General features: G+C 63.6%; 56 protein-coding genes and 1 pseudogene (1 of these 57 running past the window's edge). 40 read left to right on the top strand and 17 right to left on the bottom strand.

The features are described from left to right. The 7 genes from P3C39_RS10270 to P3C39_RS10240 form a co-directional block, all read right to left on the bottom strand. Positions 1-359, bottom strand: partial view of a pyridoxamine 5'-phosphate oxidase family protein gene (locus tag P3C39_RS10270; RefSeq protein WP_275953421.1) — the 5' portion only. 262 nt of this gene lie to the left of the window's left edge; the window shows 359 of its 621 coding nt (coding positions 1-359); the start codon lies at positions 357-359; its stop codon lies off the left edge, out of view. Positions 360-384: 25 nt separating this feature from the next. Then, positions 385-1,059: a septation protein A gene (locus P3C39_RS10265; RefSeq protein WP_013528838.1), complete on the bottom strand. Its 675-nt coding sequence runs from the start codon at positions 1,057-1,059 to the stop codon at positions 385-387. Between the two features lie 61 nt (positions 1,060-1,120). Beyond that, positions 1,121-2,890 carry a signal recognition particle-docking protein FtsY gene (gene ftsY / locus P3C39_RS10260; protein ID WP_275953422.1) on the bottom strand — a complete coding sequence of 590 codons (1,770 nt, stop codon included), beginning with the start codon at positions 2,888-2,890 and terminating at the stop codon, positions 1,121-1,123. A 12-nt stretch (positions 2,891-2,902) separates the two neighbouring features. Then, positions 2,903-4,216 carry a tRNA (N(6)-L-threonylcarbamoyladenosine(37)-C(2))-methylthiotransferase MtaB gene (gene mtaB, locus P3C39_RS10255; protein ID WP_013528840.1) on the bottom strand — a complete coding sequence of 438 codons (1,314 nt, stop codon included), beginning with the start codon at positions 4,214-4,216 and terminating at the stop codon, positions 2,903-2,905. Beyond that, positions 4,216-5,100, bottom strand: a complete 885-nt coding sequence (gene dapF, locus P3C39_RS10250; protein ID WP_013528841.1) for a diaminopimelate epimerase — start codon at positions 5,098-5,100, stop codon at positions 4,216-4,218. Before dapF ends, mtaB begins: the two co-directional genes overlap by 1 nt. 96 nt (positions 5,101-5,196) lie before the next feature. Beyond that, positions 5,197-5,358, bottom strand: coding sequence for a DUF1328 family protein (locus P3C39_RS10245; RefSeq protein ID WP_013528842.1), 162 nt, complete (start codon positions 5,356-5,358; stop codon positions 5,197-5,199). A gap of 82 nt (positions 5,359-5,440) precedes the next feature. Beyond that, positions 5,441-6,460: an MBL fold metallo-hydrolase gene (locus P3C39_RS10240; RefSeq protein ID WP_275953423.1), complete on the bottom strand. Its 1,020-nt coding sequence runs from the start codon at positions 6,458-6,460 to the stop codon at positions 5,441-5,443. 279 nt (positions 6,461-6,739) lie between these two features. On the opposite strand from P3C39_RS10240, the gene P3C39_RS10235 reads away from it, so the two are divergent. The 12 genes and pseudogenes from P3C39_RS10235 (at position 6,740) to P3C39_RS10180 (ending at position 21,134) form a co-directional block, all read left to right on the top strand. Further along, positions 6,740-7,279, top strand: coding sequence for a protease inhibitor Inh/omp19 family protein (locus tag P3C39_RS10235; protein WP_013528844.1), 540 nt, complete (start codon positions 6,740-6,742; stop codon positions 7,277-7,279). A gap of 166 nt (positions 7,280-7,445) precedes the next feature. Continuing rightward, complete coding sequence (gene zapE, locus P3C39_RS10230) at positions 7,446-8,645, top strand: cell division protein ZapE (RefSeq protein ID WP_275953424.1); 1,200 nt, start codon at positions 7,446-7,448, stop codon at positions 8,643-8,645. Between the two features lie 368 nt (positions 8,646-9,013). Next, positions 9,014-9,982: a malate dehydrogenase gene (mdh, locus tag P3C39_RS10225; RefSeq protein WP_013528846.1), complete on the top strand. Its 969-nt coding sequence runs from the start codon at positions 9,014-9,016 to the stop codon at positions 9,980-9,982. Positions 9,983-10,025: 43 nt separating this feature from the next. Next, the gene (sucC, locus tag P3C39_RS10220; protein ID WP_024504973.1) at positions 10,026-11,219 is read left to right on the top strand and encodes an ADP-forming succinate--CoA ligase subunit beta; all 1,194 of its coding nucleotides are present in this window, start codon (positions 10,026-10,028) and stop codon (positions 11,217-11,219) included. A gap of 4 nt (positions 11,220-11,223) precedes the next feature. Continuing rightward, a complete protein-coding gene (locus P3C39_RS10215) occupies positions 11,224-11,595 on the top strand; it encodes a cupin domain-containing protein (protein WP_013528848.1) in 372 nt (123 codons plus the stop codon). A gap of 41 nt (positions 11,596-11,636) precedes the next feature. Further along, positions 11,637-12,539, top strand: a complete 903-nt coding sequence (gene sucD, locus P3C39_RS10210) for a succinate--CoA ligase subunit alpha (RefSeq protein ID WP_063173365.1) — start codon at positions 11,637-11,639, stop codon at positions 12,537-12,539. A 128-nt stretch (positions 12,540-12,667) separates the two neighbouring features. Continuing rightward, positions 12,668-15,655, top strand: a complete 2,988-nt coding sequence (locus tag P3C39_RS10205; RefSeq protein WP_027163286.1) for a 2-oxoglutarate dehydrogenase E1 component — start codon at positions 12,668-12,670, stop codon at positions 15,653-15,655. Positions 15,656-15,702: 47 nt separating this feature from the next. After that, positions 15,703-16,977 carry a 2-oxoglutarate dehydrogenase complex dihydrolipoyllysine-residue succinyltransferase gene (gene odhB, locus P3C39_RS10200; protein ID WP_013528851.1) on the top strand — a complete coding sequence of 425 codons (1,275 nt, stop codon included), beginning with the start codon at positions 15,703-15,705 and terminating at the stop codon, positions 16,975-16,977. Between the two features lie 59 nt (positions 16,978-17,036). Next, positions 17,037-17,555 carry a hypothetical protein gene (locus P3C39_RS10195; protein ID WP_275953425.1) on the top strand — a complete coding sequence of 173 codons (519 nt, stop codon included), beginning with the start codon at positions 17,037-17,039 and terminating at the stop codon, positions 17,553-17,555. Then, positions 17,552-18,307: an SDR family oxidoreductase gene (locus P3C39_RS10190; RefSeq protein WP_275953426.1), complete on the top strand. Its 756-nt coding sequence runs from the start codon at positions 17,552-17,554 to the stop codon at positions 18,305-18,307. The genes P3C39_RS10195 and P3C39_RS10190 overlap by 4 nt, the downstream gene beginning before the upstream one ends. Positions 18,308-18,383: 76 nt before the next feature. Further along, positions 18,384-19,799: pseudogene (gene lpdA, locus P3C39_RS10185) on the top strand (dihydrolipoyl dehydrogenase); the annotation flags it as partial. Between the two features lie 855 nt (positions 19,800-20,654). Continuing rightward, positions 20,655-21,134 carry a DUF2867 domain-containing protein gene (locus tag P3C39_RS10180; protein ID WP_275953427.1) on the top strand — a complete coding sequence of 160 codons (480 nt, stop codon included), beginning with the start codon at positions 20,655-20,657 and terminating at the stop codon, positions 21,132-21,134. Between the two features lie 10 nt (positions 21,135-21,144). Here P3C39_RS10180 and P3C39_RS10175 read toward each other — a convergent pair whose 3' ends face one another. Both P3C39_RS10175 and P3C39_RS10170 read right to left on the bottom strand, forming a co-directional pair. Continuing rightward, the gene (locus tag P3C39_RS10175) at positions 21,145-22,215 is read right to left on the bottom strand and encodes a TraB/GumN family protein (protein ID WP_275953428.1); all 1,071 of its coding nucleotides are present in this window, start codon (positions 22,213-22,215) and stop codon (positions 21,145-21,147) included. Between the two features lie 230 nt (positions 22,216-22,445). After that, positions 22,446-23,384: a tyrosine recombinase XerC gene (locus P3C39_RS10170; protein ID WP_024504979.1), complete on the bottom strand. Its 939-nt coding sequence runs from the start codon at positions 23,382-23,384 to the stop codon at positions 22,446-22,448. Positions 23,385-23,481: 97 nt separating this feature from the next. On the opposite strand from P3C39_RS10170, the gene rimM reads away from it, so the two are divergent. After that, positions 23,482-24,081, top strand: coding sequence for a ribosome maturation factor RimM (gene rimM / locus P3C39_RS10165; RefSeq protein WP_024504980.1), 600 nt, complete (start codon positions 23,482-23,484; stop codon positions 24,079-24,081). Then, positions 24,078-24,779 (top strand): tRNA (guanosine(37)-N1)-methyltransferase TrmD, encoded by a 702-nt coding sequence (gene trmD / locus P3C39_RS10160; RefSeq protein WP_275953429.1) that lies wholly within the window; start codon positions 24,078-24,080, stop codon positions 24,777-24,779. The genes rimM and trmD overlap by 4 nt, the downstream gene beginning before the upstream one ends. On the opposite strand, the gene P3C39_RS10155 is transcribed toward trmD, so the two are convergent. Beyond that, complete coding sequence (locus P3C39_RS10155; RefSeq protein WP_027163293.1) at positions 24,761-25,513, bottom strand: sulfite exporter TauE/SafE family protein; 753 nt, start codon at positions 25,511-25,513, stop codon at positions 24,761-24,763. The two genes, trmD and P3C39_RS10155, sit on opposite strands and share 19 nt — an antisense overlap. Before the next feature lie 329 nt (positions 25,514-25,842). Here P3C39_RS10155 and rplS point away from each other — a divergent pair, with 329 nt between their 5' ends. The 7 genes from rplS (at position 25,843) to leuC (ending at position 31,943) form a co-directional block, all read left to right on the top strand. Next, positions 25,843-26,394 carry a 50S ribosomal protein L19 gene (rplS, locus tag P3C39_RS10150; RefSeq protein ID WP_013528861.1) on the top strand — a complete coding sequence of 184 codons (552 nt, stop codon included), beginning with the start codon at positions 25,843-25,845 and terminating at the stop codon, positions 26,392-26,394. 155 nt (positions 26,395-26,549) lie between these two features. Continuing rightward, positions 26,550-26,963, top strand: coding sequence for an organic hydroperoxide resistance protein (locus P3C39_RS10145; protein WP_013528862.1), 414 nt, complete (start codon positions 26,550-26,552; stop codon positions 26,961-26,963). Next, positions 26,960-27,469, top strand: coding sequence for a MarR family transcriptional regulator (locus P3C39_RS10140; RefSeq protein ID WP_013528863.1), 510 nt, complete (start codon positions 26,960-26,962; stop codon positions 27,467-27,469). Before P3C39_RS10145 ends, P3C39_RS10140 begins: the two co-directional genes overlap by 4 nt. A gap of 178 nt (positions 27,470-27,647) precedes the next feature. Next, positions 27,648-28,445 (top strand): transporter substrate-binding domain-containing protein, encoded by a 798-nt coding sequence (locus P3C39_RS10135; RefSeq protein ID WP_275953430.1) that lies wholly within the window; start codon positions 27,648-27,650, stop codon positions 28,443-28,445. Positions 28,446-28,646: 201 nt separating this feature from the next. Beyond that, a complete protein-coding gene (locus P3C39_RS10130; protein ID WP_013528865.1) occupies positions 28,647-29,456 on the top strand; it encodes an amino acid ABC transporter permease in 810 nt (269 codons plus the stop codon). A 55-nt stretch (positions 29,457-29,511) separates the two neighbouring features. Beyond that, on the top strand, positions 29,512-30,147 hold the full coding sequence (locus tag P3C39_RS10125; RefSeq protein WP_013528866.1) for a class I SAM-dependent methyltransferase: 636 nt from the start codon (positions 29,512-29,514) through the stop codon (positions 30,145-30,147). Positions 30,148-30,533: 386 nt separating this feature from the next. After that, positions 30,534-31,943, top strand: coding sequence for a 3-isopropylmalate dehydratase large subunit (gene leuC / locus P3C39_RS10120; protein WP_063169533.1), 1,410 nt, complete (start codon positions 30,534-30,536; stop codon positions 31,941-31,943). 38 nt (positions 31,944-31,981) lie between these two features. Here the strand turns inward: leuC and P3C39_RS10115 are convergent, their stop codons facing one another. Then, positions 31,982-32,299, bottom strand: a complete 318-nt coding sequence (locus tag P3C39_RS10115; RefSeq protein WP_013528869.1) for a hypothetical protein — start codon at positions 32,297-32,299, stop codon at positions 31,982-31,984. 159 nt (positions 32,300-32,458) lie between these two features. On the opposite strand from P3C39_RS10115, the gene P3C39_RS10110 reads away from it, so the two are divergent. Both P3C39_RS10110 and P3C39_RS10105 read left to right on the top strand, forming a co-directional pair. Continuing rightward, complete coding sequence (locus tag P3C39_RS10110; RefSeq protein ID WP_275953431.1) at positions 32,459-33,655, top strand: GGDEF domain-containing protein; 1,197 nt, start codon at positions 32,459-32,461, stop codon at positions 33,653-33,655. Between the two features lie 73 nt (positions 33,656-33,728). Then, positions 33,729-34,937, top strand: a complete 1,209-nt coding sequence (locus P3C39_RS10105) for a GGDEF domain-containing protein (protein ID WP_275953432.1) — start codon at positions 33,729-33,731, stop codon at positions 34,935-34,937. On the opposite strand, the gene P3C39_RS10100 is transcribed toward P3C39_RS10105, so the two are convergent. Next, positions 34,921-35,283, bottom strand: coding sequence for a hypothetical protein (locus tag P3C39_RS10100; RefSeq protein WP_024504989.1), 363 nt, complete (start codon positions 35,281-35,283; stop codon positions 34,921-34,923). The genes P3C39_RS10105 and P3C39_RS10100 overlap by 17 nt on opposite strands. Before the next feature lie 261 nt (positions 35,284-35,544). Here P3C39_RS10100 and P3C39_RS10095 point away from each other — a divergent pair, with 261 nt between their 5' ends. The 6 genes from P3C39_RS10095 to P3C39_RS10070 all read left to right on the top strand — a co-directional run bounded on the left by P3C39_RS10095 (position 35,545) and on the right by P3C39_RS10070 (position 40,346). Then, positions 35,545-35,973, top strand: coding sequence for a hypothetical protein (locus tag P3C39_RS10095; RefSeq protein WP_275953433.1), 429 nt, complete (start codon positions 35,545-35,547; stop codon positions 35,971-35,973). 261 nt (positions 35,974-36,234) lie between these two features. Beyond that, positions 36,235-36,654, top strand: a complete 420-nt coding sequence (sdhC, locus tag P3C39_RS10090) for a succinate dehydrogenase, cytochrome b556 subunit (protein WP_013528874.1) — start codon at positions 36,235-36,237, stop codon at positions 36,652-36,654. A gap of 2 nt (positions 36,655-36,656) precedes the next feature. Further along, positions 36,657-37,052 (top strand): succinate dehydrogenase, hydrophobic membrane anchor protein, encoded by a 396-nt coding sequence (sdhD, locus tag P3C39_RS10085; protein ID WP_013528875.1) that lies wholly within the window; start codon positions 36,657-36,659, stop codon positions 37,050-37,052. Position 37,053: 1 nt separating this feature from the next. Next, on the top strand, positions 37,054-38,889 hold the full coding sequence (gene sdhA / locus P3C39_RS10080; RefSeq protein WP_275953434.1) for a succinate dehydrogenase flavoprotein subunit: 1,836 nt from the start codon (positions 37,054-37,056) through the stop codon (positions 38,887-38,889). A gap of 9 nt (positions 38,890-38,898) precedes the next feature. Next, positions 38,899-39,678 carry a succinate dehydrogenase iron-sulfur subunit gene (locus P3C39_RS10075; RefSeq protein ID WP_013528877.1) on the top strand — a complete coding sequence of 260 codons (780 nt, stop codon included), beginning with the start codon at positions 38,899-38,901 and terminating at the stop codon, positions 39,676-39,678. A gap of 32 nt (positions 39,679-39,710) precedes the next feature. Next, positions 39,711-40,346, top strand: coding sequence for a DUF480 domain-containing protein (locus P3C39_RS10070; protein WP_164753663.1), 636 nt, complete (start codon positions 39,711-39,713; stop codon positions 40,344-40,346). 2 nt (positions 40,347-40,348) lie between these two features. Here the strand turns inward: P3C39_RS10070 and P3C39_RS10065 are convergent, their stop codons facing one another. Together P3C39_RS10065 and P3C39_RS10060 are read right to left on the bottom strand one after the other, a co-directional pair. Beyond that, positions 40,349-40,888, bottom strand: coding sequence for a hypothetical protein (locus P3C39_RS10065; protein ID WP_013528879.1), 540 nt, complete (start codon positions 40,886-40,888; stop codon positions 40,349-40,351). Then, entirely contained in the window at positions 40,882-41,235 is a 354-nt protein-coding gene (locus tag P3C39_RS10060; RefSeq protein WP_013528880.1) for a hypothetical protein, read from the bottom strand. Before P3C39_RS10060 ends, P3C39_RS10065 begins: the two co-directional genes overlap by 7 nt. Positions 41,236-41,559: 324 nt before the next feature. On the opposite strand from P3C39_RS10060, the gene P3C39_RS10055 reads away from it, so the two are divergent. Then, the gene (locus P3C39_RS10055) at positions 41,560-42,531 is read left to right on the top strand and encodes an AraC family transcriptional regulator (protein ID WP_013528882.1); all 972 of its coding nucleotides are present in this window, start codon (positions 41,560-41,562) and stop codon (positions 42,529-42,531) included. A gap of 62 nt (positions 42,532-42,593) precedes the next feature. Here the strand turns inward: P3C39_RS10055 and P3C39_RS10050 are convergent, their stop codons facing one another. Next, the gene (locus P3C39_RS10050) at positions 42,594-43,019 is read right to left on the bottom strand and encodes an OsmC family protein (RefSeq protein WP_275953435.1); all 426 of its coding nucleotides are present in this window, start codon (positions 43,017-43,019) and stop codon (positions 42,594-42,596) included. Positions 43,020-43,238: 219 nt separating this feature from the next. Here P3C39_RS10050 and P3C39_RS10045 point away from each other — a divergent pair, with 219 nt between their 5' ends. From P3C39_RS10045 to P3C39_RS10035, 3 genes are all read left to right on the top strand, one after another. Continuing rightward, on the top strand, positions 43,239-43,460 hold the full coding sequence (locus tag P3C39_RS10045; RefSeq protein WP_063170404.1) for a hypothetical protein: 222 nt from the start codon (positions 43,239-43,241) through the stop codon (positions 43,458-43,460). Beyond that, positions 43,457-43,813, top strand: a complete 357-nt coding sequence (locus tag P3C39_RS10040; RefSeq protein WP_275953436.1) for a YciI family protein — start codon at positions 43,457-43,459, stop codon at positions 43,811-43,813. The genes P3C39_RS10045 and P3C39_RS10040 overlap by 4 nt, the downstream gene beginning before the upstream one ends. 140 nt (positions 43,814-43,953) lie before the next feature. Then, positions 43,954-44,481, top strand: a complete 528-nt coding sequence (locus tag P3C39_RS10035) for a hypothetical protein (RefSeq protein WP_275953437.1) — start codon at positions 43,954-43,956, stop codon at positions 44,479-44,481. 10 nt (positions 44,482-44,491) lie between these two features. Here the strand turns inward: P3C39_RS10035 and P3C39_RS10030 are convergent, their stop codons facing one another. Continuing rightward, the gene (locus P3C39_RS10030) at positions 44,492-45,751 is read right to left on the bottom strand and encodes a ubiquinone biosynthesis hydroxylase (RefSeq protein ID WP_275953529.1); all 1,260 of its coding nucleotides are present in this window, start codon (positions 45,749-45,751) and stop codon (positions 44,492-44,494) included. A 96-nt stretch (positions 45,752-45,847) separates the two neighbouring features. Here P3C39_RS10030 and tesB point away from each other — a divergent pair, with 96 nt between their 5' ends. The 7 genes from tesB to P3C39_RS09995 all read left to right on the top strand — a co-directional run bounded on the left by tesB (position 45,848) and on the right by P3C39_RS09995 (position 54,016). Next, complete coding sequence (gene tesB / locus P3C39_RS10025; protein ID WP_013528888.1) at positions 45,848-46,723, top strand: acyl-CoA thioesterase II; 876 nt, start codon at positions 45,848-45,850, stop codon at positions 46,721-46,723. A gap of 217 nt (positions 46,724-46,940) precedes the next feature. Then, positions 46,941-47,279, top strand: coding sequence for a P-II family nitrogen regulator (locus P3C39_RS10020; protein ID WP_013528889.1), 339 nt, complete (start codon positions 46,941-46,943; stop codon positions 47,277-47,279). Positions 47,280-47,484: 205 nt separating this feature from the next. Continuing rightward, the gene (locus tag P3C39_RS10015; protein ID WP_224619141.1) at positions 47,485-48,666 is read left to right on the top strand and encodes an ammonium transporter; all 1,182 of its coding nucleotides are present in this window, start codon (positions 47,485-47,487) and stop codon (positions 48,664-48,666) included. Between the two features lie 325 nt (positions 48,667-48,991). Continuing rightward, positions 48,992-49,267, top strand: coding sequence for a hypothetical protein (locus tag P3C39_RS10010; RefSeq protein WP_013528891.1), 276 nt, complete (start codon positions 48,992-48,994; stop codon positions 49,265-49,267). A 259-nt stretch (positions 49,268-49,526) separates the two neighbouring features. Then, positions 49,527-52,202 (top strand): DNA translocase FtsK, encoded by a 2,676-nt coding sequence (locus P3C39_RS10005; protein WP_013528892.1) that lies wholly within the window; start codon positions 49,527-49,529, stop codon positions 52,200-52,202. Positions 52,203-52,353: 151 nt separating this feature from the next. Further along, positions 52,354-53,037 carry an outer membrane lipoprotein carrier protein LolA gene (locus P3C39_RS10000; RefSeq protein ID WP_013528893.1) on the top strand — a complete coding sequence of 228 codons (684 nt, stop codon included), beginning with the start codon at positions 52,354-52,356 and terminating at the stop codon, positions 53,035-53,037. A 172-nt stretch (positions 53,038-53,209) separates the two neighbouring features. Further along, the gene (locus P3C39_RS09995; RefSeq protein ID WP_013528894.1) at positions 53,210-54,016 is read left to right on the top strand and encodes an exodeoxyribonuclease III; all 807 of its coding nucleotides are present in this window, start codon (positions 53,210-53,212) and stop codon (positions 54,014-54,016) included. A 28-nt stretch (positions 54,017-54,044) separates the two neighbouring features. Here the strand turns inward: P3C39_RS09995 and P3C39_RS09990 are convergent, their stop codons facing one another. Next, positions 54,045-54,719 (bottom strand): hypothetical protein, encoded by a 675-nt coding sequence (locus tag P3C39_RS09990; RefSeq protein ID WP_050596349.1) that lies wholly within the window; start codon positions 54,717-54,719, stop codon positions 54,045-54,047. Between the last annotated feature and the right edge of the window lie 180 nt (positions 54,720-54,899).

Genomic DNA, 54,899 nt, shown 5'->3' with positions numbered 1-54,899 from the left:
ATGCGGGCATCGCCGTTGACGCGCAGCGTCTCGTTCATGCCGGGGATGAGGAAGAGCAGCCCGACCGAGGGATTGACGAGGATGTTTTCCAGCGTGTCGAGCCGGTTGTTGCCAGGCCGGTCGGGAATGGCGATGGTGGTGTCGTCCAGAACGGTGGCAAAGCCCGGTTTGTCGCCCTTCGGCGTCACGTCGGCATTGCCGGCACCGTCGGACGAGCCAATCAGCACGAATGGGCTCTTGGCGATGAAGGAGCGGCAATGGCCGTCAAGTTTTTTCAGCTCCTTTCGGATAGAACCGTCGGTCGGTCGTGGCGTCTTGTAGATCGTCCTCAACTGGTCGCGCGTGGTGACGAATTCCATGGCCCTTTCCCCTTATTTGCAGGCTCTATTTCCCGGCCTTCTCTTCTTTGCCGGTCTTGTCGTCCAGCGAATGGCGCAGGATCAGCGGCATCTGGCTGAAGGTGAACAGAAGCGTGATCGGCATGATGCCCCAGACTTTGAAAGTAACCCAGGCGTCGGTGGAAAAATTGCGCCACACCACCTCATTGACGATGGCCAGGAACAGGAAGAACAGGCCCCAGCGGAAGGTCAGCTTGCGCCAGCCTTCAGCGTCGAGGCTGAAGGCTGAATCGAAGACATAGCCAAGCAGCGATTTGCCGAAGTACAGGCCGCCGAGCAGCACCCCGCCGAACAGCGTGTTGACGATGGTCGGCTTCATCTTGATGAAGATGTCGTCCTGCAGATAGAGCGTCAGCGCGCCGAAAATGAAGACGACGACGCCCGACACCATCGGCATGATCGGCAAGGTGCGGGTGAGCAGCCACGAGGCGATCAGCGCGATTGCCGTGGCGGCCATGAACAGGCCGGTGGCGACGAAGATCGGCCCGCCGAACTCGGCCAGAACAGGGAATTTCTGCACCAGCCATCCGCTGCGCGCATTGGCGAAGAAGAACACCATCAACGGACCCAGCTCCAGCACCAGCTTGAGCAGCGGATTGACGCCTTCCTTCTTCTGCTTCTGCGGGTCCGACGGATCGCGTTCGAGAATGGGTGGGTTCATGGAATCTCTTTCTTGCGCATGATCTGATCCAAAAAGTCTGCACCTTTTTGGGACATGCTTGTTAAGCTACTCCAGCGATCGCCCTGGCGAATTCGCTTGCTGAGAAAGGTTCGAGGTCGTCGACCTGTTCGCCGACGCCGATGAAATAGACCGGCAATTTGTGCTTTGCCGCGATCGCCACCAGAATACCGCCGCGCGCCGTGCCGTCCAGCTTGGTCATCACCAGGCCGTTGACGCCGGCGATATTGCGGAAGATCTCGACCTGGTTGAGCGCGTTCTGGCCGGTGGTGGCGTCGACCGTCTGCAGCACGGTGTGCGGCGCTTCCGGATCGAGCTTGCCGAGCACGCGAACGATCTTTTCGAGCTCGGCCATCAGTTCGGTCTTGTTCTGCAGACGGCCGGCGGTGTCGATGATCAGCACGTCGGAGCCGGCCTCTTTCGCCCGCTCGAATGCATCATAGGCAAGGCCCGCGGCATCGGCGCCGAGCTTGGAGGCGATGACCGGCGATTTCGTCCGCTCGCCCCAGATTTTCAGCTGCTCGATCGCTGCCGCGCGGAACGTGTCGCCGGCGGCGAGCATGACCGACAGGCCGCCATCGGTCAGCTTGGCGGCGAGCTTGCCGATGGTGGTGGTCTTGCCGGTGCCGTTGACGCCAACCACCAGGATGACATGCGGCTTGTGCGAGAGGTCGAGCTCCAGCGGCATGGCGACATGGGTCAGCACTTTTTCCACCTCGGCCGCCATGATGGCGCGGACCTCGGTGTCGGAAACGTCCTTGCCGTAGCGGCTGGCGGCCAGCGCGTCGGTAACGCGCAAGGCGGTCTCCATGCCGAGATCGGCGCGGATCAGCACATCCTCCAGGTCCTGCAAAGTCTCTTCGTCCAGCTTGCGCTTGGTGAAGACGCCGGCAATGTTGCCGGTCAGTTCCTTGGACGAGCGGGCAAGCCCGTCCTTCATGCGCTGGAACCAAGAGCGCCTCGGTGCCGGCTCCGGCGCTTTTTGCGGCTCGGCCTTCTGCTCGACCTTCTTGGTGACGGTCACCTTGCCGGGGGCGGCTTTCGGCTCCGGCGCGGGTGGCGGAAGAGGCTGCGGCTCGGGCGCAATTTCCGCAATGACCGGCTGCGATTCGATCGGCGCAGGCTGGCGAATGGGAGGTGCGATTTCGGCGGCGGGTGCTTCGGGCGTCGGCGCTGAAACTTCTTCCTTCTCCCCGTCGCTATACGGGGAGAAGGTGCCGGCAGGCGGATGAGGAGCGGCGCCGGCCTCTGAAGACGGCTGAAGAGGGGACGGCGCCGGTGTGGGCACCTCGATCGGCGCTGGTGTTTCTGCCGGAACCTCGGCCGGCGTCGGCACTTCGACTGGTGCCGGCTCCGGCCGCTTTTCCGGGCGTGACGGGACGATCTCCGGTTCGGCCGGCGCCGGCGCTGGGACTTCTTGCGGCTGCCGTTCGGGCGTGGGTTCGGGAGTCGCAGGGGTGAGCGGAACTTCCTCGGGCGCCGGCGGCTCTGGAGTCTCTGGCGCGGGCGCCGGTTCTTCTTTCGGCGCGGGCTCCGGCAGAGGTTCCGGCTCGGAGGGAACAGTCGGCTCCGGTGCTGGCGGGATGGTCGGCTCCGGCGCAGGAATTACCTCCGGCTCGACCGTCGGCGTCGTTTCTGCCTCGGGCCGCGGCTCGTCGCGCTTCAAGAACTCCGGGACGACCTGTTCGGCCGCCGGCTTCAGCGCATCGAGTGCTTCCCATTTGATCGGCGGTAGCGGGGCGGTCTCGTCGATCCGTTCCTCGACCACCTCTTTCTTGCCGAACGAAAATATCTTCTTGAAAAAACCAGCCATGCTTTGCGTTTCTCAGGCGGCGCGGGCGGCAAGCGGCGCCGCGATCAGCCTGGTACCATCGTGGCCCGATATATCGGCCTCGACGATCTCACCCGGTGCGCCCGTGCCGAGTGCGGCAAGCGTAAAACCCTCGGTGCGGCCAAGGCCGTCTCGCTCGATCAGGATCGACTGACGCGTACCGGTGAGCAACGACAGATGCCTGACATAGGCAACTTCACCGGCGGCTCGCAGCCGGGCGGCGCGCTGCTTGACCACCTCGCGGCGGAGCTGCGGCATGCGCGCGGCAGGCGTGCCTTCGCGTGGGCTGAAGGGGAAGACGTGGAGATGGGTCAGGCCACACTCCTCGACAATTTTCTCCGAGTTCTCGAACATTTCGTCGGTCTCGGTCGGGAAGCCGGCGATGATGTCGGCGCCAAAGACGATACCGGGGCGCAGCTTGCGCACATCCTCGCAGAAGCGGATCGACTGATCGCGCAGATGCCTTCGCTTCATCCGCTTCAGGATCATGTCGTCGCCCGACTGCAGCGACAGATGCAGATGCGGCATCAACCGGGGCTCGGTGGCGATGGCGTCGAGCAAATCGTCGTCGGCCTCGATCGAATCGATCGACGACAGCCGCAGGCGCTTCACATCGGGCACCTGTTTCAGGATGGTCTTCACCAGTTTGCCGAGCTTCGGCGCGCCCGGCAGGTCGGCGCCGAATGAAGTCATGTCGACGCCGGTCAGAACGATCTCGGCATAGCCGTTGCCGGCGAGCCGCTTGACCTGCTCGACCACGGCGCCCATCGGCACCGAGCGCGAATTGCCGCGGCCGTAGGGAATGATGCAGAAGGTGCAGCGGTGGTCGCAGCCGTTCTGCACCTGGACGAAGGCGCGTGCGCGGCCCTCGATGGCGTCGACCATGTGACCCGCGGTCTCGCGCACCGAAAAGATATCGTTGACGCGCGCCTTCTCGGTGTCGTTGACGCCGAAATCCGGCAGCGCGCGGTAGGAATTCGCGTTCAGCTTCTCTTCATTGCCAAGCACGAGATCGACCTCGTCCATGGCGGCGAATTTTTCAGGCTCGGTCTGCGCGGCGCAGCCGGTGACGATGATGCGGGCTCGCGGGTTGTCGCGGCGCGCCTTGCGGATCGCCTGCTTGGCCTGGCGCACTGCTTCGCCTGTCACGGCGCAGGTGTTGAAGATCACGGCGCCACCTTCCAACGCGCCGAGGCCCGCACTTTCAGCCTCGCGCCGCATCACCTGCGATTCATAGGTGTTGAGCCGGCAGCCGAAGGTGACGACATCGATCCCCGGGGACGCCGGGCTCTTGGGCAGAGCGGACATCAGGCCGCGCTTTCAGTGTCGCGGGCCCATGTCCCGATCGACGGGTCGAAGTTGCCGGAAAATTCCCATTCGGCGGCGCCGGTCAGGACCACGTGGTCATCGTCGCGCCATTCGACATGCAGCGTGCCGCCGCCTGGCGTCAACAGACTGACGCTGCGGCCGGTCCGGTTGGTGCGGGCCGCGGCCACCACGGCCGCGCAGGAGGCCGAACCGCAGGCCTTGGTCAGGCCGGCGCCGCGTTCCCAGGTGCGGATGATCATGGTTTCGGGCGAAGTAACCTGAGCGATGGTTATGTTGGCGCGCTCGGGGAACATCGGGTGGTTCTCGAGCAGCGGACCGAAGCGGTCGAGCTCGTAGGACCAGACGTCGTTGTCGACCCAGAAGATCGCGTGCGGGTTGCCCATCGAAACGACCGAGGGTGAATGCAGCACGGGGGCGTCGATCGGGCCGATCTGCAGCTCGATCATGCGGGTGTCGCGGAATTCCTCGGCCAGCGGGATATCCTGCCAGCCGAAGCGCGGCGTGCCCATGTCGACCGAGATCGAACCGTCGGCGTGTTCGCGCGCATTGAGGATGCCCGCCACGGTCTCGAAGGTGAAGATCTTCTGGCCGGTCTCGGCGGCGAGCGCCTGGACGACGCAGCGCATGCCATTGCCGCAGGCCTGCGCACCGGTTCCATCGGAATTCAGGATGTCGATGAAAAAGGCGGTGCCAGACGTCCTGGCGTCATGGATCGCCATGATCTGGTCGAAGCTGGTCGCGGCATCGGCGTTCAGCGCAACCGCCGCCGCCGCCGTCACCCGATCGGCACGGCCACGCATATCGGCAACGATGATCTCGTTGCCGATGCCGTTCATCTTGGCGAAAGGGGCAGTGCTGGCCATTGCTCCGAAAAATTCCGTGTCCGTTTGGCGCTATATGGCGGAAACGGGCAGGAATTACCAGTGCGCAGCCGCTTGGTCTCGGCGAAAGCGCCGGACTTACGTGACGGCGAAAATGCCCAGCACCACCAGCAGGAAGATGATCAGAACGATGCCGATAAGGATACGCGCACCGGTGGCCGCGGCACCTGCCAGTGCCGGCATGCCGAGCAAGCTCGCCGCCGCGGCGACGATCAGGAGAATGATAATCCATTTGAGCATGACAATGCCTCGCAAACCGGCAGATATTTCAACCACATGAAAACGCGGTTGTAGCGCTGGGGTTCCGTCGAACCGATGCGGATCAGGGCGCTATGTGCTCCGGCACATCCCAGACCTCGCCCGGCCGCAAGGCGCGAAAGCGCTCGCGTGGGATGCCTCGATCGTCAAGCGCCTCGGTCAATTTGCGCGCCGGCTCGTCGATCGGCTCGTCGGTGAGCTGGAAAGTGCCCCAGTGACAGCCGGCGGCATGGGCGGCATTGCACAGCGTCATGCCTTGCACGGCTTCCCAGGGATTCTGGTGCTGCGGCGCCATGAACCAGCGCGGCTCATAGGCGCCGATCGGCAGGATGGCGAAGCGGAAACCGCCATGTTTCTCGGCCATCCGCCGGTAGTTGATGCCATCGTGGAAGCCGGTGTCGCCGGCGAAATAGAGCTTGCCGTCAGGGGTTTCGACGACAAAGCCGGCCCAGAGCGCCATGCGCCGGTCTCGGGCGCCACGCGCCGACCAGTGATGCACCGGCTCGACATGGACGGCGGCGCCATTGCCGATCTCGACCCTGTCGCCCCAGTCATGCGCCGACAGTCGCATGCCGGGCACGGCGGCTTCGATGATGGCGTCGTTGCCGAGCGGAGTGAGCACCAGCGGGTCGTGGCCGGCCTTCAGCCGCTTCAACGTGGCGAGGTCGAGATGGTCATAGTGGTTGTGGCTGACCAGCACGAGGTCGATCGGCGGCAGGTCGGCAAAGGCGATGCCTGGCGCATTGATGCGTTTTGGTCCGGCGAAGGAAAGCGGCGAGGCGCGCAACGACCATACCGGATCGGTAAGGATGTTCAGACCGGCCGTCTGGACCAGCAAGGTGGAATGGCCAACCATCGTCACTTCCAGCGCGGCGCCCTCGACCCGAGCCGTCGGTTTCGCCTGCGGAAAGGGGCTTGCATCGCTCGCCGGCCATTTCGAGCGCTGGCCATTCAACTGCCATTTCAGCAGGTCGGCGAAACGGCCGGGTGGCTGGCCGTCGGGATTGAAGAACAATGCGCCGTCGAAATGGTCGCTGGGCGGGCCGCTATAATAGCGATTGGCGGCTGTCTTTCTCGCGGCCAATTTTGCGGCTCCGGCAGGTGTTTCGTTTTCCAGACATAGGCGCTAAGGCGGCTCGCGCAAGCGTCCAACCGTCGAATGTCGGCGCTGCACTGCTTTGACCGGATCCCCAGGCGACGCGCGACAAGCGGTCAGCCGCCGCGATTGCGATAAATTTGCAACAATTCTTGCTGCAAACTGTATTTTAACCATATCGGGTTGAAATTTCGCCACCTTCTCCATCTTGGTGGGGGTGAGATTGTGCGGACGGCTTCCCCCCAGCCGGATCCGACGGAGGTTGGAATGACTTTTTCGAAAACCGGTCTGGTGGCCGTATCGCTGGCGGCGCTCGTTGCGAGCGGCTGTTCGACCTCGCGTTTCTCCTCGATGGATGACCAGCAGCCGGCACCGCTGGAGGCCGCGCCCGCCGGCAAGGTGACGGCGAACCAACTGCCGCCGCCGGCATCGCCCGGCACCACCGACCCGTCTCAATTCCCGACCGCTCCTGCGAACACGCAGGTCGCCGCGCTGCCTTCGGATGGTTCGGCGCCGGCCGGCGCTTCGGACGTGACTGCCGCCAGCGTCGCCGGTGTCTGGAACGCCAGCGTTGCGGGCCAGAGCTGCAAGGTGGCGACACCGCAGACCAAATTCGGCGCCGGCTTCCGCGCTGGGCCGCTGCATTGCCCGGCGCCGATGGACGGCGTCAAGTCGTGGAACGTCGCCGGCAAGCAGCTGACGCTCTATGACGAGAGTGGCGGTGCGCTGGCGCGGCTCTATTCCTCGGGCGGCTCGAAATTCGACGGCCAGACTTCCAACGGCCAGCCGATTTCGCTTACAAGGTAGGCTAATGCATGTCGCCCAAAAGTGGCCGCGGTTTTGGGAAAACAAAGATCTAAAGCGGGTCGTCTGAATCCGTTCAGACACGACCGCTTTAGTCCTCCGAATGCGTGTCGCGCAGAAGTGACCCCGATTTCGGGACAGCGACATGCATAAACAAATGACGTGACCGATGCATCTGCGTGACGGCCTCCAGACCCATGCGACCGTCAGGCAGCGCTACGAGCATCTGGTGGAAACCGGTACGATCGACCGCGATCCGGCGCAGGAACGGATCGTTGCGGCGCTCGACCGGCTGACCGATGAGATCTCGGCCAAGCGGCTGGCGCATAAGTCGAGCGCGCTGGGCTGGCTGTTCGCCCGCAAGCGCGAGACGCATGAGGCCGTCAAAGGCCTTTACATCCATGGCGGCGTCGGTCGCGGCAAGACCATGCTGATGGACATGTTCTTCGACTTGCTGCCGGTGCGGCGCAAGCGCCGCGTCCACTTCAACGACTTCATGGCGGACGTGCAGGACCGTATCCAGAAGCACCGGCAGGCGCGCAAGAATGGCGACGTCAAGGAGGACGACCCGATCCCGCCGGTGGCCAAGGCCCTTGCCGAGCAAGCCTGGGTGCTGTGCTTCGACGAGTTCTCGGTCACCGACATCGCCGACGCGATGATCCTGTCCAGGTTGTTTTCGGCGCTGTTTGCCAGCGGTGTGGTGCTGGTCGCCACCTCGAATGTGGCGCCGGAAAACCTCTACAGCGACGGGCTGAACCGTCAGCTTTTCCTGCCCTTCATCGGCATACTGGAGCGGCACACACAGGTGCTGGCGCTCGATGCCGACAAGGACTACCGGCTGGAAAAGCTCGCCCGGACACCGGTCTATGTCACGCCGGCCGATGCGGCGGCGGACCAGCTACTCGACGAGGCCTGGCAAGCCATGACGCGCAACGCGCCGACCGCCGAGACATCGATTGCCCTCAAAGGGCGGCAGGTGATCGTGCCGCGTGCGGCAGGCGATGCGGCGCGGTTCTCCTTCGCCGATCTCTGCGAAAAGCCGCTTGGCGCGCGCGATTTCCTGGCGATCGCCGGGCGCTTCTCAACCATTTTCATCGACCACGTCCCGGTGCTCGGCGAAGGCAAGCGCAACGAGGCCAAACGCTTCATCCTTCTGATCGACACGCTCTACGACCATCATGTGCGGCTGGTGGTGAGCGCCGAAGCGCCGCCGCAAGCGCTTTATGCCGCCAAGCGCGGCGTGGAGGTCTTCGAGTTCGAGCGCACCGCATCGCGGCTGATCGAGATGCAAAGTCGCGACTGGCTGGAGGATTGGGCGGAGCGGCAGAAAGGGAAGCCGGCGCCAGAGGCACAGCAGGCGCAGGCCTGAATTTCCAGGGAATGCGTCGGTAGCGATCCTTTGCCCCCCTCTGTCATGCCAACGTCTACAACTCGAACCTCCTCGGCCACCCGCATCACAAGGGCGTCATTACCCGCATTCAGCCTTACGATTTCCATCTTCGTCGGTTATTTCCCCCCAAGTCGGCTTACAAACTCTGACGTTTACGTAAATCCCAAATGATCTAACCGATTGAAAACACTGACGCCAAAATAATCGTTTGAATTTTTTCCGTGCCGGGGCTATTGGGTGCGGCGAAAATTCGCGGTTCCCCGCAGCATTCCGGCCTCTTCTTCGACGCCGCCATCAAGTCACCAGGATTTGAGACGTCGTCACCGACAAAGGGAAAACATCCTCACATGGCACGCAACAAGATAGCGCTTATCGGCTCTGGCATGATCGGCGGCACGCTCGCTCACATGATCGGCCTCAAGGACCTCGGCGACGTGGTGCTGTTCGATATTGCCGAAGGTATCCCGCAGGGCAAGGGGCTCGATATCGCGCAGTCGTCGCCGGTCGATGGCTTCGACTCCAGGCTCACCGGCATCAACGACTATGCCGGCATCGAAGGCGCCGACGTCTGCATCGTCACCGCCGGCGTGCCGCGCAAGCCCGGCATGAGCCGCGACGACCTTTTGGGCATCAACCTCAAGGTCATGGAGCAGGTCGGCGCCGGGCTGAAGAAGTATGCGCCGAAGGCTTTCGTCATCTGCATCACAAACCCGCTCGACGCCATGGTCTGGGCGCTGCAGAAATTCTCAGGCCTGCCCAACAGCCACGTCGTCGGCATGGCCGGCGTGCTCGACAGCGCGCGCTTCCGCTATTTCCTGGCCGAGGAATTCAAGGTCTCGGTCGAGGACGTCACCGCCTTCGTGCTCGGCGGCCACGGCGATTCCATGGTGCCGATGATCCGCTACTCGACTGTATCGGGCATTCCGCTGCCCGACCTCATCAAGATGGGCTGGACCTCGAAGGAGAAGCTCGACCAGATCGTGCAGCGCACCCGCGACGGCGGCGCCGAGATCGTCGGCCTGCTCAAGACCGGCTCGGCCTATTACGCGCCGGCCGCTTCGGCGATCTCGATGGCCGAAGCCTATCTCAAGGACAAGAAGCGCGTGCTGCCCTGTGCGGCGTATCTCTCCGGCCAGTATGGCGTCAAGAATACCTATGTCGGCGTTCCCGTGGTGATCGGCGCCGGCGGCGTCGAGCGCATCATCGAGATCGAGCTCAACAAGAGCGAGCAGAAGATGTTCGACTCCTCCGTGGCGACGGTGCAGGGCCTGACCGAGGCCTGCGTCAAGATCGCGCCGCAACTCGCCTCCAAATGAATCTCCAGTAAGTGAACCCCCAGTCGATCCGGAGACCATACAGATGAACATCCATGAGTATCAGGGCAAGGCACTGCTGAAGTCGTTCGGCGCGCCGGTGGCCGAAGGCGTGCCGGTGTTCAAGGCGAGCGAAGCGGAAGCCGCCGCCAAGGCGCTGCCGGGCCCGCTCTATGTGGTGAAGAGCCAGATCCATGCCGGCGGCCGCGGCAAGGGCAAATTCACCGAGCTCGGCCCGGACGCCAAGGGCGGCGTGCGGCTGGCGAAATCGGTGGCCGATGTCGTCGCCAACGCCAACGAGATGCTGGGCAACACTCTGGTGACCAAGCAGACCGGCCCGGCCGGCAAGCAGGTCAACCGCCTCTATATCGAAGACGGCGCCGACATCGAACGCGAGCTCTATCTGTCGATCCTGGTCGACCGTTCGGTCGGCCGCATTGCCTTCGTCGTCTCGACCGAGGGCGGCATGGACATCGAGGCGGTCGCCCATGACACGCCGGAAAAGATCATCACCGTCGCCATCGACCCGGAAAAAGGTGTCACTTCAGCCGACCTGAAGGCGCTCAACGGCGCGCTCAAGCTCGACGGCGATGCGGCCAAGGACGGCGATACGCTGTTCCCGATCCTCTACAAGGCCTTCGTCGAGAAGGACATGAGCCTGCTCGAGGTCAATCCGCTGATCGTCATGAAGAACGGCCGGCTGCGCGTGCTCGACGCAAAAGTGTCGTTCGACAACAACGCGCTGTTCCGTCACCCCGACGTGCTCGAACTGCGCGACACCACCGAAGAGGACGAGAAGGAAATCGAGGCGTCGAAATACGACCTCGCCTATGTGGCGCTCGACGGCAATATCGGCTGCATGGTCAACGGCGCCGGCCTTGCCATGGCGACGATGGACATCATCAAGCTCTATGGCGCCGAGCCCGCCAACTTCCTCGATGTCGGCGGCGGTGCGTCCAAGGAAAAAGTGACGGCGGCGTTCAAGATAATCACCAGGGATCCGGCGGTCAAGGGCATCCTGATCAACATCTTCGGCGGCATCATGAAGTGCGACATCATTGCCGAGGGCGTCATTGCCGCGGTCAAGGAAGTCGGCCTGGAAGTGCCGCTGGTGGTGCGCCTGGAAGGCACCAATGCCGAACTGGGCAAGAAGATCATCAACGACAGCGGCCTGAACGTGGTGTCGGCCGACGATCTCGACGATGCAGCCAAGAAGATCGTGGCGGCGGTGAAGGGCTGATCTGGTGCCTCCGCATAAGATAAACCTGGTCGAGGCTGCGGATCAAAAGATCAAGAAGGTCTTCGATCCCCATATCGCCGGCGACGTCAACGACAGCCAGGCGAAGGTCGCCAAGTTCGGCGAGGTCTTCGACTGGCATGCGCATGACAATGAGGACGAAGCCTTCCTCGTGCTGCGCGGGCGTATCGCCATCGATTTCCGCGACGGCCCGGTCGAACTCGGCGAGGGCGATTTCATCGTCGTGCCGCGCGGCGTCGAACACCGGCCGCGCTCGCTCACCGTTGAGCCCGTGGTGCTGATGTTCGAGCCGGCAACGACGCTCAACACCGGCAACGCCAAGAGCGACCTCACCGTCGCCGACTTGAAGCGGCTCTGACCATGTTTCCCTCGATCAACGGTTTTTAGAAAAGGGCTCCCATGTCCATCCTCGTCGACAAGAACACCAAGGTGCTGGTGCAGGGCCTGACCGGCAAGACCGGCACGTTCCACACCGAACAGGCGCTGGCCTATCACGGCACGAAAATGGTCGGCGGCATCCATCCCAAGAAGGGTGGCGAGACGTGGACCGGCGCGAAGGGCGAGAGCCTGCCGATCTTCGCCACCGTCGCCGAAGGCAAGGAAAAGACGGGCGCCAATGCTTCGGTCGTCTATGTGCCGCCGGCAGGCGCCGCCGAAGCCATCCTCGAGGCGATCGAGGCCGAGATCCCGCTGATCATCTGCATCACCGAAGGCATACCGGTGATGGACATGATCAGGGTCAAGGCCAGGCTCGACCGTTCGACCTCGCGGCTGATCGGCCCGAACTGCCCGGGCGTGCTGACGCCCAACGAATGCAAGATCGGCATCATGCCCGGAAACATCTTCCGCAAGGGCTCGGTCGGCGTTGTTTCGCGGTCGGGAACGCTTACCTATGAGGCCGTGTTCCAGACCACCAATGTCGGCCTCGGCCAGACCACCGCCGTCGGTATCGGCGGCGACCCCGTCAAAGGCACCGAGTTCATCGACGTGCTCGAGATGTTCCTCGCCGACGAGGAGACCAAGTCGATCATCATGATCGGCGAGATCGGCGGTTCGGCCGAGGAAGACGCCGCGCAGTTCCTCAAGGACGAAGCCAAGCGGGGCCGCAAGAAGCCGATGGCCGGCTTCATCGCCGGGCGCACGGCGCCGGCCGGCCGCACCATGGGCCACGCCGGCGCGGTCATCTCCGGCGGCAAGGGCGGCGCCGAAGACAAGATCGCGGCAATGGAATCGGCCGGGATAAAAGTTTCGCCGTCGCCGGCAAGGCTGGGCACGACCTTGGTCGAAGCGATCAAAGGGTAAGGGAATAGGGGAGTAAGGGAGTAGGGCAGTAGGGAAAATAGCAGCGGCAAAAAGCCCTGCTCCCCTATTCCCTTATTTCCCTACTCCCCTCCAAAAACAGGAGACGGAGCCGGGCTCCGCGGACAAAAATGGCAAGACAAGATCAGGCCAACGACCAATTTTCTCTCACCTCTTTCCTCTATGGCGGCAATGCCGATTACATCGACGCGCTTTATGCCGCCTATGAGGACGATCCAGCCTCGGTCAATCCCGAATGGCAGGAGTTCTTCGCCGGGCTGAAGGACGATTCCGGCGATGTGCGCAGGAACGCCAAGGGCGCCTCCTGGGCCAAGCCCTCCTGGCCGCTGCAGGCCAATGGCGAATTGGTGTCGGCGCTCGACGGCAATTGGGGCATCGTCGAGAAGACGATCGAAAAGAAGGTCAAGGACAAGGCGGTCACCAATGGCGTCGTCCTGTCCGACGCCGACGTGCACCAGGCGACGCGCGATTCGGTGCGCGCCATCATGATGATCCGCGCCTACCGCATGCGCGGCCATCTGCACGCCAATCTCGATCCGCTCGGCATCGCCAAGCCGCTCGAGGACTACAACGAGCTGTCGCCGGAAAACTACGGCTTCACCGAAGCCGATTACGACCGGCCGATCTTCCTCGACAATGTGCTGGGGCTTGAATTCGGCAGCATCCGGCAGATGCTGGAAATCCTGACCCGCACCTATTGCTCCACGCTCGGCGTCGAGTTCATGCATATTTCCGACCCTGAGGAAAAGGCCTGGATCCAGGCGCGCATCGAGGGTGCCGACAAGGAGATCACCTTCACCGCCGCCGGCAAGAAGGCGATCCTGCAGAAGCTGGTCGAGGCTGAAGGCTTCGAGCAGTTCATCGACGTCAAGTACAAGGGCACCAAGCGCTTCGGCCTCGATGGCAGTGAGGCGCTGATCCCGGCGCTGGAGCAGATCGTCAAGCGCGGCGGCCAGCTCGGCATGAAGGAAATCGTGCTCGGCATGGCGCATCGCGGCCGGCTGAACGTGCTCTCCCAGGTGATGGCCAAGCCCCACCGCGCCATCTTCCACGAGTTCAAGGGCGGCTCTGCGGCACCCGATGAGGTCGAAGGCTCGGGCGACGTCAAGTACCATCTCGGCGCCTCGTCGGACCGCGAATTCGACGGCAACAAGGTGCATCTGTCCCTGACCGCCAATCCTTCGCATCTGGAGATCGTCGATCCGGTGGTGATGGGCAAGGCGCGCGCCAAGCAGGATTATCTGTTCGGCCGCAGCCGCGAGGAAATCGTGCCGCTGGAAGAGCGCGCCAAGGTGCTGCCGCTCTTGCTGCATGGCGATGCCGCCTTCGCCGGTCAGGGCGTGATCGCCGAGATCCTCGGCCTGTCCGGCCTGCGCGGCCACCGCGTCGCTGGCACGCTGCATTTCATCATCAACAACCAGATCGGTTTCACCACCAACCCGCGCTTTTCGCGCTCCTCGCCCTATCCGTCCGACGTCGCCAAGATGATCGAAGCACCGATCTTCCACGTCAATGGCGACGACCCGGAAGCCGTGGTGCACGCCACCAAGGTGGCGATCGAGTTTCGCATGAAGTTCTTCAAGCCTGTTGTGGTCGATATGTTCTGCTATCGCCGCTTCGGCCACAATGAGGGCGACGAACCGGCCTTCACCCAGCCGATCATGTACCGCAACATCCGCAACCACAAGACGACGGTGCAGATCTATGGCGACCGGCTGATCGCCGAGGGTCACCTCACCCAGGCCGAGCTCGACCAGTTGAAAGCCGACTGGCGGGCGCATCTGGAATCCGAATGGGAAGTCGGCCAGCACTACAAGCCCAACAAGGCTGACTGGCTCGACGGCGCCTGGTCGGGCCTGCGCACTGCCGACAACCAGGACGAACAGCGGCGCGGCAAGACCGCCGTGCCGGTCAAGACACTGAAGGAAATCGGCAGGAAGCTGACCGAGGTGCCGAAGGACTTCGAGGCGCACAAGACGATCATCCGCTTCCTCGAAAACCGCCGCCAGGCGATCGAGTCCGGCGAAGGCATCGACTGGTCGACGGCTGAGGCGCTGGCCTTCGGCGCCATCCTGCTCGACGGCAATCCGATCCGCCTGTCGGGGCAGGATTCCGAACGCGGCACCTTCTCGCAGCGCCATTCGGTGCTCTACGACCAGCGCGACGAGACCCGCTACATCCCGCTCAACAATCTGTCGGCGGCTCAGGCCGGCTATGAAGTCATCAACTCGATGCTGTCGGAAGAGGCGGTTCTGGGCTTCGAATACGGCTACAGCCTGGCCGAGCCCAAGGCGCTGACCCTGTGGGAAGCGCAGTTCGGCGACTTCGCCAACGGCGCCCAGGTGGTGTTCGACCAGTTCATCTCGTCAGGCGAACGCAAGTGGCTCAGAATGTCGGGCCTCGTCTGCCTATTGCCGCATGGCTATGAAGGCCAGGGTCCGGAACATTCCTCGGCCCGGCTCGAACGCTTCCTGCAGCTTTGCGCCGAAGACAACATGCAAGTCGCCAACTGCACCACGCCGGCCAACTACTTCCACATATTGCGCCGGCAGCTGAAGCGCGACTTCCGCAAGCCGCTGATCCTGATGACGCCGAAGTCGCTGCTGCGCCACAAGCGGGCGGTGTCGACGCTGCCGGAAATTTCGGGCGAAAGCTCGTTCCACCGGTTGCTGTGGGACGATGCGCAGCTGCTTTCCGGACAAGCGATCAAGCTGGTCAAGGATTCCAAGATCCGCCGCGTCGTGCTGTGTTCGGGCAAGGTCTATTACGACCTCTATGAGGAGCGCGAGAAGCGCGGCATTAACGACATCTATCTGCTGCGCGTCGAGCAGCTTTACCCGTTCCCGGCCAAGGCGCTGATCACCGAACTGTCGCGGTTCCGCAATGCCGAGATGGTGTGGTGCCAGGAGGAGCCCAAGAACATGGGCGCCTGGTCGTTCATCGACCCGTATCTGGAATGGGTGCTGGCGCATATCGACGCCAAGCATCAGCGGGTGCGCTACACCGGCCGTCCGGCCGCCGCCTCGCCGGCGACCGGACTGATGTCGAAGCATCTCGCCCAACTCGCCGCCTTGCTCGAAGACGCGCTTGGTGAATAGAGAAGATCTGGGCGAACAACAGAACCGAAAGAAAACGGACAGGCACAATGGCTACCGAAATCCGCGTTCCCACTCTCGGCGAATCCGTCACTGAAGCGACCGTCGGCAAATGGTTCAAGAAGGTTGGCGATACAATCGCCGCCGATGAACCGCTGGTCGAGCTCGAGACCGACAAGGTGACGGTGGAGGTGCCTGCCGCCGCCGCCGGCACGCTGGGTGAGATCACCGTCAAGGAAGGCGAGACGGTCGGTGTCGGCGCGCTGCTGGGGTCGATTTCGGCAGGCGGCGCGGCTCCCGCCACGAAGCCGCAAGCGGTGTCGCAGGCCTCGTCGCCGGATGCGGCATCGACCGGCAAGCAGGCCGCGGCCGAGACCGCCAAGATCGCCGGCGATGCCGGCCCGGTCGAGCCGCGCACCATGCCACCGGCACCGGCCGCGGCGAAACTGATCGCCGAAAGCAATCTCTCGGTCGACCAGATCTCCGGTTCGGGAAAGCGCGGCCAGGTGCTGAAAGGTGACGTGCTCGACGCCATCTCCAAGGGCGCGCCGTCGCAGCCGGCCGAGACGCCGAAAGCAGCACCTGCACCGGTTGCCGTGCGGGCGCCGTCCTCGGGCGACGATGCATCGCGCGAGGAGCGCGTGCGCATGACCAAGCTGCGCCAGACCATCGCGCGCCGCCTCAAGGAAGCGCAGTCGACCGCAGCCATGCTGACCACCTTCAACGAGGTCGACATGTCAGCGGTGATGGCGCTGCGCACCAAATACAAGGACGTGTTCGAAAAGAAGCACGGCGTGAAGCTCGGCTTCATGGGCTTCTTCACCAAGGCCGTCACGCACGCGTTGAAGGAAATCCCCTCGGTCAATGCCGAGATCGACGGCACCGATATCATCTTCAAGAACTATGCCCATATCGGCGTCGCCGTCGGCACTGAAAAGGGCCTCGTCGTGCCGGTGGTGCGCGATGCCGACCAGATGTCGATCGCCGAGATCGAGAAGGACATCGGCCGGCTGGGTATCGCCGCGCGTGACGGAAAGCTGTCGGTCGCCGACATGCAGGGCGGCACGTTTACGATTTCGAACGGCGGCGTTTACGGGTCGCTGATGTCGACCCCGATCCTCAACGCGCCGCAGTCGGGCATTCTGGGCATGCACAAGATCCAGGACCGGCCTGTCGTGGTCGGCGGCCAGATCGTGATCCGGCCGATGATGTACCTGGCGCTCAGCTACGATCACCGTATCGTCGACGGCAAGGAAGCGGTGACGTTCCTGGTGCGCGTCAAGGAAAGCTTGGAGGATCCGGAACGGCTGGTGCTTGATCTCTGAGGTCTGGTGCTGATCCGGCTGTTGGAATGTGTGCCGGAGGAAGGGATCTGCGCGGCAGAATGACGACCCGTTCCCTTAGCCTTTCCAAGGTGCTTTCGATCGCATCGATCGCGGCCGGCATGGTGCTGGCCGCTGCCGGCGCCCATGCCGCCTGCCCGATAGAACTCGCTGTCTATGGCGACGCCCAGAGCGGCAGCGAGATCGATTTCACGCCGACCGGCACCTCGGCGACCGTCACCAACACCTTCCGGATGATCCTCGACAACAATGTGGTGCTCAACGGCATCGTCATGTGGAATGAAGGCGTATCGCGGCCGAACGGCGCGCTGATGCACAAATGCCCCGAGGGCGACGTCACCGGCGAGGAGCTTGCCGCCTGCACGCCCTGGCACGGCGTCATCTACACGGCGGATAAAAAGGGCAACATCGGACTGCTGCCGGCTGAAGGCGTCGAAGCGCCGAAGACGCTGATCCTGCCGGACCTCGGGCCGGCGTTGCGCCAATCCAGCGCCTATGGCGGCAGCGGGTTTGCGAAAGTGCCGTGGGATGTGTTTGCCTTGAAGGGATGCCAGGAATGAGCGGGACGAAAAAGGTGCTGCTGGTCACCGGCGGCAGCCGCGGCATCGGCGCCGCGATCTGCCGGCTCGGATCGAAGGCCGGCTACCGGGTCGCGGTCAACTACGCTTCGAACCAGGAGGCCGCCAAGGCGCTGGTCGCCGAGATCGAGGCCGCCGGCGGCGAGGCTTTCGCGGTCAAGGGCGATGTCGGCAAGGAGTCCGATATCGTGGCCATGTTCGAGGCCGTCGACCGCGCCTATGGACGGCTCGATGCCTTCGTCAACAATGCCGGCATCGTCGACGTCAAGGCGCGCGTCGACGAGATGGATGTTTCGCGGCTGGAGCGCATGATGCGCATCAATGTCGTCGGCTCGTTCCTCTGCGCCCGCGAGGCGGTGAAGCGCATGTCGACCCGTCATGGCGGGTCGGGCGGATCCATCGTCAACATCTCGTCGGCCGCGGCGACATTGGGCTCGCCGGGCGAATATGTCGATTATGCCGCCTCCAAGGGCGCCATCGACACCTTCACCGTCGGGTTCGCCCGTGAGGTGGCGCTAGAAGGCATCCGCGTCAATGCGGTGCGGCCGGGCATCATCGACACGGACATCCACGCCTCCGGCGGGCAGCCGGACCGGGTGGAGCGGTTCCGCGATCTGCTGCCGATGAAAAGAGCCGGTACAGTGGATGAAGTCGCGGGCGCGGTTCTCTATCTTCTCTCCGACGCCGCGTCCTATACGACGGGCGCGATCCTGAATGTAAGCGGCGGCCGCTGAGCGCTCTCAAGCAGATCGAGCATGATGTTATCCGAAAACCGCGTCACACTTTTCGGCATCATGCTCAAAACAGAAGGACAGTATCATGGCTTATGACGTCGTTATCATCGGATCGGGACCCGGCGGCTATGTCTGCGCCATCAAGGCGGCGCAGCTCGGGCTCAGGGTTGCGGTGGTCGAGAAGAACGCGACCTTCGGCGGCACCTGCCTGAACATCGGCTGCATCCCGTCCAAGGCGCTGCTCCATGCCTCCGAGATGTTCGCCGAGGCCGGCCACTCCTTCGACACGCTCGGCGTCGAGATATCGGCGCCGAAATTGAACCTGAAGAAGATGATGGCGCACAAGGATGCGACGGTGTCGTCGAACGTCAACGGCGTCGCCTTCCTGTTCAAGAAGAACAAGATCGACAGTTTCCGCGGCACCGGCAAGGTGCTCGCCGCCGGCAAGGTGTCGGTCACCTCCGAGGACGGCAAGGTCGAGGAGATCGAGACCAAGAACATCGTCATCGCCACCGGCTCGGATGTCGCCGGCATTCCCGGCGTCAAGGTCGACATCGACGAGAAGGTGATCGTGTCGTCGACCGGCGCGCTGTCGCTGGATAAGGTTCCCGGCCATCTGGTGGTGGTCGGCGGCGGTGTCATCGGGCTCGAGCTCGGCTCGGTGTGGGCGCGGCTCGGCGCCAAGGTCACCGTGGTCGAATTCCTCGACACCATCCTGGGCGGCATGGACGGCGAGGTATCCAAGCAATTCCAGCGGTTGCTGGGCAAACAGGGCTTCGAGTTCAAGCTCGGCGCCAAGGTCACCGGCGTCGCCAAGGCCAAGAAGGGTGCGACCGTCACCTTCGAGCCGGTCAAGGGCGGCGCCGCCGAGACCATCGAGGCCGATGCCGTGCTGATCGCCACCGGCCGCCGCGCCTATGCCGACAGCCTCGGGCTCGGGGAAGCCGGCGTCGAGGTCGACGAGCGCGGCCGGGTCAAGACCGATGGCCATCTCAAGACCAATATCCCGGGCATCTATGCCATCGGCGATGTCATCGCCGGGCCGATGCTGGCGCACAAGGCCGAGGATGAGGGCGTGGCGGTAGCGGAAACCATTGCCGGCCAGGCCGGCCACGTGAACTATGACGTCATTCCGAGCGTCGTCTACACCAGCCCGGAAATCGCCTCGGTCGGCAAGACCGAGGAAGAATTGAAGAAGGCCGGCATCGACTACAAGATCGGAAAGTTCCCGTTCAGCGCCAATGGCCGGGCGCGCGCCATGCTGCACACGGACGGTTTTGTGAAGATCCTCGCCGACAGGCAAAGCGACCGCGTGCTCGGCGTGCATATCGTCGGCTTCGGCGCCGGCGAGATGATCCACGAGGCGGCGGTGCTGATGGAGTTCGGCGGTTCGTCGGAGGATCTCGCCCGCACCTGCCATGCGCATCCGACGATGTCGGAGGCGATCAAGGAGGCGGCGCTGGCGACGTTCTTCAAGCCGATCCACATCTAAGGCCCTTTCATAAACTCTACTCCGGCGGCCATCTGGCGAGGTTTTCTCCGCTTTCACAGCGCCGCGCGTCCCTCCTGGACGCTCAAAGGATGCTGTGACCCTTTTTGATTGGCGCATGATCCTCTCCGAAAAAATCTGACTGATCTTCGGGGTCATGCGCTGCTCACGGACCCGATGTCCGCTGCGCTCCGGTTCTCGAAAACCACACCAGCTGACTCACCGGAGCGAGTTTCTGGAAAGGCCTTTCTGGCGGCCCCTACAAAACAAAACGGCCCGCTTTTCAGCGGGCCGTTCGTAACTGATATCGAGCCAATCACTGGGCCGGTGCAGGTGCCGGCGCAGGGGCTGGTGCCGGCGCAGGAGCCGGTGCGGGCGCGGGTGCCGGGGCAGGCGCCGGTTCTGCAGGTGCCGGAGCAGGCGCGGGCGCAGGTTCAGCCGGCTTCATCGGTTCCGCCGGTGCAGGCGCTGGGGCCGGTGTGCTGGCCGCCGGCGGCTCGGCGGGTGCCGGGTGCTCACCACTTCTTCCGAAAACATAATACGCGACAACCGCCAGAATAACGACGACCAGGGCAATCAGCCAACCGCTACCACCGCCGCCGCCACTTGGCCTTGGTGCGTTGGTGGACGAATTGAACGGGTCGTTTGGATTCGGTGTGTTCGCCATAAAAGTGTCCTCCGTGGATGAAAAATATCAATCAACACCATACAACGCGCAATCATTGAACTGGTTTCACGCTAGGGTTGGAAAACGCCAAAAACAAGGACAATCCTGCCCTTCCGCAGCCGGAGTGGCGTCGTTTCGCCACGCAGCGCGCCAAGTTTGCGTCTGTTAAGGTCGAATCAGAGGGTTTTGCCGTGACGAATCCGTCAGCTCAGCTTGTCCCGAATCACTGCGATGCTCTCGCCAGAGCCCAGTTCGCAGAGCGCTATGTGCTGGTCACTGAAGGCCTTTCCTTAACCGCATTCGGCGCGGCCGAACGCGCTCTGGGGCGAACGCCGCCCTGGGTCGGCAGGCTCATGGCGCTGCGCAATCTTGCTGTCAGGCCGTTCCGGCTGAAGACGGGCTTGGAAACTGCGGTGTTGCCGTCGGGCCGGATCGGGATATTTCCGCTCATCAGCCAGTTTCCCGGCAAGGTTGTGCTTGGCCTCGACGACCGGCATCTCGATTTCCGTGTTCTGGTCGAAGTCAGGGATCTTGGCAGCGGCCGGCAAGAGGTGGCCGCGACGACGATCGTCAAGACGCACAATTGGCTCGGGCGCGCCTATCTCGCGATCATCATGCCGTTTCACCGGATCATCGTTCCGGCGATGCTGGCCCAGATCCTGGCGAAGTAAGCTGAAGTCACTAAAGTCCGACAGGCGTGACGGTGTAACCGGCCTTGCGGAAATCCTCGACCAGGCCTTCGGGGCCGGGGAGGTGGAGGGCGCCGACCGCCATGAAGACGTTGCCTTTGGCAAGGATCGGTTCGGCATGCTCGACCATCACCTTGTTGCGGCTGGTGATCATGGTTTCCTCGAACGCCGCATAGCCCGCGGGGTCGTCCTGTTGGTCCGGCATCGCGGCACGAAACAGCGGCCAGAACATGCCGGTGTCGCCACGCTGGTAGAGCACGATCATGGTTTCGTTGATGTCGTTGACCTTGTCGCCGAGCTTCAGCGTGTCGACGAGGCCCTTCATGTGAAACGCCAGCGGCAGCGAGGCCATGGCGCGCAGTTGGCCTTCAGCCGTCTCCAATCCTTCCACCGGCTTGCCGGAAGCCTTCGCGCCTTCCGCCAGCCTGACATCGAGCACCGGGGCGCCGCCTGACTGACGGGCCAGCTCGCAGGCCGGCAGTGCCATCATGGCCGAGAGCATCCACGGCTTCATCTTGGCAACCGTTGCCGGCGGAATGCCGCGTGCGTCGAGCGCGGTGTTCATGGCCGCCGCATCGTCGGGCGACAGTAGCGACGCCAGCGTCGTCGAATCCGTGAACATCATCAGGTCCGGCTCCTTGAGCATCGCTACCATCATCTTCTGCTTGTCGAGCACGTCGGTGGTTTCGATGACGATGGTGCCGGCGGCGTCATAGGCTTTCTGCGCTTCGGGAGGCAGCGTGGTGACGCGCGGGTCGGTCATATGCATGGTGCCGAACAGGAAGGACGGCTTCTCGCCGGGCTTTTCCAGCTTCCACAACAGGCCCTTGCCGTTCGGCGTCGCGGCGGCTTCCGCTTCGATCTTGCGGTAGGTCGCCGGATCGCGCTTCTGCAGGGCCGACAGCATGTCGGCACCGGTGCAGGTCGGGACTTCGGCATGCGCCTTGCCGGCCGCGAACAGCAGCACGGCGAGGAACGACAGGAAGAACAGAACATTGAGCGCGACGAGCAGCTTCAGCGACACGGAAGCAGCACGGTCGGCGATGGCTATGACGCGTTTCATGAGCCTCTTCTAGGACTGAAAAGCGGCAAAACGGTTAACCTGTGCTGAGAAATTGTCTTGGACTGGCTATCGCCCTCAACTGACGTCGATGGGGCTCATGCTTCAACGATTAGCGGAAACGCCCATTTCTTCGTCATCCCAGGGTCTCCGCGACGGAGCTTCGCTCCTGCTTCGCCCAGGGATGATGACGTTGGGGAGGCTTTCGGCCAAATGGTGAACGTTACTGGCGTTCACGCCCTGGGATGCGCCTGCTCATAAATCTCGAGCAGCCTCGCGGTGTCGACGCCGGTGTAGATTTGCGTCGTCGACAGGCTGGCGTGGCCGAGCAGTTCCTGGATGGTGCGCAAATCACCGCCGCGGCCGAGCAGATGCGTGGCGAAGGAATGGCGCAGTGCATGCGGCGTCGCGGTATCGGGCAGGTTGAGCGCCGAGCGCAGCTTGGCCATGTCGCGCTGGACGATGGCCGGGTTGAGCGGGCCGCCGCGGGCGCCGCGAAACAACAGGCCCTTGGGGTCGAGATGGTAGGGGCAGAGCCGGCGATATTCGGCGATTGCCCTGAGCGCCACCGGCAGCACCGGCACCAGGCGCGTCTTGCCGCCCTTGCCGGCAACGCGCAGCACCGTGTCGGCCGCCGACGCCAGATCGGCGCCGGTCAGGCCGAGCGCCTCGGAAATGCGCAGGCCAGAGCCGTAGAGCAGCGTCAGCACGGCGGCGTTGCGGGCTGCGATCCAGGGTTCCTCCGCCAGTTGGCCTTCGATGGAAACGATATGCTTGGCATCGCTCGCCGTCAGCGGCTTGGGCAGCGATTTGGGCTGGCGCGGCGCGCGCAGTGCCGCCGCACCGGCCGCATTGGCGAGGCCGCGCCGCTCGAGGAAACGCAGCAGCGAGCGGATGCCGGCGAGACCCCGGCCCAGCGTGCGGGCGCCGGCACCGGCATTGCGGCGGGCGGCAAGGAAGCCGCGCAAATCCGCCGGGCGCAGATCGGCGATGTCCGAAATGCCGGGCGAGCCGCCGCAATGGCCGGTGAGGAAATGCAGGAACTGACGCGTGTCGCGCTCATAGGCTTCCACCGTCTCGGGCGACAGCCGACGTTCTCGCGCTAGCATCTTCAGCCAGCTTTCGCGCGCCGCCTGGAGATCGGGTTTGGCCGGGATGAGGAATTCCTGCATGGCGGCATTTTCGGATATTCGGGTTAGGAAGCGGTGAATAGCCCGTCATTGAAATGACAGCCGCGTGGGGCTAGAGCAGGCCAAAGGATATTTCGCCATGAGCAAGCCCCAGAACCCTGTCCAGATGGCCGTGATCGGCGCCGCCCATGGCATCAAGGGCGAATTGCGGGTGAAGACCTTCACCGGCGAGCCGCTGGCGCTGGCCGATTACGGGCCGCTCTACGCCAGGGACGGGCGCGCCTTCCAGATCGTCGACATCAGGCCCGCCAACACCGTCGTCGTGGTCCGCTTCAAGGGCATTGCCGACCGCAATGCGGCCGAGGCGCTGGCCGGCACGGAGCTGTTCGTCGACCGTTCGATGCTGCCGGACGATGGCGAGGAAGACGAATTCTATCATGCCGACCTCGTTGGCCTCGAAGTCCGCGACGACACTGGTGCCGTGCTTGGCAAGGTGGTCGCGGTGCACAATTTCGGCGGCGGCGACATTCTCGACGTGACGCTGGGCGGGCGCAAGGGCGTGCTGATCCCGTTCACACAGGCTGCCGTACCGCAAGTGTCGATCGCCGAAGGTTTCGTCCGCGTCGATCCGGCGGCGGCCGGGCTGGTCGATGACGAGGATGGCGGTGGTCCGCGTGAGGAAGACTTCGATCCGAAGGGCAGGCCGCGCGGACCGAGCGATGCCGGGGGCAACCGGTGAGTTTTTCCGCTTCGGTGCTGACGCTTTACCCCGAGATGTTTCCCGGCGCGCTCGGCCTGTCGTTGGCCGGCCGGGCGCTCGAGGCCGGGACGTGGTCGCTGGAGACGATCCAGATCCGCGACTTCGCCACCGACCGCCACCGCACCGTCGACGACACGCCCGCCGGCGGCGGCGCCGGCATGGTGATGCGCGCCGACGTGCTGGCGAAAGCCATCGACGATGCTTCGCCGGAAGGCGATGCGCGGCCCCGGCTGCTGATGAGCCCGCGCGGCAAGCCGCTGACCCAGGCGCGTGTGCGCGAGCTGGCCGCTGGGCCGGGCGCCGTCATCCTGTGCGGCCGCTTCGAAGGCGTCGACCAGCGGGTGATCGACGCGCGGGGATTGGAGGAAGTCTCGATCGGCGATTTCATTCTCTCGGGTGGTGAGCCGGCCGCCCTTGTGCTGCTCGACGCGGTGGTGCGGCTGCTGCCCGGGGTCATGGGCAACGCGATGTCGGGCGAGGAAGAGAGTTTTGAAAACGGCCTGCTCGAACATCCGCACTATACGCGGCCGCAGGAGTTCGAAGGCCGTGACATTCCCGAGGTCCTGATTTCCGGCAATCACAAGAAGATCGCCGCCTGGCGGCGGGCGGAGTCAGAAAGACTGACAGCCGAGAGGCGTCCGGACCTGCTTGCCGCTGCTCAGCCCTTGGCAAAATAATAGAAGGCCAAAAACAGGCCGACGGCGACGACGAAGCCGCGCACCGCGTTTTGCGGCACGCGCTTGGCGATCCAGACGCCGGCATAGCCGCCGAGCGCGCCGCCCGGGATCATGATGATCGCCTGCGGCCAGGCGACGACGCCGCCCGAGACGAAGACGACGATCGCGACAGCGGCGATGACCATGGCCAGCATGTTCTTCAACGCGTTCAGCCGGTGATAGTCGCCGGCCTGGGTGAGGCCGAGCGTCGCCAGCATCATCACGCCCATGCCGGCGCCGAAGAAGCCGCCATAGATGGCGGTGAGAAATTGTGCGAGCGAGCCGGCCAGCGAGCCCACCGCCGCTTCATGGCCGGGCTTTGGCACTGGTTTCAGCCAGGGGCCGGCGGCGAACAGGGCCGTCGCGGCTAGCAGCAGCCACGGCACCAGAGCGCGAAACGAGGGATTGTCGAGCGCCAAAAGGATCAGAGCGCCGGCCAGTGCACCCACGGCCGAGATCAGGCACAGCAGCAGCGCGCCGCGCCAGAAGTGCCTGATATCGGCCGAGTAGGCGAGGGTCGAGGTGATGTAGCCTGGAAATTGCGTCACCGAGGAGGTGGCGTTGGCAACAATCGGCGGCAGGCCGACCAACGTCATGGCGCCGAAGGTGATGAAGGTGCCGCCACCGGCGACCGCATTGGCGGCGCCTGACAGAAAGCCCGCTAGAAACAGCAGGATGGCATCGAAGACAGACATGAATTGCGGCCGCTCAAAACTGTGTTATTTCAGGCTTTAGAAAGCCTGAACGACCGGCGCAACCCGGCACGGCAGGATTACGATGGTGCCATGCGAGCAGAAAATGCGCGCCCAAGGCGTGACAAAGCGGCGAAATAGCTGTATGTGCCCGCCCGTACCGGCCAGAAAGAATCTGCCGGACCCGTCAACAATGACGGTGTAGTCGCCCCTGCCTGATGTTTCAAAGACAAATGTCTTGGAGACAAAAGGCATAGCCAAGCGGTCAATGGAACTGCAAGGCGAGTGTCGGACGCTCTGACTGTCGGAAGAACAAGAAGTGGACTTTTGAGATGGATATTCTCCGTCAGCTCGAGGCCGAACAGGCCGCCAAGATCGAAGCCAAGCGCAAGCTTCCCGAATTCCAGCCCGGCGACACCGTGCGCGTCCAGGTCCGCGTGACCGAAGGCACCCGCACCCGCGTTCAGGCCTATGAGGGCGTCGTCATCGCCCGCGCCGGCGCCGGCTTCCAGGAGAACTTCACGGTTCGCAAGATTTCCTACGGCGAAGGCGTCGAGCGCGTGTTCCCGGTCTACTCGCCGATGGTTGAAGGCGTCGAGATCGTTCGCCGCGGCAAGGTGCGTCGCGCCAAGCTCTACTACCTGCGCGATCGTCGCGGCAAATCGGCCCGTATTTCTGAAAACACCGGCGTGCGCGCCCGCAAGCTGAACGATGAGGAGCGCGATGCGCTGAACGCCGAGAAGGCCCGCATCGAGGCCGAGAAGGTGGCAGCAGCCGAGGCCCTGGCCGTCGAGAAGGCCGCCCAGGACGCCGCCGAGAAGAAGGCCGCCGCCGAGGCCGAAGCAGCAGCCAAGGCCGCCGCAGAAGCGACCCCTGCCGAATAAGGTTTTCGGAAATCCCATTCAAAAAGGCGGCTTCGGCCGCCTTTTTTCGTTTCACCAGACTGTGAACGCTTTCAGCGCCAGACACAGGATCCGGCTGTTGACGGCGCATTACCTTGTGCACTAAATAATCGTGCACAAGTAATTGGAGATTTGATATGGCACTCTACACCACACAGGCTCACGTCACCGGCGGCCGCGCCGGCCATGGCGAGACCAGCGACGGTCTGCTCAAGGTCGATCTGGCAATGCCCAAGGAACTCGGCGGGCCGGGGGGCGCCACCAATCCCGAGCAACTGTTCGCTATCGGCTATGCCGCCTGCTTCGAAAGCGCCATCCGCTTTGTCGCGCGCAAACAGAAGCTGTCGCTGACGGATGCCGGGGTAACCTCCACCGTCAGCCTGCTTCCCGATGGCGAAGGCTTTAAGCTCGGCGTCGCGCTCGCGGCGGAAACGAAAGGCCTTGATCAGGCGGCGGCGGAAGCGCTTGTATCGGAGGCGCACAAGATCTGCCCCTATTCCAACGCCATCAGGGGCAATGTCGACGTAGCGCTTTCGGTAAAGGCGGCATGACGGAAAAGACGACAAAGAGCACCAGGGACGTCCCGGCGGAGGCCACCGGGACGTTTCACGTTCCGCGGCTCGACCAACAGCTCTGCTTCGCGCTCTATTCGGCAAGCGGGCTGATGACGAAGCTCTACCGCCCGCTGCTCGATCCGCTCGGCCTGACCTATCCGCAATATCTGGCCATGTTGGCGCTCTGGGAACGGGCTCCAAGCACGGTCGGCGAGCTTGGCGAAGCGCTCGGGCTGGATTCGGCGACGCTGACGCCGCTGCTCAAGCGGCTGGAGGCCGGTGGCCTGGTCACACGCCGGCGCGACCCCGCCGACGAGCGCCGGGTTCTGGTCGAGCCGACAGCGAAGGGACAAGCGTTGCGTGAGCAGGCCAAAAGCGTGCCGGCGGCGATGCTTTGCAACCTGCCGCTGGATGCCGACGAGTTGAAATCCCTGCACCGCACGCTGACGCGGTTCGTCTCCGGCTTGCGCAAGGCGGATGCCGGCATCGTGAAGCGGAGCTGATCGCTGCCGCGACACCGTTCATTCCTGAATCCCGGAAATGAAGGCATCGGAATCCCTTTTTAGCGCGCGCTGACGCAGCGGACCGTCTTGCATGACGCTTGCGGAAAGCTAAAGTCGGCGCCGGATTTTCCTGCAAGCCCGGCCGTGCCCGGGTCCGTCAATTTCCGGGGAGTGTGTCATGACCAAATCGAAACTGCTGCTGGCAGGCCTGCTTGCCCTCGTCCTGGTACCCGTTGCCGCCTTTGCGCAGGCGCTGCCCGACCTCGGCGGCAAAAAGGTGGTGGTTGTGACCGAAAACGCCTATCCGCCGCTGCAGTTCATCGATGCCAAGACCGGCAAGCAGATCGGCTGGGAATATGATGCGATGAACGAGATCGCCAAGCGGCTGAATTTCGCCGTCGAGTACCAGAACACATCCTGGGACGCGATGATCCAGGCGGTTTCCGACAACCAGTACAACATCGGCATGACCGGCATCACCATCAAGGACGACCGCAAGGAGAAGGTCGATTTCTCCGACCCCTATATGCGCTCGGAACAGTTCATGCTGGTGCGCGGCGATGAAAGCCGTTTCACCGACGCCAAGACCTTCGGCGCCTTCAAGGATGGGCTGATCGGCGCGCAGGCCGGTACCACGCCCTTCTACACCGCCGTCTACAGCGTGCTCGACGGCAATGAGCAGAACCCGCGCATCAAGCTGTTCGAGACCTTCGGCGCCACGGTGCAGGCACTGAAATCCGGCGACGTTGACGTCGTCTTGACCGACGGCACCGCGGGGAAGGGCTATGTCGACGCCTCCGAGGGCAAACTGAAGCTGATCGGCGGACCGCTCGGCACCGAGGATTTCGGCCTCATCTTCCCGAAGGGTTCCGACTTGGTGAAGCCGGTCAATGCGGCGATTGCGGCGTTGAAGGCGGACGGGACGTTCGATGCGCTGAACAAGAAGTGGTTTCTTGATTACAAGATGGGGCAGTGATTTCGCACTGACTTCGCGCTTGAACGCCCCCCTCTGCCCTGCCGGGCATCTCCCCCTCAAGGGGGGAGATTGGCCGTTTTTTCCGCTTTCGCCAATCACCAAAGTTGTAAAAAGAGTGCCGTCGACGAAGCTGCCAATCTCCCCCCTTGAGGGGGAGATTGCCGGCAGGCCAAAGGGGGGTGCCTTGGCGCAATCCTTTTGATGCCTCCCGCCTCTTCCTCCAAAGCCGACTTCCCCTGGTGGCTTGTCGTGGCCGTAACTCTCGCGATCGCGGTGGCCGTCTTCGTCGCCACCAGCAATCTCTATGCCCAGGTGTTCGCCACGGTCGCCAAGGGCATCGGCGTCACCATCTTCGTCACCGTGGTCGCCTTCGTGCTGGCTTCGGCCATCGGTCTCGGCATTGCGCTGATGGGAATGTCGGGTTCGCGCTGGCTGCGCCAGATCGCGCGCTTCTATGTCGAGATCATCCGCGGCGTGCCGATCCTGGTGCTGTTGTTCTGGATCGCCTTTGCCGGCGCGCCGGCCTTCGTCGCGGCCTGGAACGCGCTGACCGCGCCGCTGCAAAGCGCCGGCCTGTTCGGCGAGCTTTTGGTGCGCGACGTGTCGCTGTTGTGGCGCGCCATCATGGCGCTGACCATCGGCTATTCGGCTTTCATCTCGGAGGTTTTCCGGGCCGGCATCCAGGCGGTGGAGAAGGGCCAGATCGAAGCGGCGAAGGCGCTCGGGCTGACCCGCGCGCAGCGTTTCCGGCTCATCGTGTTTCCACAGGCGATCCGCACCATCCTGCCGCCCCTCGGCAATGATTTCGTCGCCCTGGTCAAGGATTCCTCGCTGGTCTCGGTGCTCGGCGTTGCCGACATCACGCAGATGGGCAAGGTCTACGCCGCCGGCTCCTTTCGCTTCTTCGAGACCTATTCGATAACAGCCTACATCTACCTCATCCTGACCGTCGGCCTGTCGCTGGCGCTCAGGGCGCTGGAACGGCGGCTGCGCCGCCAGCACGAGGAATAGTCTTTCGGCCAAGGCAGCGCTACGATCCCCGAGCATTCCCGTTGAGGAGGTCCCCATGATCGTCGACAAAGCCAATGCGGCGCTGGATTCCGTCTATACGGCCGACACGCCGGAAGCGCTTGAAGAGGCCTATGCCGCATGGGCCGCGACCTATGACAGCGAGACCGCCTCGCTCGGCTACCTCCTGCCTTTCCTGATCACCGCCTGGGTGGCGCGCCATGTGCCGGCGGGCGATGGCCCCTTGCTCGATGCCGGCTGCGGCACCGGCCTGTCGGGACCGTCGCTGAATGCGCTCGGCTACCGCGACATTGCGGGGCTCGACCTCTCGGACGATATGCTGAAGATCGCCGGCAGCCGCAATGCCTACAGCGAACTGAAGCAGGCAATGCTGGGCGGTCCGCTGCCGTGGCCGGACGGGTTTTTCCGCGCCTTCTTCTCGACAGGCGTGTTCACCATCAGCCATGCGCCGGCGACAGGCCTGCACGAACTGGTGCGCATCACCCGCAAGGGCGGCCATGCGATCTTTACCGTGCGCGACCGGGTGTTCGAGAGCGGCGGCTTCCAGGCGGTGTTCGATGAGTTGGAGCAGACTGGGAAATGGCGGCCGGTCGAGGAAAGCCCGTGGTTCCGCTGCTATGCGATCGCCGAGCCGGATGCGCTGGTGAAGACGTTTGTGTTTGAAGTGATCTGAGCGGCGCGTTCTCCGATCTTGGCTTCCTTCCTCTCCCCCGATCGACGGGGTAGAGGAAGGCGCTAGCTTAAGTAAGGTCGGCTCCCTTCCTCTCCCCCTGAAGGTGTGGAAGTGAGGACGAGGAACCCGAGTTCTGCGAAGGCAGCTTACAATTGCCGAAAACCCAAAACATTGATATGAGCCACGCCATGGAAGAGCTTTTTGGCGATCCGGCCTACAAGGGGTTCGTGCTGCAGGACAGAAAACGCCTGCCGTCGCGCTTCTCCGCGCGCGTGTCCGGGGCGCTGACCAGCCGACTACCCTAGGCCGACCCATCGGGGTCGTTTCGCCGGGCCGGAGGTCCGGCACCTGCTCTTTCCCATTCTCATATCGACGGATTTACGCACATGAGCGCACCGCGCACCCTCTACGACAAGATTTTCGACGACCATGTCGTCGATCGCCAGGAAGACGGCACCTGCCTGCTCTACATCGACCGCCACCTGGTCCATGAAGTGACCAGTCCGCAGGCCTTCGAAGGCCTGCGCATGACCGGCCGTAAAGTCCGGCATCCGGAAAAGACGCTGGCCGTGGTCGATCACAATGTCTCGACTTCGCCCGAGCGCAAGTTCGGCATCAAGAACGAGGAAAGCCGCATCCAGGTCGAGGCGCTGGCCAAGAACGCCAGGGATTTCGGCGTCGAATATTATTCCGAGAACGATATCCGCCAGGGCATCGTCCACATCATCGGTCCGGAGCAGGGCTTTACACTGCCCGGCATGACCATCGTCTGCGGCGACAGCCACACCTCGACGCACGGCGCTTTCGGCGCGCTGGCGCATGGCATAGGCACATCCGAGGTCGAGCATGTTCTGGCGACGCAGACGCTGATCCAGCGCAAGGCCAAGAACATGCTGGTGCGTGTCGACGGCCAATTGCCGGAAGGTGTCACCGCCAAGGACATCATCCTGGCCATCATCGGCGAGATCGGCACTGCCGGCGGCACCGGCTATGTCATTGAATATGCCGGCGAGGCGATCCGTGCGCTGTCGATGGAGGGCCGCATGACGATCTGCAACATGTCGATCGAAGGCGGCGCGCGCGCCGGCCTGATCGCCGCGGACGAGACGACCTTCGCCTATGTCAAGGACAAGCCGCGCGCGCCGAAGGGCGCGGCCTGGGATGCGGCACTCGAATACTGGAAGACGCTACAGTCCGACGAGGGCGCGCATTTCGACAAGGTGATCGTGCTCGACGCGGCCAAGCTGCCGCCGATCGTCTCCTGGGGCTCCTCGCCCGAGGACGTCGTGTCGGTGCAAGGCATCGTGCCGAACCCGGACGACATCACCGATGAGAACAAGCGCACCTCCAAGCAGCGCGCGCTCGACTATATGGGTCTGACGCCGGGCACCAGGATCACCGACATCACGCTCGACCGCGTCTTCATCGGTTCCTGCACCAATGGCCGCATCGAGGATCTGCGCGCCGTCGCCAAGGTGGTCGAAGGCAAGACGGTCAGCCCGCATGTCGATGCGATGATCGTGCCGGGCTCCGGCCTGGTCAAGGAACAGGCGGAAGCCGAAGGCCTCGACAAGATCTTTGTCGCCGCCGGTTTCGATTGGCGCGAGCCGGGCTGCTCGATGTGCCTGGCCATGAACGACGACCGGCTGAAGCCGCATGAACGCTGCGCCTCGACTTCGAACCGCAATTTCGAGGGCCGGCAAGGCTTCAAGGGCCGCACCCATCTGGTGTCGCCGGCGATGGCGGCCGCGGCGGCGATCGCCGGCCATTTCGTCGACATCCGCGAGTGGAAGTAGTCCGGACTTGAACGGACCCGAGCCGCACCCGGCTCGGGTCAACGCTTCCCGTCACGGCGGACGAGTTCGTGGAACTCCTCGCGGCGTCCGGGCTGTTCGGCCGCGACCACAAGGGCAAGCTGTTGTTCTTCGAAGAGCTTGAACCATTCGTCCCATTCGACGAGTTCATAGCCCCCCGCATTGAGCGGCCGTTCAGGCTGGTCCTGATCCTGATAGGCGTGCTGGCCGAAGACCAGCCTCAACATGGGCTGCGTCCCCGCTTCGGGCGAGATGTCGACGATTGCGGGAAAGCCGGCGCGCCCGGCAGCCCACGAGCGGATCGCATCGTGGTCGGTCAGTGTGATTGTGTCGGCCATCGGTCGCTCCAGATTGTCAACGAAGGAACGCTGACCGGAGACGGCGGTTCCCTGACATTATTTTGAGATGGCGGTCCTGCTTGCGGCGAGGCTTAACCGCTTGTTTGGGCTTGCCCTCTAAGCTCTTCCCCGACGTAAGCGAGGGGAAGTCATAGTCGTTTGGACACGGGTCTGCTCATAGCGCTGCTCAACCCCACGATCGCGCTGGCGCTCGGCGCGGCATTCCTCGTGCTATGGTCCTATCAGCGCCACCGCCCCTATCTGGCCGTGCTGGCGCTCAGCTACAGTCTCTCGGCGGTGGGCTTCCTGCTTCAGTATTTCACCTTGCCGATCGGCATGCCGCTGACCAAGCTGGTGTCGAACATCTGCTTCAGCATCGCCGGCTGCTGCCTGGCCGGCGCCATCGTCCACCGCTATGGCCGCAACGTGCCCTATGTGGGGATCGGCGCGCTGGCCTGCGGGGGACTGGCGTCGTTCTGCTGGTTCCTGTTCGTCGCGCCGGATCTCACCTGGCGCATCCTGGCGATGAATTTCGCTTTCGGCGGTATCAGCCTTCTGGTTGCCGCCGAACTGCGCCCGGTGCGCAACAGCGGCCCGACCGAGAAAATCCTGTTCGTGCTGTCGCTGCTGTCGGGCGTCAATTTCTTCGTGCGCACCCTTGTCGTCGTCATCGCGCACGGGCCCTTCACGAGCTATGACGGGTTCTATGGCTCGTCCTACTGGACGACGGCGCTGCTGTCGCACGCGCTGCTGTCGCTGCTTATCGCGCTGTGCCTGTTTTCCGCCGCGGCACTCGACGTGTTGAAGGCGTTGAAGACCGAGACCTTTACCGACCCTCTGTCGGGCCTGCTCAACCGGCGTGGCTTCGAGGAGCGCGGCATGCTGCTCTTGCGGCACTGCGCCTCGGCGCGGTTCCCGGTCGCGCTGGTGCTGGCCGACCTCGACCATTTCAAGGCGCTCAACGATGTGCATGGGCATGGGGCGGGCGATCGCGTGATTGCCGATTTCGCCGCCAAGCTTCGGTCGGCGGCCGGCGCGCGCGGTGTTGCCGGGCGTATCGGCGGCGAGGAATTCGCCGTGCTGCTGCCACTCAGCGATCTTGCCGCGGCACGGCTGTTCGCCGAAGCGGTGCGCACGGTCTATTCGGCCGGCCATGTCGACGGGCTTCCCCAGGGAACGAAGGTGACGGCAAGCTTCGGCGTGGCGGCCCGCAGCGGTGACGAGGCGCTGGAGCCGCTGATGCGCCGTGCCGACGATGCGCTCTACAAGGCCAAGAAGAACGGCCGAGACAGTGTACGCCTGTCCTATGAGCGACCGGAAACGGCGTTCCTGCCGGAGCCGCTCAAGACCGGCTGAATCCTGCCCGGCCAGGACGTTAACGTCTTCTTCGCCCGTCGATGATTAGCTGTCGGCGCGGGTGCGGGAGAACATGAGCGGCGCCAACTTCATCCTGTTGATCAATCTGTCGGTTGCCGGCCTGCTGGCGGCCTGCTTCATGGCGGTCGCCTTCCACGATGTCGGCCGGGCGCCGGCGCGCTGGCTGGCATTTGGCTATCTGCTGGGCATGGCCTATTCGGCCATCGAATTCTCCATTCCCGCTTTTGCCGACGCGCGGCTCCCGGTCGTTGCCGCCTTCGCGGTCTTCCTTGCCGCCACCATTGCGTTCAATGGCGGGCTTGCCCGCAAATACGGCGTGGCGCCGCCCTGGAAGGCGATGCTGTTTTTCCTGTTGGCCACCACCATAGCTGTGTATTTCGCACAGGACCTGCCCCGCCAGTCGCTGATCCGCATCATGGCCTACCAGCTTCCCTATGCGGTCATGCAGTTCATCGGGCTGGCCATCGTCTGGTCATCGAGGCAAAAGCTTGACCGTCTCGATCGCATATTGATGGCCGTGCTGGCGGCGAGCGGCCTGCAGTTTGCCTCCAAGCCATTCATCGCCCATGCGCTCGGCGGCTGGGGCGCCAATCCGCAAGCCTATCTGCAAAGCAACTACGCGCTGGTGTCGCAATCGCTCGGCACTGTCTTTGCGCTGGCGCTGGCGCTGCTGATGCTGGCCATCCTGGTTCGCGACGTGCTTGCCGAAGTGACGTCGAAGTCGGAGACGGACACGCTTTCGCGCCTGCTCAATCGCGGCGGCTTCACCCGCCATGCCGAACTGGCGGTGCTTGGCGCCCTGCGGCAAGGCGTGCCGGTCGCGCTGGTCATAGCCGATCTCGATCATTTCAAGAGCGTCAACGACAGCTTCGGCCATGCGTCCGGCGACCGGGTGATCGAGACTTTTGCAGGCTTCCTGCGTGAAGCCGCCGCCGCGCATCACGTTGCCGGCCGCATTGGCGGCGAGGAGTTCGCCATCATCCTGCCGGGAACCAACCTTGCCGCGGCGCGGCTGTTCGCCGAGGGGACGCGCAGCGCCTTCGGCGCGCTGCCCATAGACGGACTGCCGGCTGACAACCGCTGCACCGCGAGCTTCGGCGTCGCCGAACTCCATGCGAGCGAAGACTTTGCCGATCTGATGCGGCGGGCCGACCAGGCGCTCTATCAGGCGAAGAATGCCGGGCGCGATTGCGTGCGCGTCTCCGTCGGGCCTGCCGGCAACTGGTCGTCAGCCGGAACGGAAGCTAACGGCAGGGGCTGAGTTCGGGCATCTCGCCGTCGGAGAGGCCGTACATATAGGAGCGGCCCTTCACCAGCACCGGCGGCCGGTAGCAATCGCTATAACCGCCGATTTCGTCGGCTTCGTTCTCGTAGATCACCTTGGGCTGGCCGGCGCTGGTGTAGTCGGAGAGCTGCTTGGCCAGCCTGCCTTGGCCGACGATGATGCGCTTGTAGCCGGCGGCGCTGTCGACGACGAGGTTGCCGAAGGAATCGGCGTAGACGCGATCCTGATGCCGTGCGCCGGCAAGCGCTGGCGCTGCAAGGCCGGCGACCGAGGCTGCTACGACGAGCGCCGCAAGGCGCGATTTGCCCGAATTCGAACGCATGGCGTCCTCCGTGTCTTGAGGGAAAGCCTCCTCGAATCAGAAATTAACGGTTTCTTAACCTTTGTTAAGAGGCCGGCGCGTTTGGCGGCGATGTCTCGGTAAACATGGTTAATATCCGTTAATATCCGACTGGATGGAAAACCCGGTGGCCATCATTCGGCCATGCTTGGCCGCACCATCGCGGCGGCGTCCGCCTTGGCGTCGGGACGATCGTGATCTGGACAAAGCATCGTGGCCGCTTGCCGCGCGGGAGGACAGCATATGGCGCTACGCCGGCCGATTTGGGTGTCCGTTTTCCCGTTGCTCGGTGTCGTCGCTGCCTGTGTGCCGCAAGACAGCGCGCCGAAGGCAGCCAATACCGTCGTCGTCTCACCTGCGCCGGCCCAGCAGTCCGTCGCAGCCGCGGTGCCTCCGGCAGCTGCAACCAAGATCATCACCGACCTTACCGCGCCGCGACCAGGCATAGGCACGGCCACCTATAGATGCGGCAACAACGGTATGATTTCCATCCAAAATCTAGGCACGTCGTTGCGTGTGGTCGGGTCCGACGGCGCGACCGAGGAGTTTGCGGCGTCGCCTGCCAACCAGAGCAGCCGCTACCAGGCGGCCACGCATGACGCAATCGTGCTCGACGGGCGCGAGGCGCTGGTGATGAAGAAGGGATCGACGCCGCAGACCTGCAAACGCTGACGCCAGTCTCACCACCGCTGGGCCCTGGGGCCAGATATGTTGCACTGCAGCGATATCGAGCCGGCTTCAGGCCTTCCCGGCCTAATCGATTGAAGCCAAAGCCGGCCTTTTAGTCAGACTAAATTACGTTTTCGAAACGGTTTTCTGGCTTTGACGCGGTGCAAAAAGAGCATTAGAAACCGGCTGTCCGAAGTCGCAACCGGAAGCGGCAATGCCGCATTTCCACCTGAGTCTCCAGAGAGACGCCGAACTGGGGGAGCCATGAGCAAATCACCAGCCACCCGCGAATTTGCCAGACGTGAACGGCCGATTTCGCCGCACCTCACCGTGTACCGGCCGCCGATCACCATGACGATGTCGATCATTCACCGCATCACCGGCGGCGCGCTGTATTTCGGCACGCTGCTGGTCGCCCTGTGGCTGATGGCGGCGGCAAGCTCGCAGGCGACCTTCGATTGGGCCAATTGGGCCTTCGGCACCTGGCTCGGCCGGATCATCCTGTTCGGCTACACCTGGGCGCTGATGCATCATATGCTGGGCGGCGTACGGCACCTCATCTGGGACACGGGCGCGGGCCTGGAAAAGCATACCGCCTCGAAGATCGCCTGGGCGACGCTGGCCGGCTCGATCCTGCTCACGCTGCTGATATGGATCGCCGGCACCATGGCGCGGGGAGCTTGATCATGAGCGGCAAAAACACCGACATGCGCACGCCGCTGGCGAGGGTCCGCGGCCTCGGCTCCGCCCGCGAGGGCACCGGGCATTTCTGGCGCCAGCGCCTGACCGCGATCGCCAACATCCCGCTGATCCTGTTCTTCGTCGGTTTCCTGATCGCGCTCAACGGCGCCGACCACGAGCATGTGCGGGCAGCCCTTGCCAACCCGTTCGTGGCGCTGGTGATGGCCCTGGTGCTCATCTCCGGTCTCACCCATATGCGGATCGGCATGCAGGTGATCATTGAGGATTACGTGCATGGCGAAGGCATGAAGCTGGCGCTGATCGCGCTCAATACATTTTTCACCATAGCGGTCGGCGTCGCCTCGATCTTCGCCCTGCTCAAGCTGGCATTCGGAGGCTGAGTTGGCCAAGGACGCGAAACAAGCCAACACGGCAGGCTATACCTTTGTCGACCACAAGTTCGACGTGGTGGTCGTTGGCGCCGGCGGCGCCGGCCTGCGCGCCACGCTCGGCATGGCCGAACAGGGGCTGCGCACCGCCTGCATCAGCAAGGTGTTCCCGACCCGCTCGCACACGGTGGCGGCGCAAGGCGGCATTGCCGCCTCGCTGTCCAACATGGGTCCCGATTCCTGGCAATGGCACATGTACGACACCGTCAAGGGCTCGGACTGGCTGGGCGATGTCGACGCCATGGAATATCTGGTGCGCGAGGCGCCGGCCGCGGTCTACGAGCTCGAACATTACGGCGTGCCGTTTTCGCGCACCGAAGAGGGCAAGATCTACCAGCGGCCGTTCGGCGGCCACATGATGAACTATGGCGAAGGTCCCCCGGTGCAGCGCACCTGTGCCGCCGCCGACCGCACCGGGCATGCCATCCTGCACACGCTTTACGGCCAGTCGCTGAAGAACAATGCGCAGTTCTTCATCGAGTATTTCGCGCTCGATCTGATCATGGAGCCGGACGGCACCTGCACCGGTGTCGTCGCCTGGAACCTGGATGACGGCACCATCCACCGCTTCTCGGCCAAGATGGTGGTGCTGGCGACCGGCGGCTATGGCCGCGCCTATTTCTCGGCCACCTCGGCGCACACCTGCACCGGCGACGGCGGCGGCATGGCCGCGCGTGCCGGCTTTCCGCTGCAGGACATGGAGTTCGTGCAATTCCACCCGACCGGCATCTATGGCGCCGGCTGCCTGATCACCGAGGGTGCGCGCGGCGAGGGCGGCTATCTCGTCAATTCCGAGGGCGAGCGCTTCATGGAGCGCTACGCGCCGTCAGCCAAGGACCTTGCCTCGCGCGACGTCGTCTCGCGCTGCATGACGCTGGAGATCCGTGAGGGCCGCGGCGTCGGCAAGAACAAGGACCACATCTTCCTGCATCTCGACCATCTCGATCCCGCCGTCCTGCATGAGCGGCTGCCAGGGATTTCGGAATCGGCCAAGATCTTTGCCGGTGTCGACCTGACCAAGGAGCCGATCCCGGTGCTGCCCACGGTCCACTACAATATGGGCGGCGTGCCGACCAATTACTGGGGCGAGGTGCTCAATCCGACGGCGCTCAATCCAGACCGGGTGTCGCCCGGATTGATGGCTGTCGGCGAAGCCGGCTGCGCCTCCGTGCACGGCGCCAACAGGCTCGGTTCGAATTCGCTGATCGATCTTGTGGTGTTCGGCCGCGCGGCGGCGATCCGCGCCGGCCAGGTCATCGACCGCAAGTCGGCGATCCCTTCGCCCAACGAAGCCTCGGTCGAAAAGATCATGGACCGCTTCGACCGGCTGCGCCACGCCAACGGCTCGACGCCGACGGCGGTGCTGCGTGAAAAGATGCAGAAGGCGATGCAGGAAGACGCGGCCGTATTCCGCACGCAGGAGTCGCTCGAAAATGGCTGTAAGCGCATTTCGCAGATCTGGGGCGAGTTGAAGGACATCAAAGTGTCCGACCGCTCGATGATCTGGAACTCCGATCTGGTCGAAACGCTGGAGCTCGAAAACCTGATGGCCAATGCCATCACCACGGTCTACAGCGCCGAGGCGCGCAAGGAGAGCCGTGGCGCGCACGCACGCGAGGACTTTTCGGCGCGCGACGACGCGGTCTGGCGCAAGCATACGCTGGCCAGGCTGAGCGAAGACGGCAAGGTGGCACTCTCCTACCGGCCGGTGCACACCGAGCCGCAGCTGGCTGAAAAGGACGGCGGCATCAGCCTCGCCAAGATCGCGCCCAAGGCCAGAGTGTATTGAGGATCGAACATGGTTGAACTCACGCTCCCCAAGAATTCGCAGATCAAGCCGGGCAAGACCTGGCCGAAGCCGGAGGGCGCCACCAATCTGCGGGAATACCGCATCTATCGCTGGTCGCCGGACGACGACGAGAACCCGCGCATCGACACCTATTTCGTCGACATGGACGATTGCGGGCCGATGGTGCTCGACGCGCTGCTGTGGATCAAGAACAAGATCGACCCGACGCTGACCTTGCGGCGTTCCTGCCGCGAAGGCATTTGCGGCTCCTGCGCCATGAACATCGACGGTTCCAACACGCTCGCCTGCACCAAGGGCTGCGACGACATTTCGGGCGCGGTAAAAGTCTACCCGCTGCCGCATATGCAGGTGGTCAAGGATCTGGTGCCCGACCTCACCAATTTCTACGCCCAGCACGCGTCGATCCAGCCCTGGCTGAAGACGGTGTCGCCGGAGCCGGCCAAGGAGTGGCTGCAGAGCCATGAGGACCGCGAGAAGCTCGACGGGCTCTATGAATGCATATTGTGCGCCTGCTGCTCGACCTCGTGCCCGAGCTATTGGTGGAACGGCGACCGCTATCTCGGCCCGGCAACGCTTCTGCAGGCCTATCGCTGGCTGATCGATAGCCGCGACGAGGCCACCGGCGAGCGGCTCGACAATCTCGAAGACCCGTTCCGGCTCTATCGCTGCCACACCATCATGAACTGCGCGCAGACCTGCCCCAAAGGCCTCAACCCGGCCAAGGCGATCGCGGAGATCAAGAAGATGATGGTGGAGAGAAGGGTTTAGGCGGTTGGTTGGTTGCCGGCGAGAGTAATCCAATGAGCGATGACCTTCCCATCCTTTCCCCTGTGGAAGCTCGCATTCTCGGCTGCCTGATCGAGAAGAAGGAGCTGACGCCGGATGTCTATCCGCTGACGCTCAACGCGGCACTGGCCGCCGCCAACCAGAAGACGGCGCGCGAGCCGGTGATGGCGCTGGAGCAGAGCGAGGTGCACCGGGGGCTGAAGCTGCTCGAACAAAAGGGGCTGGTGCGGCAGATGTTCGGTTCGCGTGTCGAGCGCTACGAGCACCAGATGGCGCAGCGCTTCTCGCTGACCACACCGCAGACCGCCTTGATCGGCTTGCTGTTGCTGCGCGGGCCGCAGACGGCCCATGAATTGTCGGCGCGCACCGAGCGCATGGCACGGTTTTCGTCGATCGAAGATCTGCGCGCCGAGCTCGACATGCTGATCGGCCGCCGACCGCCACTCATCCAGGAAATCCCACGCGGACCGGGCCAGCGCGAGGAGCGTTACGTCCATCTGCTGAGCGGGACTCCGCAGATCGCCCCCATCGCCATGCAGGCTGCGTCGGCTGGTTCATCTGCCTCCGGCCTCGAGGAGCGCGTCAGCGCCCTCGAGGAGGAGATTGCAATGTTACGCGCCCGCATCGACGCGCTGACCGGCGAGCGCTAGGTTCACCTCCTCGAGTAAACGCCGCTCGCTTCGCCGTCGGGGTCGATCAGCCGCAACTGGTTGCCGTCCAGTTGCCAACGCAAGGAGACCGGCTTCAGGTCACCGGGCTTGAATTTCCAGAGGCCCGTGAGGTCGGGCCGGCAACCATTGACGGATTTGTAGGTTCCTGCCGTCGGCGTGAAAACCAGGGTCGAACCGCGCACGGAGGCCTTGCCGGTCTTCAGGGTCAGCGACCGGACCTGACCGCAGCCGTCGACCAGAGACGATTGGAACAGCGCGTAATAGGTGCGCCCGTCAGCCCCGAAGGTAAAGGTGACGCTGCCGCCGCTGCCTGGATCGCAGTTGCTGAATGTGTCGCAATAATTGCCGCTGGCAACTGCAAAACCCCACTTGCCGACGAGCGCTGCCGGCATCGCACCGAGGCGCGAGCGTGTCGTCGGTCCCTTGCCCTGGCCGTAAGCGCCGCCGGCGCTGAAGGCCAGCCAGCCGGCAAGCCCGACAAGTGCCGCCCGGCAGGCGTGGTGTGACGAGGCCCTCAACATCCTTTGCTCGCAACAAGCTGCCGGAGATAGACAAGCCGCGTGCCGATGACATTGTTGACGATCGCCGTCTTGCCGGCCGGCGCCATGCCGCCGTATTTCTTGACCGACGGCCCATGATTCTTCGCCTCTTCGTAACCTGCCATCAATTGCCGCAGATCCGCACAGGACATCGAGGCGTACTTCGCCTGCTCCTGCGGGCTGATGACGCTCGATTGCGCCATGCCGGCGGAGTTGGCCGCCGCCATGCCGGCCATGCCGACGACCGCAGAAACCGGGTTGATGCCGACGCAGCCCGATAGGCCGAGGCACAGGACCGGTGCCGCCAGGACTGTATGCCGGACGCTCATGGCCGACGCTCCCCACACGGCCGCTTCGGATCGCGATGGTCGGCGACGGTTCCGCCGAGAGCGATGGACAACAGATAGACGCGTGGATTGAAGCCTGCCGAGGCGAGCCCCGACAGTGTCCTGAACAATTGCAAATGATACATCGAACCCCATTGTGGCTGTTTGCGATGCGCTTCCTGATCGGAAACGCGCTGCAAACTAGGTCCGGCAAAAGCGGGCAGCTTGGACGCAGCGGCCCTAAAAACGGCCCAAACGGCCCTGTATTGACGTTTTCGGAGGCGCGGCGCATATCACGCCGCTTCTAATTGACCTGAGGCATGGGGGATGCCGGTGACGGCGACGATGGGGCCAACCGCCTCGTTCCGACTGATGACGGACGCGCTTCCGGAGCGGGATCGCGTCGAGGTCATGCGCGAGGTCTATGGCCGCACGGTGCTCAAGGTCGATCTCGATCCACTCGGCCCGACGCATGTCGATATGCAGGTGCGCGCGTTGCCTGGACTCGGCATCGCCACGGGCACGTGTTCGGAATTTCGCGTCCATCATTCGACGTCGCTGATCGACAGCGACGATCTCGTCCTCCTGGTCGCCCTCGATGGCGCAAGCGTGATGAAGCATCGCGGCCGCGAGGAGCCGGTCGGCAACGGCCAGGCGCTGATGATGAGCGGCGAGGAGGTCGGCCTCAATGTCATCCAGCCAGGCGGTCTTCGCTTCGTCAATATGAGCTTCTCGCTCAAGGCACTGTCACCGCTGATCGGCGACCCGGCGCCGGCGCTGATGCAGCCGCTGCCAACCTCCGGCGGGGCGATGCGGCTGCTGCTCGACTATGTCAGGTCGATCCAGGATGCCGGCGACGTGCTGACCCCGGAGGCCTGGCATCTGGCGACGACGCATATTTTCGATCTCGTCGCTCTGGCCATGGGTGCCACCCGAGACGCGGCAGAAATCGCCCGGGGCCGAGGCGTGCGCGTGGCGCGGCTGCGTGCCATCAAGGCCGAAATAACAGCCCATGGCGGCGACCTGTCGGCCGAAGACATCGCCCGCCGTCACCGCCTTTCGGCCCGCTACATCAGAAAACTGTTCGAGAGCGAAGGCACGTCGCTGTCGGATTTCATGCTGTGCCAGCGCCTGTTGCGCGCGCATCGGATGCTCAGCAATCCTCGTCATGCCGGACGCAGCATCACGGCGATCGCCTTCGAGGCAGGCTTCAACGACCTCTCCTATTTCAACCGGGCGTTCCGGCGGCGCTACGGCGCGACGCCATCGGATGTGCGGGCGGCCGCGTTGAAGGGCTGACCGCAAACGAAAACGCCGGCCCAAGGGCCAGCGGTTTCTGGATGAATTTGCCGTTCGGGCCTTCAGCCGAGCTTGGCGTCGAGCGATACGTTTATGGCGCCGAGCGCCTTCGAGACCGGGCAGCCGGCCTTGGCCTTTTCGGCCAATTCCTTGAACTTCGCCACGTCGATGCCCGGGACCTTGCCGACCACTGTGAGGGCGCTTCCGGTGATCCCGGTGCCGGGAACCAGCGTCACCACGGCCTTGGCGTCGAGTTCGGCGGCGGGGGTGCCGTTCTCGGCCAGGAAATGCGAAAACTGCATGGCAAAGCAGCCGGCGTGCGCCGCCGCGATCAGCTCTTCAGGGTTGGTGCCGGATTTGCCGCTCTCGTCCTCGAAGCGCGCTTTGAACGAATAGGGCGTGCCCTTCAGGGTTCCGCTCTGGGTGTCGAGCGTGCCCGTGCCCTCTTTCAGATTGCCTTTCCAGACGGCGTTTGCGGTGCGGTCCATGAATTCCTCCTTATTACAGCGGTGGCGCCGGCCAGGCGGCGTTCCTCCCAACTATAGCGCGGGCGCGAGGGAAGGCCACCGCGCTGTTTGCGCGCGCACGCAGCACCGGCGAGCCGCACCGAATTTTTTTGAAAAAATGTACGTGCAAGAATGTCGACTTGCATCGGCCCCGACCGTCCTGCGGGCGGCCACGGATTCTCGTGGCGGATGGAGGTTCGCATGAACAATCTGTTTTCTGCCCATTGGACAAGCACCTGCCGAACGGCTGATCCAGGGAAAAGCGGCCCGCTGCATGTGCCGCCCTCCGGCTTCGGCCGGCTGCTTGCGGCAGTTGCAATCATCGGCATTGCGGTCAGCCTTCTCGACCATGTCGCTGCCGGCAAGAACTCAACCGATACCGTGATCGCCTATGGTTCGTCACAGCAAGGGAGCTGGAAATGAAATATGTCTGTCTGGTCTATGGCGAGGAAAACGACCTCCATGCCATGACGCCGGAGCGTCTGGCCAAGCTCGATGCCGATTCGATGGCTCATGACCGGTCATTGGATCATCGTGGGGTGCTGATCGTCGCGCAGGCGCTGCAATCGGTGAAAACGTCGAAGACGGTGCGGCGACGCCAGGGCAAGCGGCTGATCACCGACGGCCCGTTCGCCGAAACCAAGGAGCAGTTGCTTGGCTTCGTCATGATCGAGGCCGACAGTCTCGACCAGGCGCTGGAGATCGCCGGCGAGATCCCGCTGGCCGAAATCGGCACCATCGAGGTGCGGGCGATCTACAATGTGCCGGGGTCATAGCCCCCGCCATGTGCTACAGCCACGCGGAAACCAAGGCGTTCGATTGAACGATCGTCCCGGTTCATTTGGTGCGCAACTTTTGCGTGTTGAAGCAAGGCGAGAGTTCTCCTATCGTCGCCGGGGTTCTTGGGGATTTCGACATGCCTTTCCTGATTGCTATCCTTGGCGTGATGGGCGCGGCGGCGTTCTGGTGGTACCGGATGAAGGCGATGAACGACGCGGCTCGCGAGGTTGCGGACGTTGTCGGGCGCGTGCAGGGCAACATCCGTCGCAAGAAGCTGCGCAAGCAGGCGGCTCTGTCGCCTCTGACGGCGATCGATGATCCGGTCGTAGCGGCGGCTACGCTGATCACATCAATCGTCTCCGAGCATGGGCCCATCCTGCCGCAGCGCGAGGCTGTCATCCGCGCGGTGATTTCCGAGATCGCCGACAAGAAGAAGACCGACGAGGCGGTGATCTACGCCAAATGGGCGGCGGCGCAGGTCGACGACACCACCGTCGTCATCGACAAGCTGGCGCCGTTCCTGCGCGAACGCCTCGATGTCGCCGAGCGAAACGATCTGCTGCAGATGGTCAACCGCGCCGCCCAGGGCGGGGAAAAACGCCTCGAAATATCCGACCAGAGGATATTGCGGCTGCGGCAGAAGCTGGGTTTCGAGGTCAACTGAGCGATAGCGCTCAGATCGCCTCGCCCTTCAACAATCGCGGCGTGCTGGCGGACAACCCCGACGCCTGCCGTATAAAAAAGTCCTTCAGGCGCGGCATGCGTTCGACAAGGCTGAGGCCGATGTCGCGGACGGTTCGCAGCGGGCCGATATCGTTGGAAAACAGCCGGTTCAGCGCGTCCGTGGTGATGCCCATCTGCACCGTGTCGAAGCGGCGCCACTGCTGGTAGCGTTCGAGGACGTCGAGCGCGCCGATGTCCTGGCCGAGCCGGTCGGCCTCGACGATCACCTCGGCAAGGGCTGCGACATCCTTGAAGCCGAGATTGAGGCCCTGGCCGGCGATCGGGTGGATGCCGTGGGCGGCATCGCCGGCGAGTGCGATGCGGGGCGCGACGAAGGCACGCGCAATGGTCAAGCCGAGCGGCCAGGCGCGCGGCGCATCGGTAACGCGGATCTCGCCAAGCTTCAGGCCAAAACGCTGCTCGAGTTCGTGTTCGAACAGGAGATCGTCACCGGCCACCAGCTTCTCGGCATCGGGCGTACGCTCGACCCAGACGATCGACGAGCGGTTGGTGCCGTCCTCGCCGGGTTTGAGCGGCAATGTGGCGAAAGGCCCGGCCGGCAGGAAATGCTCTTCGGCGCGACCATTGTGCGGGCGTTCATGCGCTACCGTGCAGACGATGCCGGACTGGCCATATTCCCACTTCACCGTCTTGATGCCGGCCATGTCGCGCAGCTTCGAGTTGACGCCGTCGGCGGCGACCAGCAGCCGCGCCTTCAGCGCCGCGCCGTCGGCGAGATGCACGGTGATGCCACTGCCGTTGGTCTCGAAGCCCTGCACCGCGACGCCTTCGATGATATCGATGCCGAGCCTTTCGGCGCTGGCCCGCAAGGCGCCGTTCAGCACCTTGTTGGCGACCATATGCGCAAAGGGCTCGCCCGGCGCCACTTCGCCGCCGAAGGTCAGGAAGACCGGACGCACCGGATCGGCGGTGCGCGAATCGGTGATGATCATCTCAGTGATCGCCTGCGCCTGGGTTGCGATCTCGGCCCACACGCCGAGCTGGTCGAGCATGCGGCAGGCGGCAGCGGCAATGGCCGAGGCGCGGCCATCCCTTTGCCAGGCGCCAGCAGGTGCCGCATCGACGAGAGCGATGGCGAGGCCCGGTCGCGCCTGTTTCAGCGATACGGCGGCGGCCAGGCCGACATAGCCGGCGCCGGCGACCAGGACATCGAGCCCGGATCTGTTTTTCGTGTCCGCCTTGCGTTCCATCATCTTCGCTCCTGCGCCGGCCGGGTCTTGCGCCCTTGACTGCCTGTCCGTCCTGTCGGAAACCGCCATAACACTTCTGCGGCGAGGGCGCGAAATATGACGGCAGCCATGGACGAGCTTCTCGGCATTCTCGACCTCGAGAAGCTGGAACACAATCTGTATCGTGGTCGCAGCCCGCTGCTCGACTGGCAGCGCGTGTTCGGCGGCCAGACCATCGCCCAGGCGCTGGTGGCGGCGCAGCGGACAGTGGATCCCGATCGGTACGTGCATTCGCTGCACGGCTATTTCATGCGGCCCGGCGACACCAAGGTGCCGATCGTCTACGAGGTCGACCGCATTCGCGACGGCGGCTCCTTCACCACGCGGCGCGTGGTGGCGGTCCAGCACGGCCAGGCGATCTTTTCGCTCGAAGCCTCGTTCCAGCAGGATGAGGTCGGCCTGGAGCACCAGGTGCCGATGCCGCAGGACGTTCCGGGGCCGGACACATTGCTGTCGCAACGCGAATTGCTGGGCAAATTCGGCGAGGCGGTGCCCGATGGCATCAAACGCTACTGGGAGCGCGACCGGCCGATCGAGATGAAGCCGGTGATGCTGAAGCATTACACCAGCCGCGAAAAGCTGGAGCCAAAGCAGAACATCTGGATCCGCACCACCGGTCCGGTGCCGGCGGACCGCGCCATCCAGGCAGCGGTGCTCGCCTATCTCTCCGACATGACGCTGCTCGACACATCGACCTTCGCGCATGGCCGCGCCATTTTCGATCGCGATATCCAGGCGGCGAGCCTCGACCACGCCATGTGGTTCCACCGCAGCCATGCGCTCGACGACTGGATGCTCTACACGCAGGACAGCCCGTCGACGCAGGGCTCGCGCGGCTTTACACGCGGCTCGCTGTTTGCCCGCGACGGTACGCTGATTGCCTCGGTTGCGCAGGAAGGGCTGATCCGGCTCAAGCGGTCGCCTGCAGAGTAGGCATTTTTCAGAATTTGCCTAATTTTTAAGCAGACGTATCGCCGCAGCTGTGGGCAGGTTGCGTCGGTGCACCCCCTAATCTCTTTGTTTACAGTGGGTTAACACCCTGCTTCGGCACTTGGCACGGAGCTTGAATCCTTGTGGGCACTCTCCGGCTCTTTGGGATCGGTGAAGGTGTGCAAACGCGGGGGACCGCAACAGCAAAGGGTGAAACCTTATGAAAATCGTGATGGCAATCATCAAGCCGTTCAAGCTCGACGAGGTACGCGAAGCGCTCACCGCCGTCGGCATCCAGGGCCTGACCGTCACCGAAGTCAAAGGCTACGGGCGTCAGAAAGGGCATACGGAGATCTATCGCGGGGCGGAATACGCGGTCAGCTTCCTGCCGAAGATCAAGATCGAAGTCGCGGTCAGTGCCGACATGGTCGACAAGGCCGTCGAAGCCATCACCGCAGCCGCCAAGACCGGCCAGATCGGCGACGGCAAGATCTTCGTTTTCGGCATCGATCAGGCGGTGCGCATCCGCACCGGCGAAACAGACACCGACGCGCTCTGAGCGGCGATCACGTATTCCAATGGAGAGTTCAATGAATATTCCTTCCACCTTGAAGACGACGGGACGAGCTGCCCTTTTGGGTTCGCTTACTCTCGCAGCATTGGGCACGGTCGCCGCCTTCGCACAGGAAGCGGCACCGGCCGCAGCCGCGGCCGCGCCGGCTGCTGCCCCGACCCCGGTGCTCGACACCGGCAACACCGCCTGGATGCTGACCTCGACGGCGCTGGTGCTGATGATGACCATTCCGGGCCTTGCGCTGTTCTACGGCGGCATGGTGCGCAAGAAGAACGTGCTCGCCACCGTCATGCAGAGCTTCGCCATCACCTGCCTGGTGACGGTGCTGTGGTTCATGTTCGGCTATTCGCTGGCCTTCTCGGACGGCGGCGGCGTGAACAGCTATATCGGCGGCACCTCGAAGTTCTTCCATCACGGCATCACCACGGCCTCGCTGTGGCTGCCGGGCGTCGCCAACATTCCTGAATTCGTGTTCTCGATGTTCCAGATGACGTTCGCCATCATCACGCCGGCGCTCATTGCCGGCGCCTTCGCCGAACGCATGAAGTTCTCGGCGCTGCTGATCTTCATGGCGTTGTGGCTGCTGGTCGTCTACGTGCCGATCGCGCATTGGGTCTGGGGTGGCGGCTTCCTCGGATCGGCGGGCGTGCTCGACTTTGCCGGCGGTACGGTCGTTCACATCAACGCCGGTGTCGCCGGTCTGGTCTGTGCGCTGGTTCTCGGCAAGCGCGAAGGCTATGGCACCACCAACATGGCGCCGCATAACCTGGTCTATTCGGTGATCGGCGCTTCGCTGCTGTGGGTTGGCTGGTTCGGCTTCAACGCCGGTTCGGAACTGGCAGCCGACGGTCTTGCCGGCGCTGCCATGCTCAACACCCAGGTTGCCACCGCGGCGGCGGCACTGGCCTGGATGTTCGCCGAATGGATCGTCGCCAAGAAGCCTTCCGTGCTCGGCATCATCTCGGGTGCGGTTGCCGGCCTGGTCGCGGTGACGCCGGCTTCCGGCTTCGTCAACCCGACCGGTGCCTTCATCGTCGGCATCGTCGCAGGCGTCGTCTGCTACCTCTCGGCGGTCAAGGTCAAGCACATGTTCGGCTATGACGACTCGCTCGACGCCTTCGGCGTGCATGGCGTCGGCGGTGTGGTCGGCGCTCTGCTCACCGGCGTGCTCGCCGACCCGGCGATCAACAGCCTCGGCGCAGGTGCTTCGCTCGGCAAGCAGATCTACGGCGTTGCCGTCACCATCGTGTGGACCGGCATTGCCACCTTCGTGCTCCTCTACATCGTCAAGGCGCTTGTCGGCCTGCGCCCGACGACCCAGGAAGAGGTCGAAGGCCTCGACATCTCCCAGCATGGCGAAGTGGTGCCGTAAGGCCAGCTTAGCCAAGGGGCCGGCGGAACCCTCCTCCCGCCGGCCCCATATCTCCACGCAATTCCGAATGGAAAGCGCTGCACAGTTCTCCTGGAATTGCTTTGAAAGATCCCGTCGTGACGCTCCCGAAAGGAGTTCACGCATTGAGGCCCGGATCGCATCCGGGCCTCTTTTTTTGGCAAGCCATTCCGGCAATGCCCGGCTTCACGCAATCACGTTCGCGTGATCATGTTTTTTGAGGAAACAACGACCGCTCTGGTTCCGAACCGTGGGGACGATCGTCGTTCTGACGCTCGTGCCAAACAACAGGGAAGGAAACCATCTCATGAACCTCAAGAACATCTGTCTCGGAGCGCTTGCTCTTTCCATGATCGGCGGCGTGGCGTTTGCCGGTGCTCTGGACGAGCCCGACAACATGGCGCCGTTCTTCACGGATTCCGGCATGAAAACCATGAAGCCGATGGCGGACTTCAAGACAGCTTTCATGGCCATGCCGATGGAAAAGCAGGAAGCGATGAAGAAGGAATGCCAGGATGCGGCGATGAGCAAGCCGCATGCGGAATTCTGCGCCAATGTGCAGGCGCTCGGCGGCGCCAACTGATTTGCCGCGATCGGGCCGAGGCCCGATCTCTGTTCAGACGACCAATGGCGGGCCGGCAGCCCGCCATTGTTTCGTTCGATGGAGCTCCATCGGTCCGTCGTCCATCATTGCCTCATACGGCTCAACCGGCGGTAATGAGGTTTGAGCGTCTCAACCTCTTATAGTTAATGCGCCCTTAACCTTCCCACCGATAGTCTGAGACCCGAATCTGCCGGAGTGCGCCACGCACCCGGCGAGTCCACGACAGACGGGGAAGAGCATGCGTTCAGGGGCTTCAGCACCGCTCGCGCTGGCCGATACGGGGCACGGCATCCAGGCGTTCGCGCGGCGTCAGGTCGGGCGGCTGGTTGGCGTCGGCCTGTTCGCGCTGGCCGCCTTTGGCGTTGCCAGCCTTGCCACCTGGAATGTCGCCGATCCGAGTTTTTCCCACGCGACGAACAACACCGTCACCAACGCCATGGGCTATGCGGGTGCCGTGTTCTCCGACCTCGCCATGCAGTTCTTCGGCCTCGCCGCCGTCGCCGCCCTGGTTCCGACGGTCATCTGGGGCTTCCTGCTGTTTTCCGCGCGCGGCGTCGACAGGCTGCCCAAGCGCGGGTTGTCCTGGTTCGGCTTCGCGCTGCTGGCCGCTGCGATGGTCGGCTGCGTGGTGCCGCCCAAGACCTGGCCGCTGCCCACCGGCCTCGGCGGCGTGTTCGGCGACATGGTGCTGAAGATCCCCGGTGTCGTCATCGGCGGCTATCCGACCGGGCTGATCGCCAGCATCATCGCCATCCTGCTTTCGGCGCCCGCACTGTGGCTCTTCGCCCATGGCTCGGCGCTGATCGGACGCAAGAACGGCTTTGCCGTGATGGAGGACGAGCCCGCCGTCGATCCGCGCGAGGACGACCTTTTGTTCGACAATGACGAGGACGAAGGCGACGAGGGCATCCTGGCGCTCGGCGCCATCACCCATTGGTGGCTGTCGCTGCGCGCGTGGATGCACCGCCGCGCCGTGCGCCGCAGGCAGGAGCGGGACGAGTACGAGCCGGAGATGGAGCAGCGCTCCACCGCCTGGCGCCGCGCGGCCGAACGGGTCGAATCGGCCGAGTTCGCCGAGCAGCGGATGAGCCAGGATGGCCGCGCCCGCGTCGAGCCGGAATTCTTCGCCGCCATGGTCAATGACCGCAGCGCCTCGCTCGACCCCGACGATGCCGATATCTTCGACGACCGCTTCGACAATGCGGGCGAGGATGCCGATTTCGACGATGAGCCTGTCGTGCAACGCCGAGGCGCGCCGACCGCCAAGGTACAGCCGTTCCGTTCCGATGCCGCCACGCGCGTCGAGGCACCGGCGGCGCGCCCCGTGCCCGGCGCCCGTGTGCAGCGCGAGGCGCAGACATCGCTGATCGGCTCTGAAAAATTCGAAATGCCGTCGCTGCACTTCCTCTCCGAGCCGAAGAACGTGGTGCGCGACGCCAGCCTGTCCAAGGACGCGCTGGAACAGAATGCGCGCCTGCTCGAAGGCGTGCTGGAGGATTTCGGCGTCAAGGGCGAGATCATCGCCGTCCGTCCGGGTCCGGTCGTCACGCTCTATGAGCTCGAACCGGCGCCCGGCATCAAATCGTCGCGCGTCATCGGCCTGTCCGACGACATCGCCCGCTCGATGAGCGCCATCGCCTGCCGCGTCGCGGTGGTGCCCGGCCGCAACGCCATCGGCATCGAACTGCCGAACGCCAAGCGCGAAACCGTCTATCTCAGGGAGATCCTGGCCAGCCGCGATTTCGAGACGACGAAGGCCAAGCTGGCACTGGCGCTGGGCAAGACCATCAATGGCGAGGCGGTCATCGTCGACATCGCCAAGATGCCGCACGTGCTGGTCGCCGGCACCACCGGCTCGGGCAAGTCGGTCGCCATCAACACCATGATCCTGTCGCTGCTCTACCGGCTGACGCCGCAGGATTGCCGGCTGATCATGATCGATCCGAAGATGCTGGAACTCTCGGTCTATGACGGCATCCCGCATCTGCTGACGCCCGTCGTCACCGATCCGAAGAAGGCGGTGGTGGCGCTGAAATGGACCGTGCGCGAGATGGAGGACCGCTACCGCAAGATGTCCAAGGTCGGCGTGCGCAACATCGACGGCTTCAACGCCCGCGTCAGCCAGGCGGACAAGAAGGGTGAGAAGATCTCGCGCACCGTTCAGACCGGCTTCGACCGCCAGACCGGCGAGGCGATCTACGAGACCGAGAACCTCGATCTCGAGCCGATGCCTTATATCGTCGTCATCATCGACGAGATGGCCGACCTGATGATGGTCGCCGGCAAGGACATCGAAGGTGCCGTGCAGCGCCTGGCGCAGATGGCGCGCGCCGCCGGCATCCATGTCATCATGGCAACGCAGCGGCCGTCGGTCGACGTCATCACCGGCACCATCAAGGCCAATTTCCCGACCCGCATCTCCTTCCAGGTGACGTCGAAGATCGACAGCCGCACCATTCTGGGCGAGCAGGGCGCCGAGCAGCTGCTCGGCATGGGCGACATGCTCTACATGGCCGGCGGCGGCCGTATCCAGCGCGTGCACGGCCCGTTCGTCGCCGATGAAGAGGTCGAGAAGATCGTCGCGCATCTGAAGCTGCAGGGCGTGCCGGAGTATCTCGACGCCATCACCGAGGATGATGGCGAGGATGACGACGAGCCGTCAGGCAAGGGTGGAGCGAGCGGCGGTGGCGGCAACAGCAATTTCGAGGATTCCGACGATCCTTACGATCAGGCGGTCTCCGTGGTGCTGCGCGATGGCAAGGCCTCGACCAGCTATATCCAGCGCCGGCTGGGCATCGGCTATAACCGCGCTGCCTCGATCATCGAGAAGATGGAGAAGGAAGGTATCGTCGGCCCGGCCAACCATGCCGGCAAGCGCGAGATCCTGGTGCCGACCGAAGAGGACAAGTTCTGACCAGAAAGCCTGACCCTTGTGACATCCCGGTCCGGCAACCTTGAACCTTTCAAGGCGTTGAAGCGACCAAGGGACGCCCGACCCGCCAAATTTCAGCCCAACTGGGGGTCCAAGCACAGAACAACTCAGGAATCAGACGAGAGTGACCGACATGAAAAACGATCTTTCAGAGCTCAGCACATTTGCTCCCTCCCGGCGTCAGTTGCTGGGCCTCGGCCTGGCGTTTGCAGGGGCGGCAGCCTTCAACGCGGTGCCCGGCTTCCAGCTGCTGGCCTCGGCGCAGGCGGCTGTGCCGGCCGCTGCGCAGAAGATCGCCGACCACTTTTCCTCGGTCAAATCGATGAGCGGCGAATTCGTGCAGTTCGGCCCCAAGGGCGAGCAGACCGGCGGCAAGTTCTTCCTCGAACGGCCAGGCAAGATCCGCTTCAACTACGACGGCTCTTCGAACTTCCGGGTGATTTCAGACGGCCAGTCGGTGGTCATCCTGAACAAGAGGCTCAACACGTCCGATCTCTATCCGCTGTCGAAGACACCCTTGAAGCTGCTGCTCGACAACAGGATCGACCTCTCCGGCGACCGCGTCAAAAGCGTCAAGCAGGAGGACGACCTCACAACCATCCAGCTCGCCGACAAATCGGTGTTCGGCAATTCGAAGATCACCATGATGTTCGATCCGAAAACCTTCGACTTGCGGCAGTGGACGATCACCGACGCGCAGGGCAAGGATACGACGGTGATGATCTTCAACACCAAGGAAGGCGTCAGCTTCGCGCCGGATACTTTCGCCATCGACTACACGGCGAACCGCGAGCTCAACACCAACAAGGCGCGCTAGCTTCAAACGCTCCAATAGCTGTGGAAAGCACCGGGCCGCGCCTCGTCGAGCGTTGCCCGGCTTGTCTTTGCGGCTTGCGGCTGGCAATTTCCCGGACCGACTCCGTCAAAAGGCGTCTTCCCCGCCGGGACCCATCGGTTCTGGCCGGTTGCACGCTGTCCTGGATTGCCAAATGCCCTTCTCCATCGCCACCTGGAACATCAACTCCGTTCGCCTTCGCATGCCGATCGTCGAGCGCCTGCTCGTCGAGCATGCGCCCGACGTGCTGTGCCTGCAGGAAACCAAGGTTCCCGACGAACTGTTCCCCGAGAAGGCTTTCCGCAAGCTCGGCTACGAGCACATCGCCTTCCATGGCCAGAAGGGCTACCACGGCGTAGCAACCGTGGCGCGGCGGCCGATCGAATTGGTCGAAAAGCGACGCTTTTGCGAAATCGAGGACAGCCGGCACCTCTCGGTGACGGTGCGGGCTGGCGGCAAGGCGATCCTGCTGCATAATTTCTATGTCCCGGCGGGCGGCGACGAACCGGATCCCGTCATCAACAGGAAGTTCAAGCACAAGCTCGATTTCGTTGCCGAGATGAATGCCATCCGGGCAGAACATGACGAGGTGTCCGGCTCGGTGCTGGTCGGCGACCTCAACATCGCCCCGCTCGAACATGACGTCTGGTCGCACAAGCAATTGCTCAACGTGGTCAGCCACACGCCGGTCGAGACGGAAAATTTCGAGGCGATGCGTCGCGCCGGCAACTGGGTCGACCTGATGCGGCTCAACGTGCCGGATGAGCAGAAGCTCTACACCTGGTGGAGCTATCGCGCGCAGGATTGGGAGCTGTCCAATCGCGGCCGCCGCCTCGACCACGTCTGGTCGTCGCCGAACCTTGTGCCCAGCTTTTCCGGCTACGAGATCCTGCGTCTGGCGCGCGGCTGGGAGCGCCCGTCGGACCATGTGCCTGTCATCGCGCGGTTCGATCTGGACTAGTCTGGTCGAAAATGCCCGCGTGCGGCAGTCAGTCTGTAGAGTTGGGACCGGCTGGATCCACCCACGGACGGCCCAATCGTGTCACCATCGCCGCGTACCCAACGGCACCTGCCGCCCAGAGGAAGATGCCAAGCTCTTTGACGACGTCCTCGGCGATGGCGGCCGCAGAACCGGGGGTAGGAAACAGCTCTCCGAGCTGGTCGATCGATGCTGACATCGCCAGCAGGAAGCCTGCGGCCACAAAGATGATCGTGCCGTCGAATGTTTTTCGTCGCAGCCGGAAGAACCAGAACAACCCGGCGGCGGCGTAGGCAATCATCGGAACGATCTCTGGTATCCCAACAATGGGCAGCACGTCCTCATGGATCAACAACAGGTCATCGAGGCCCAGGAGGAGGGTAAGGCCGCCGAGAAACGTGCAATCCCATCGGCGCGTGAGCAGGCCAGCAAACAGGGTTGCGGCGCCGGAGCCGATCCATAGCGAAGCACCCAGGGACGAAATCCACCCCGTATAGAAACCGACTCCGGCGGCTGCGGATGGATCTCGATAAAAGATCCACGCGTCCAGACCACGAATTTGCGCGACGAACAGCGCGGCCAAGAGCATCGCAACGTTGATCGCCGCCGCCGCCACCACGACCAAGCGCCAGGCTATTGTCCATTCGCCGCCATGCTTTGTGTTCGGCGCGCTGTTCTCTGGCATTTGCTATTCTCATAGAGGACTGAGAGGAACTCCATTGGAATCAAAGATCAAGAAGTGCTGACCTATGCCTAATCCAGTGCGATGGCTGCCAGCTCTGCCGCGCCGAGAACTCCGCCTGCATTGTGCCGGTGGTCAGCATCGAACGGTTGCAGCGCTTCGCTCCACCGAACCCATTGTACC

This window comes from Mesorhizobium sp. XAP4 (genome assembly GCF_029269325.1).
Lineage (GTDB): Bacteria > Pseudomonadota > Alphaproteobacteria > Rhizobiales > Rhizobiaceae > Mesorhizobium > Mesorhizobium ciceri.
This window is presented reverse-complemented; position numbering and strand designations above follow the sequence as displayed.

What these genes read in the sequence shown, in the direction of transcription:
- P3C39_RS10265 (WP_013528838.1), bottom strand. Translation starts at nt 1,059, where the DNA reads ATGAACCCACCCATTCTCGAACGCGATCCGTCGGACCCGCAGAAGCAG.
- ftsY (WP_275953422.1), bottom strand. Translation starts at nt 2,890, where the DNA reads ATGGCTGGTTTTTTCAAGAAGATATTTTCGTTCGGCAAGAAAGAGGTG.
- mtaB (WP_013528840.1), bottom strand. Translation starts at nt 4,216, where the DNA reads ATGTCCGCTCTGCCCAAGAGCCCGGCGTCCCCGGGGATCGATGTCGTC.
- dapF (WP_013528841.1), bottom strand. Translation starts at nt 5,100, where the DNA reads ATGGCCAGCACTGCCCCTTTCGCCAAGATGAACGGCATCGGCAACGAG.
- P3C39_RS10245 (WP_013528842.1), bottom strand. Translation starts at nt 5,358, where the DNA reads ATGCTCAAATGGATTATCATTCTCCTGATCGTCGCCGCGGCGGCGAGC.
- P3C39_RS10235 (WP_013528844.1), top strand. Translation starts at nt 6,740, where the DNA reads ATGACTTTTTCGAAAACCGGTCTGGTGGCCGTATCGCTGGCGGCGCTC.
- zapE (WP_275953424.1), top strand. Translation starts at nt 7,446, where the DNA reads ATGCATCTGCGTGACGGCCTCCAGACCCATGCGACCGTCAGGCAGCGC.
- mdh (WP_013528846.1), top strand. Translation starts at nt 9,014, where the DNA reads ATGGCACGCAACAAGATAGCGCTTATCGGCTCTGGCATGATCGGCGGC.
- sucC (WP_024504973.1), top strand. Translation starts at nt 10,026, where the DNA reads ATGAACATCCATGAGTATCAGGGCAAGGCACTGCTGAAGTCGTTCGGC.
- sucD (WP_063173365.1), top strand. Translation starts at nt 11,637, where the DNA reads ATGTCCATCCTCGTCGACAAGAACACCAAGGTGCTGGTGCAGGGCCTG.
- P3C39_RS10205 (WP_027163286.1), top strand. Translation starts at nt 12,668, where the DNA reads ATGGCAAGACAAGATCAGGCCAACGACCAATTTTCTCTCACCTCTTTC.
- odhB (WP_013528851.1), top strand. Translation starts at nt 15,703, where the DNA reads ATGGCTACCGAAATCCGCGTTCCCACTCTCGGCGAATCCGTCACTGAA.
- P3C39_RS10195 (WP_275953425.1), top strand. Translation starts at nt 17,037, where the DNA reads ATGACGACCCGTTCCCTTAGCCTTTCCAAGGTGCTTTCGATCGCATCG.
- P3C39_RS10190 (WP_275953426.1), top strand. Translation starts at nt 17,552, where the DNA reads ATGAGCGGGACGAAAAAGGTGCTGCTGGTCACCGGCGGCAGCCGCGGC.
- P3C39_RS10175 (WP_275953428.1), bottom strand. Translation starts at nt 22,215, where the DNA reads ATGAAACGCGTCATAGCCATCGCCGACCGTGCTGCTTCCGTGTCGCTG.
- P3C39_RS10170 (WP_024504979.1), bottom strand. Translation starts at nt 23,384, where the DNA reads ATGCAGGAATTCCTCATCCCGGCCAAACCCGATCTCCAGGCGGCGCGC.
- rimM (WP_024504980.1), top strand. Translation starts at nt 23,482, where the DNA reads ATGAGCAAGCCCCAGAACCCTGTCCAGATGGCCGTGATCGGCGCCGCC.
- P3C39_RS10155 (WP_027163293.1), bottom strand. Translation starts at nt 25,513, where the DNA reads ATGTCTGTCTTCGATGCCATCCTGCTGTTTCTAGCGGGCTTTCTGTCA.
- rplS (WP_013528861.1), top strand. Translation starts at nt 25,843, where the DNA reads ATGGATATTCTCCGTCAGCTCGAGGCCGAACAGGCCGCCAAGATCGAA.
- P3C39_RS10145 (WP_013528862.1), top strand. Translation starts at nt 26,550, where the DNA reads ATGGCACTCTACACCACACAGGCTCACGTCACCGGCGGCCGCGCCGGC.
- P3C39_RS10140 (WP_013528863.1), top strand. Translation starts at nt 26,960, where the DNA reads ATGACGGAAAAGACGACAAAGAGCACCAGGGACGTCCCGGCGGAGGCC.
- P3C39_RS10135 (WP_275953430.1), top strand. Translation starts at nt 27,648, where the DNA reads ATGACCAAATCGAAACTGCTGCTGGCAGGCCTGCTTGCCCTCGTCCTG.
- P3C39_RS10130 (WP_013528865.1), top strand. Translation starts at nt 28,647, where the DNA reads ATGCCTCCCGCCTCTTCCTCCAAAGCCGACTTCCCCTGGTGGCTTGTC.
- P3C39_RS10125 (WP_013528866.1), top strand. Translation starts at nt 29,512, where the DNA reads ATGATCGTCGACAAAGCCAATGCGGCGCTGGATTCCGTCTATACGGCC.
- leuC (WP_063169533.1), top strand. Translation starts at nt 30,534, where the DNA reads ATGAGCGCACCGCGCACCCTCTACGACAAGATTTTCGACGACCATGTC.
- P3C39_RS10115 (WP_013528869.1), bottom strand. Translation starts at nt 32,299, where the DNA reads ATGGCCGACACAATCACACTGACCGACCACGATGCGATCCGCTCGTGG.
- P3C39_RS10105 (WP_275953432.1), top strand. Translation starts at nt 33,729, where the DNA reads ATGAGCGGCGCCAACTTCATCCTGTTGATCAATCTGTCGGTTGCCGGC.
- P3C39_RS10100 (WP_024504989.1), bottom strand. Translation starts at nt 35,283, where the DNA reads ATGCGTTCGAATTCGGGCAAATCGCGCCTTGCGGCGCTCGTCGTAGCA.
- P3C39_RS10095 (WP_275953433.1), top strand. Translation starts at nt 35,545, where the DNA reads ATGGCGCTACGCCGGCCGATTTGGGTGTCCGTTTTCCCGTTGCTCGGT.
- sdhC (WP_013528874.1), top strand. Translation starts at nt 36,235, where the DNA reads ATGAGCAAATCACCAGCCACCCGCGAATTTGCCAGACGTGAACGGCCG.
- sdhD (WP_013528875.1), top strand. Translation starts at nt 36,657, where the DNA reads ATGAGCGGCAAAAACACCGACATGCGCACGCCGCTGGCGAGGGTCCGC.
- P3C39_RS10075 (WP_013528877.1), top strand. Translation starts at nt 38,899, where the DNA reads ATGGTTGAACTCACGCTCCCCAAGAATTCGCAGATCAAGCCGGGCAAG.
- P3C39_RS10070 (WP_164753663.1), top strand. Translation starts at nt 39,711, where the DNA reads ATGAGCGATGACCTTCCCATCCTTTCCCCTGTGGAAGCTCGCATTCTC.
- P3C39_RS10065 (WP_013528879.1), bottom strand. Translation starts at nt 40,888, where the DNA reads ATGTTGAGGGCCTCGTCACACCACGCCTGCCGGGCGGCACTTGTCGGG.
- P3C39_RS10060 (WP_013528880.1), bottom strand. Translation starts at nt 41,235, where the DNA reads ATGAGCGTCCGGCATACAGTCCTGGCGGCACCGGTCCTGTGCCTCGGC.
- P3C39_RS10055 (WP_013528882.1), top strand. Translation starts at nt 41,560, where the DNA reads ATGCCGGTGACGGCGACGATGGGGCCAACCGCCTCGTTCCGACTGATG.
- P3C39_RS10050 (WP_275953435.1), bottom strand. Translation starts at nt 43,019, where the DNA reads ATGGACCGCACCGCAAACGCCGTCTGGAAAGGCAATCTGAAAGAGGGC.
- P3C39_RS10045 (WP_063170404.1), top strand. Translation starts at nt 43,239, where the DNA reads ATGAACAATCTGTTTTCTGCCCATTGGACAAGCACCTGCCGAACGGCT.
- P3C39_RS10040 (WP_275953436.1), top strand. Translation starts at nt 43,457, where the DNA reads ATGAAATATGTCTGTCTGGTCTATGGCGAGGAAAACGACCTCCATGCC.
- P3C39_RS10035 (WP_275953437.1), top strand. Translation starts at nt 43,954, where the DNA reads ATGCCTTTCCTGATTGCTATCCTTGGCGTGATGGGCGCGGCGGCGTTC.
- P3C39_RS10030 (WP_275953529.1), bottom strand. Translation starts at nt 45,751, where the DNA reads ATGGAACGCAAGGCGGACACGAAAAACAGATCCGGGCTCGATGTCCTG.
- tesB (WP_013528888.1), top strand. Translation starts at nt 45,848, where the DNA reads ATGACGGCAGCCATGGACGAGCTTCTCGGCATTCTCGACCTCGAGAAG.
- P3C39_RS10020 (WP_013528889.1), top strand. Translation starts at nt 46,941, where the DNA reads ATGAAAATCGTGATGGCAATCATCAAGCCGTTCAAGCTCGACGAGGTA.
- P3C39_RS10015 (WP_224619141.1), top strand. Translation starts at nt 47,485, where the DNA reads ATGCTGACCTCGACGGCGCTGGTGCTGATGATGACCATTCCGGGCCTT.
- P3C39_RS10010 (WP_013528891.1), top strand. Translation starts at nt 48,992, where the DNA reads ATGAACCTCAAGAACATCTGTCTCGGAGCGCTTGCTCTTTCCATGATC.
- P3C39_RS10005 (WP_013528892.1), top strand. Translation starts at nt 49,527, where the DNA reads ATGCGTTCAGGGGCTTCAGCACCGCTCGCGCTGGCCGATACGGGGCAC.
- P3C39_RS10000 (WP_013528893.1), top strand. Translation starts at nt 52,354, where the DNA reads ATGAAAAACGATCTTTCAGAGCTCAGCACATTTGCTCCCTCCCGGCGT.
- P3C39_RS09995 (WP_013528894.1), top strand. Translation starts at nt 53,210, where the DNA reads ATGCCCTTCTCCATCGCCACCTGGAACATCAACTCCGTTCGCCTTCGC.
- P3C39_RS09990 (WP_050596349.1), bottom strand. Translation starts at nt 54,719, where the DNA reads ATGCCAGAGAACAGCGCGCCGAACACAAAGCATGGCGGCGAATGGACA.